This window comes from Duganella sp. HH101 (genome assembly GCF_001758795.1).
In the GTDB taxonomy this organism is placed as follows: domain Bacteria; phylum Pseudomonadota; class Gammaproteobacteria; order Burkholderiales; family Burkholderiaceae_D; genus Rugamonas; species Rugamonas rivuli.
The window spans coordinates 111,690-169,360 of sequence record NZ_LRON01000006.1 but is presented as its reverse complement, the minus strand read 5'-3'; the positions used below and the strand labels follow the sequence as shown (position 1 = coordinate 169,360).

Sequence of the window (57,671 nt, the reverse complement as noted above, 5' to 3'; positions counted from 1 at the left end):
GAGTGCGTACAATTCTGTTTTTGAGCAGTCACCAAGGAATTGAATTATGAGTAGCCCCGCCATCGATCACGACGCCGTCATCGCCGAGACCGTCAACTGGGTGGAGAAGGCCGTCATCGGCCTGAACCTGTGTCCGTTTGCCAAGGCCGTGCATGTGAAGAAGCAGATCCGCTACGTGGTCTGCGAGGCCGACACGCCGGAAGCGCTGCTGGAAAAGCTGATGGAAGAGCTGGAGTACCTGGCCGAAGCCGATCCGGAAAAAGTCGACACGACGATGATCATGCATCCGAACGTGCTGGCCGATTTCGAGGATTACAACGAATTCCTCGACGTGGCCGACGCCGCGCTGGAAGAGATGGAGCTGGACGGCATCCTGCAGGTGGCCAGCTTCCACCCGGACTACCAGTTCGCCGACACCCACAAGAACGACATCGAGAACTACACCAACCGCTCGCCGTATCCGACGCTGCACCTGCTGCGCGAGGATAGCGTGGAGCGCGCGGTGGAGGCCTTCCCGGAAGCGGGCGACATCTTCGAAAAGAACATCGAGACGCTGCGCGCGCTGGGCCACGACGCCTGGGACAAGCTGTTGCAGGTGAAATGATGGGGGATTTGCCGGTACGGCCGGACACGCCCTGCGTGGCGGTCTGCTCCACCACCTTCGACGAAATCTGTCGCGGCTGCGGCCGCTCGGTGGTGGAGGTGGCGCACTGGGTCTCCATGAGCGCTGAACAGAAGGAACTGGTGTGGCAGCGCATCCTGGCGCAGGGCTACCCGCGCCGGAATACCTGATTCAGCAGCCGATCAATAGGTGCCGATGAAGTTCTTCTTGCCGATGTCCAGGCCGTTGTGGCGCAGGATGTCGTAGGCCGTGGTGGCGTGGAAGAAGAAGTGCGGCAGCGCGTAGTGGAACAGATAGGTCTGGCCGGTGAAGTGCTTGGTCTTCTCGCCGCTGCCGGTGGTGATCTCGCGCGTTTCGCTGCCTTCGATGGCGCTGGCCGGCACGCTGTCGATGTAGGCCAGGGTCTTGACGATGCGGGCCTTCAGCTCGGCGAAGCTGGTTTCGGTGTCCTCGTACGACGGCACTTCCAGGCCGCCCAGGCGGGCTGCGGCGCCTTTCGAGAAGTCGCAGGCGATCTGGATCTGGCGGGTGAACGGCAGCATGTCCGGGAACAGGCGGAACTGAAGCAGCGCGTTAGGTTCGATTTTCTTCTCGGCCGCGTGCGTCTCGGCCTTGTCGAGGATGACCAGCAGGCTGTTCAGGATCTGCTTGAACACTGGAATGGAAGCGGAATACATGGAAAAAGTGGTCATGGCAAGGTCCTCAGTTGAAATGAGTCGCGATGATAGCGCGCCTGTGGGTTTTTTGCTGGCGCGGTGACTTTTACCGCATTTTCCGTGCATAATTCCAGTTAGAAAGCTTAAAGTTTGCGCTATTACCCAATTACAGACAGATGATGCAAACTTATCACTCGCGACCGGTGCATGATTAGCGCCGTTTACCAAAAGATGCGTGCCCGGCTCAGCGCCTTGTACGGTCTATCCATCTATGGCGCGCTGTTACTGGTGGTGTTTGGCGGCCTGGTGATCCCGGCCATCATCGGCAGCTATCTGCTGATCGGCGTGCACGAGCAGAAATCGGCGCGCGTGGCGCTGGACGAATCGCTGCAGCGCAACGCCGACATCCTGGCGCTGGGCATGCAGGAATCCCTGTGGAATATGAACGCCGAGTCGGCCCATTCGCTGGTCGAGTCGGTGATGCGCGACCGTTCGGTGCTGCAGGTGGAGGTGGTCGGCCAGGCCGACACCCAGTTCATGAGCGTGCATTCGCCGCGCCAGGCGGCCGGCAATGTCTACCGCGCCGAGCGCGAGATCCTGGTGCGCGGCGAGCGCATCGGCCGCATCACGGTCGAGATGGACGACGCCCGCAGCCAGCAGGAGCTGCGCGAGAAGCAGCTGTCCTATGTGTTCGTGCTGGCGGCGCAGCTGATGGTGTCGCTGCTGCTGATCGTGCTGTTCCTCAATTCCCGCCTGATCAAGCCGCTGCGCAAGCTGATGCGCTTTTCCGACCGCCTGTCGCACGGCGATTTCGAGACGCGGCTGGACCTGGTCGGCAGCGACGAGCTGGGCCGCCTGGCCACGCAGCTGGAGCAGATGCGGGTGGCGATCAAGCGCCTGTTCGAGGACATCGGCCAGCGCGAGGAACGCTTCCGCACCATCGTCACGCAGGTGCCGGGCGCGGTGTTCCGCTTCCGCCCCGACGGCCCGATCGACTTCGTGTCGGACGCCATCGAAGAGATTTCCGGCTATTCCGCCGCGCAGTTCATGCGCAGCACCACCCATTCCTGGACCAACCTGATCGCGCCGGAAGACCGCAAGAAGCAGCGCCGCAGCGTGTCCGAGGCGATCCGCAACGGCCAGTCCTACGAGGTCGAGTACCGCATCCTCGACGCCGCCGGCACCGAGCGCTGGGTGGCCGAGAACGGCCAGCCGCAGCCGCACGACGGCGAGGGCAACGCGCCCTGGGTCGACGGCATCATCTCCGATATCAGCCAGCGCAAGCACAACGAGATGCGCATCGAGGCCCTGCTGGCCGAGCAGAGCGCCATCCTGGACAACGTGATGTTCGGCGTGATGTTCGTGCGTAACCGCCAGATCGTCTCGGTCAACCGCCGCTGCGAAGAGCTGTTCGGCTACGAGCCGGGCGCGATGACGGGCGCCTCGACCGCGATCGTGTTCCCGAGCTCCTTCGATTTCGAATCGGCCGGCGCGCGCCAGTATCCATCGCTGTCGAAAGGCGACTACTTCAACGAGGAGCGCCACTACCGCCGCAAGGACGGCAGCCTGTTCTGGTGCATGGTCAGCGGCTACGCGCTGGACGACAAGCGCGCCAACGAGGGCAGCATCTGGGTGTATGCCGACATCACCGCGCGCAAGGAAGCGGAAGAAAAGCTGCGCCTGTCGGCCACCGTGATCGAGCACATCGCCGACGGCGTGGTGGTGCTGGACGCGTCCGGCATCATCGTCGCCGTCAACCCGGCGTTCACGCAGATCACCGGCTACACCGAGGCCGAGGCGCTGGGCAAGGACCGCACGCTGACGCGCTCCGGCCGCCACGACGCTGAGTTCTATGCGGCGATGTGGCAGGAGCAGGTGGACAAGGGCTTCTGGCGCGGCGAGATCTGGAACCAGCGCAAGAACGGCGAGCTGTATCTGGAATGGCTGACGGTGAGCGCGGTGCGCGACAGCCGCGGCGAAACCACCCATTACGTCGGCGTGTTCAGCGACATCACCAAGGTCAAGGAATCGCAGGAAAAGCTGGACCACCTGGCCCACCACGATCCGCTGACCGCGCTGCCCAACCGCCTGCTGTTCCACGACCGCCTGCAGCACGCGCTGCAACGCGCCGCGCGCGACGGCGAGCAGCTGGCGCTGCTGTTCATCGACCTGGACCGCTTCAAGAACGTCAACGACACGCTGGGCCACCACATCGGCGACGAGCTGCTCAAGCAGGTCGCCAAGGCCTTGCACGAGCGCCTGCGCGAAGGCGATACGCTGGCCCGCCTGGGCGGCGACGAATTCATCGTCCTGCTGGAGAATATCGAGAACCAGTTCGGCGCCAGCCAGGTGGCCGAGAAGCTGGTGCAGATGTTCGAGCAGCCCTTCATGGTGGCCGGCCACGAGCTGTTCGTCACCTGCAGCGTCGGCATCAGCCTGTTCCCGGATGATGCGGTCGACCTGAATATGCTGATCCGTAACGCCGACGTGGCCATGTACCAGGCCAAGGCGCGCGGCCGCAACGGCTACAGCTTCTACACGCCGTCGATGACGGGCGAGGGCGTCGAACGCCTGCGGCTGGAGACCTTCCTGCGCCGCTCGATCGAGAAGGACGAGATCTTCCTCAACTACCAGCCGCAGGTGGAAATCGATACCGGCCGCCTGATTGGGGTCGAGGCGCTGGTGCGCTGGAACCATCCGGAACTGGGCCTGGTCCCGCCGATCCGCTTCATTCCGCTGGCCGAGGACACGGGCTTCATCAACCAGCTGGGCAAGTGGGTGCTGGAAGAAGCCTGCCGCCAGATGATACGCTGGCAGGCGGCCGGACTGAATGTGCCGAAGATGGCGGTCAACCTGTCGGCCAAGCAGTTCGAGCGCGGCAGCATCGTCAACATGGTGGCCGACATCCTGCGCGAGACCGGGCTGGAGCCGCAGCGCCTGCAACTGGAAGTGACCGAGTCGGTGATCATGAACACCGGCGACGCCATGGTCTTCATCAACGACCTGCATTCGATCGGCGTCGGCCTGGCGATCGACGATTTCGGCACCGGCTACTCGTCGCTGGCTTACCTGAAGCAGCTGCCGGTGCAGACGCTGAAGATCGACCGCTCCTTCATCAAGGATATCTCGACCGACGTCAACGACGAGGCCATCGCCATCGCCATCATCCAGCTGGGCAAGAGCATGAACCTGTCCGTGATCGCGGAAGGGGTGGAGACCGAGGAGCAGGCGGCCTTCCTGCTGCGCCATGGCTGCCATCTGGCGCAGGGCTACTTCTACAGCAAGCCGGTGGCAGCGGACGATATGCTGACCCGCTGGCGCACCTCATAAAAACCGGGAGACCGCAATGCAGGGACTGAAGCTCGGCGCGCGCCGCCGGTTTATTTTCGGTGGCGTGGCCGTCGCCGCCGGCGCGCTGGTGGTGGGCTGGGGCCTGATGCCGGCGCGCCAGCGCCTGAACGCCACGCATGCGCTGCCGCTGGACGGCGACGCGGTCGCGCTCAACGGCTGGGTGGCGATCGAGCCGGACGGCACGGTCAGCGTGGCCATGCCTCGCAGCGAAATGGGGCAGGGCGTGCATACCGCGCTGCCGATGCTGGTGGCCGAGGAGATGGACGTGCCGCTGTCGGCGGTGCGGCTGGTGCAGGCGACCACCGATAAAATCTACGGCAATATCGCCATGCTCAAGGATGGCCTGCCTTTCCATCCGGACGACGACGGCGGCTTGAAGGCGGCCGTCGGCTGGACCGTCGGCAAGGTGGCGCGCGAGCTGGGGCTGATCATCACCGGCGGCTCGTCCAGCGTGAAGGATGCGTGGCAGCCGATGCGCGAAGCCGGCGCCGCCGCGCGCGCCATGCTGGTGGCCGCAGCCGCCAGGCAGTGGAATGCACGTCCGCAGGATTGCCGCACCGAAGACGGGCAGGTGATCCATGCCGATGGACGCCGGCTGGCCTACGGCGCGCTGGCGGTGGCCGCCGCCACGGCCGCGCCGGGCGAGATTCGCCTGAAGGATCCGAAGGATTTCAAACTGATAGGCCGCGCCCAGCCGCGCCGCGATACGCCGTCCAAGGTGAACGGCGAGGCGGTGTTCGGCATCGACGTGCGCCCCGAGGGCATGGTGTACGCGGCGGTGCGCATGTCGCCGGTGATCGGCGGCGTGGTCGCCAGCGTCAAGCCGGAGGCGGTGCTGAAGATGCCGGGCGTGATGCAGGTGGTCGACTTTTCCAGCGCGCTGCCGCAGCAGACCGGCGCCGGCGCCGGCGTGGCGGTGGTGGCGAAGACGTATTGGCAGGCCAGGCAGGCCGCGCTGGCGCTGCCCGTGGAGTGGACCAGCGACGAGCGGGCCAAGCTGTCGAGCGCTGCCATCTTTGCGGAGTTCGCGGCCAGGCTGGATGCGGAATCGGGCCATGCCTATCACAAGGCCGGCGACATGGATGCGGTGGAAGGCAAGGCCGCCGGCGTCGTCAAGACCGTGACGGCAGAGTATCGCGCACCCTATCTGGCGCATGCGGCGATGGAGCCGGTCAACTGCACGGCCCAGTTCAAGGACGACAAGGTGTTCCTGTGGGCGCCCACACAGTCGCCTGGATTCGCGATGGAGGCGGCGGCCAAGGCCGGCGGCGTCGCGGCGGACAAGGTGGTGCTGGTGGTGACGATGCTGGGCGGCGGCTTCGGGCGCCGGCTGGATGTGGACATGGTGGCGCAGGTGGTGGCGGTGGCCAGGCGGGCCGGCGGCCTGCCGGTGCAGATGATCTGGTCGCGCGAGGACGATACCACGCACGACGTGTATCGCCCGGCGGCGCTGGCGCGCTTCAGCGCCAGCCTGGACGCGGCGGGCAAGGTGCTGGGCTACGACAACAAGTCGGCCAGCGGTTCGGTGTCGCACCAGTTCTTCAAGCGCAACCTGGGCTTGCCGCCCGGTGGGCCGGACAAGACCACGGCCGAAGGCGAATTCGATATGCAGTACGAGTTCCCGAACCAGCGCATCCGCCATGTGATCGTCGACAGCCCGGTGCCGCTGGGTTACTGGCGCTCGGTCGGGCATTCGCACAATGCGTTTTTCAAAGAGAGTTTCATCGACGAGCTGGCGCATGCGGCGGGCCAGGACGAGGTGGCGTTCCGCCGCGGCCTGTTGAAGCGGCACCCGCGCCATCTGGCGGTGTTGAATGCGGCGGTGGCCAGGGCCGGCGCCGCGCCGGCCGGCCGCGCGCACGGCGTGGCGCTGCACCAGTCGTTCGGCACCATCGTCGCGCAGGTGGCCGAGGTGTCGGTGGAGGGCACGGAGATCCGCGTGCACCGCGTGGTGTGCGCGGTCGATTGCGGCATCGCCGTCAATCCCAACATCATCGCGCAGCAGGTCGAGTCGGCGGTGGTGTTCGGGCTGTCGGCGGCCTTGTTTGGCGCGGTGACGATCAAGGATGGCAAGGTCGAGCAGAGCAACTTCCACGACTATCCGGTGGTACGCATCAACCAGGCGCCGGAGGTGGAGACCATCATCATGCCGAGCGCCGAACATCCCGAAGGCATGGGCGAACCGGCCACACCGCCGATCGCGCCGGCCGTGGCCAACGCGGTCTTCAAGCTGACCGGCAAGCGTTTGCGCAGTTTGCCGCTGACGCTGTGATGGAGTATCAGTGTCAAACTGTATTCACCCATTCATCTTTCGCAGTATAAACGGGTAAGCGTAAATCGGCTGTTTGCTATTTCTGTTACGCTGGTCGCCCGGTCTCTATCCATATCATAGCTGTCCAATAGCGCGATGAGGGAGGGGGCAGGATGGGCTTTGTCGGTCGAGCTGACCGGGAAAATAAAGTATTTATTTGTGGTTATCTGATGAATCGCGCTGTCGTCGAATGCCCTGACGCTACCGTGGTGAGGCACATTAAACACGGCGCACTGTTCAATCGCCAGATTGTAATGATCATAGAATTCTGCCCATATGCTTCCTGTTAGTTCAAGATCGCCTGTAAGCATCCAACCGTCAGTTTCGTACCCAAAATTGCCCGGAGAGCTCATCTCTACAGCGGGTTTGCTGAACAATTGATCGTGATGGTAGTACCGGTCAGACGAATCGCTTGTTACGGAAAACATCGTGAGTGAACTTAAGTTAGACGGGGAAACTCCGGATTCTCCATGCCCGTTTAAGACTTCTTCGTAAACAGCCTTTAATCTTCCAGCATTTTTATGAATTATCTCGGCCGGATTTGCCTTTACGCTGGCCAGAAATTCCTCGATGGTGGTATAGGGTGTGCCCGATTCATTCGAGAGTGCGGGGGCCGGTGTGGGAGCCTTGGCAGGCTTGCTACCCTTTGTCGTAGTTTTCTTGGGAGGCGTGGGGACTGCCGCACTGTTCGTCAATGCGTCGTTCAGTGCGACATCGATAGCGGTTCGAAGTTTCTCGCTCCGATGGTTATAAAACTTGAGCGTCACCACGTTGTGATCCTTGCTTCCTACGTAGATATTCGCGCTGTCGCTAATCGAGTAAACGCCACCCTGCCTGATCGCCTTGATGCCCATCATGCCAAGATTGTCCCCGGTCGGGCCTGGTCCGAGCATATCTTCCCGATAGTTATCGTTCGGCGGCACGTGCTGTACCATCACGAGGTCCAGCTTGCCGGAAAGTTTGACCAATTCAGCTGAAAAATCAAACACCTCTTTACTTTGAACGTAATGCGCCAAAGTAAGGAAGAACATATCGAGTTCTTCGAGGTAGGGTATGAAAACCCGCTTGACCTTCGCGGTGTCTAGCTGTGAAAAATGATCCTTGTCAAAATGCGAAATGACGCCGAAGTCAAAGTTGGTTTGCTCAAATTCCGCATCGATGAGTTTCTTGCCAACGGCCCCACCGCCGCAATCAAAGAAATATCTGAAGAATTTCTCTTTCATATTCAGGGTTCCCAAGTGGAATCCCCCGTGCCCCACAGGTAGCTGGCTGCGTTCAAATTTTCCAATAATTTTAGGTTTATATGGCATTGATCATTTTTCTTTAATTGATGTTGAAAAAACCATGAAGAGTGGCCGGGCAAATATTTACTGCGGGCTATACTCAGCCTTATGAGCAAGAATACCATTTTGCTTAAATGGAAAATCTCGCAGATTCCCACATTGCCGTTGGCATGACAATCGGATCTCCATGCGATCCGGCCGGGGCCACTTGCGCCGCACCGGTCAAGCAGACTAAGCTTAGGCCTGATTGATATTTCAGAATGACACCAACATGATTTTCCGCCAGCTTTTCGATCCCACTTCCTCCACCTACACCTACCTGCTGGGCGACAGCGGCGAGGCGCTGCTGATCGATCCGGTCTACGAGCAGGCGCCGCGCGATCTGGCGTTGCTGAAGGAGCTGGGACTGCGTCTGCTTGCCACGCTGGATACGCACGTCCACGCGGACCACGTGACGGCCGCCTGGCGCCTGCATCAAAGCTGCGGCAGCAGCATCGCGCTGGCGGAAGCGGCGGGCGCCGAGCTGGCGGATCGTCCGCTGCGCCACGGCGACCGCATCGCCTTCGGCAGCCGCCACCTGAACGTGCGCGCCACGCCCGGCCACACCAACGGCTGCCTGACCTACGTGCTGGACGACGAGAGCATGGCCTTCACCGGCGACAGCCTGCTGATACGCGGCTGCGGCCGCACCGACTTCCAGCAGGGCAGTGCGCAGCAGCTGTTCGTGTCGGTGCGCGAGCAGATCCTGACGCTGCCCGATGGCTGCCTGCTGTATCCGGCGCATGACTATCGCGGCATCACCGTCACCAGCGTGGCCGAGGAGCGCCGCTTCAATCCGCGCCTGGGCGGCGATGTGGACGTGGGCGACTTCACCGGGCATATGAATAATCTGCACCTGCCGCATCCCAAGCTGATCGCAGTGGCGGTGCCGGCAAATATGCGTTGCGGCCAGCCCGAGGGCAACGCGCCGGTGCCGGACGCGCCGTCCTGGGCGCCGCTGACGCTGCGTTTCAGCGGGGTGTGGGAAATCGAACCGATGGCGCTGCTGGAGCACCTGGGCCAGGTGCAGATCGTCGATGTGCGCGAGGCGCCGGAGTTCATCGACCAGCTGGGGCATCTGCAAGGCGCGCGGCTGGTGCCGCTGTCGCAGCTGATGGCGCGCGTGGATGAGCTGGACCGTGAGCGGCCGGTGGTCGCGGTGTGCCGCTCGGGCGTGCGCTCGGCGCAGGCCAGCGTGCTGCTGGCCAAGGCCGGCTTCAGCCAGGTCGCCAACCTGGCCGGCGGCATGCTGCGCTGGAAGCTGGAGGCGCTGCCGGTGGCGTCCGACAGCGTTTGATCAGTTAGCCTGCGCGTTGCGCATCAGCGTGCGCAGGTTGCAGTCGGCTTGCCAGCGGCGGCGCTCTTCGCTGTTGCGGGCCAGTTCGGCCAGTTCGGCGTCGCTCTGTTGGGACTGGGCCAGCACCAGGCGGTGCGCCAGGCCGGCGTCCGGCAGCATGGTGCCGAAGAAGGCCACCAGCTCGTGATGCTGGATCAGCAGCGTGGGGAAGTTCTCCACGTCGAGGTCGCCCACGATGTCGGCGTGGTCTTCGATGTCGATCCAGACGAAGAACTTGTCCGGGTGGCGCGACGCCACCTCGTCGAAGGTGGCGCGGTAGGCTTCGCAGGTGCCGCACCAGGCGGCGCACAGGCAGGCTACGATCCAGCGGTCGCCGGCCAGGGCGGCGGCGATTTCTGCGCGATTGTCGGAATTCAGGGTCAAACTGTGCATGGTGTTCATCGGTTGGTGGCGGCCTCTGCGCCTGTCGGCCGTATTCTACATCCCCGCGCGGGGTCGCGCCTGCCAGCCCGGCAGGTTAAAATACGGCATGCCTACTATTCTTGCCATTGAAACTTCCTCCGAACTCGCCTCCTGCGCCTTGCTGCGGGGCGAGGCGGTCATCAGTCGCGTGTCCTCGGGCGTGCGCACCCATTCGCAATCGGTGCTGCCGATGATACAGGAGCTGCTGGCCGAAGCCGGCATCGCGCTGAAGGACTGCGATGCGATTGCTTTCGGCTCGGGCCCCGGCTCGTTCACGGGCGTGCGCACCGCTTGCGGCATCGCACAGGGCCTGGCGTTCGGCGGCAATCTGCCGGTGGTGCCGGTGGTGACACTCGATGCGATGGCCCTGGCCTGCCATCAGCAGCACGGCGCCGGTGAGGTGCTGGCGGTGCTCGATGCGCGCATGGGCGAGGTCTATTGGGCCCAGTATCGCTTCGCGGACGGCGCGGCGCCGGAGACGGTGCTGCCGGCGGCGCTGTCGGCGCCCGAGGCCGTGCAGCCGCAGGGCGCGCCTGTCGCCTGCGGCAATGGCTTGTCGGCCTATGCGGCGGCGTTTGCCGTCGGCGGCCATGCCGAGGTGATGCCGCACGCCGAGCAGGTGGCGCAACTGGCGGCGCTGGCTTTCGCCGCCGGCCGGACGGTGACGGCGGCCGAGGCGCAGCCGCTGTATTTGCGTAACAAGATCGCCTACACCCAGGCCGAGCGTCGCGACATGGCGGCCGCCAAAGCCGCTGAAGGTGGCGCATGAAGCAAGTGTGGGATCTGGCGCGGCTGAACTATGAGCCGATGCGGCAAACCGATCTGCCCGAGGTGGTGGCGCTGGAGCAGAGCGTGTATCCGCATCCCTGGAGCATGGCCAATTTCGTCGATTCGTTGAGCAGCAATTACGAGGCTTGGGTGTTGCGCGATCAGGATGGCGGTCTGCTCGGTTATTTCCTGTTGATGGCGATCGTCGATGAGGCGCATTTGCTGAATGTGGCGGTGTCGGCCGAGCGGCAGGGGCAGGGGCTGGGACGGTTTTTGCTGAACCAGGCCGTCGCTTGCGCGCGCGGGCTGGGCATGGAGTCGGTGCTGCTGGAAGTGCGGCCATCGAATACGCGGGCGCTGGAGATTTATGAGCGCTACGGTTTTAAACATATCGGTCGACGCAAGGGCTACTATCCCGCCGCCGATCAGCAACGCGAGGACGCTATCGTTATGCGGTTCGGTATATGAGTCAGCGTAGTACGGTGTTCCTCGACGAGATGGGCGTGGGCGTGCAATGGAAGCTGCGCAATCCGGTATCAGGCGAACAGGTGGCCAGCCAGCCGCAGGCGGTTGATGCCCCGGTTGAGGCGGTTGCCGAGGCGGCGCCTGTGTTGGCGCCGCCCCCAACTCCCGCGCCGGCCCCCGTGGCCGCACCTGCGCCTACACCTGCGCCTGCACCTGCACCTGCACCTGCACCGATGGCCGCGATGCCGGAACCTGTCCCAGCGCCATCGCCCGCGCCGGAGCAGCCGTTCGCCGACGAGCCGGTCGTCGCGATGGACGACGACTCCACCGCCTGGTTCGACGAGGCCCCCGTGCCCGCACGCGCCGCGCCGGTCAGCGATGAGGCCATCGCCGCCATGGACTGGGCCGCGTTGAAGACCGCCGTTTCCACCTGCACCCGCTGCAGCCTGTGCGACACGCGCCGCAACGCCGTCAACGGCCGTGGCGCCGCCGACGCTGCGTGGATCGCCATCGCCGCCGCGCCGTCGCGCCTGGACGAAAAGGAAAACCAGGCCATCGCCGGCGAGGCCGGCCAACTGCTGGACAATATGCTGAAGGCCATCGCCCTCAAGCCGGAGACGGATGTCTACGTCACCAACCTGGTCAAATGCCGCCCGTCCAGCGACGACGGCGCCGACCGCGCGCCGACCGGCGAAGAGCTGCTGGCCTGTCGTCCGTTCCTGGACCGCGAGCTGTCGCTGACCGGCGCGGGCATGGCCATGACCTTCGGCCAGTACGCCGCCAAGGGCCTGATGATGGGCCCTGCCGCGCGCGGCAAGGTGATGCGCTACGGCGCTGCCGAACTGCCGGTGGTGGCGACCTATCATCCGGACGACCTGCTGCGCCGGCCGGAAGACAAGGCCAAGGCCTGGGGCGACCTGTGCCTCGCCAAGGCTGCCCGTGACTAGCCAGCCGCCGCCCGCGCCGCAGGACAGCTATCAAATCCGCTTCGAGCGGCGCTGGGGGCACCTGACCCGTCCGCACGTACGCGCGCTGGCCTGGCTGCTGGACGCGCCCGATCTGCTGGACCCGGCCTCGCCGCACTGGCACGGCCGCATCGCCACCCTTGGCGCGATGTCCCAGCAAACCGCCGACTGGCTGGCCGCGCTTGAACAAGACCCGGTCCCGCTCGACGCCGCACTGGGCGCGCGCCACTACTCGCGCCTGGGCCTGTACGCCGAAAAGCTGATGGCCTTTTATTTCTCCGAACACGGCAAGCTGGTGGCCCACGGCCTGCAAGTGCGCGCCAACCGCAACGACACGGTCGGCGAGTTCGACTTCCTGCTGCGCGACGGCGACGACCTGGTCCACCTGGAGTTCGCCACCAAGTTCTACCTGCTCGACGCGGCCGAAGCGGGCGCCGACTTCAACGGCCTGATCGGCCCCAACCTGGCCGACACGCTGGGCGCCAAGATGCGCAAGATCTTCGACAAGCAGCTATCCCTGGCCGCCCATCCGGCGGCGCAGCCCTTGCTGCCGCAGCCGGTGGCGCGGGCGCAGGCGCTGGTCAAGGGCTGGCTGTTCTATCCGGGCGGCGAGGAGGAGGCGATGCCGGGCATCTCGCAGCCGCATTGCAGCGGCTTCTGGATGCCCTTGCAGCAAGCCGCCACGCTGCAGGGCGAGTACTACGCCATCATGCCGCGCCTGCACTGGCTGGCGCCGCTGAAGACGCCGCTGGACGCAGTCGCGATGAACCACGCGGAACTGCTGGCCGCGCTGCACGATCACATGGCGCAGGCAGCCGCGCCGGTGATGGTGGCGGTGCTGCGTCGGGACGGGGAATGGCTGGTGGAGCAGCGCCGCGGCTTCGTGGTGCCCGACGACTGGCGCGCGCAAGCCGCGCAGCGCCGTCAGGACGGCGCGCTGCCGGCTTGACGATTAGTGCTTGGCTTCGCCGATCAGCGCGACCGAATCGAACTCGCGCTGGTTGGCGGCATGCTTGCGCATGATGAAGAACATGGTGCCGGCCAGGAACAGGCCGAACAGCACGATGATGACGTCCAGGTTCAGGTGGCCGCGCAGCATCAGCGAGTACATCGCCAGCATGGTCAGGATGGACAGGTTCTCGTTGAAGTTCTGCACCGCGATCGAGTGGCCGGCGCTCATCAGCACGTGGCCGCGGTGTTGCAGCAGCGCGTTCATCGGCACCAGGAAGAAGCCGCCCAGCAGGCCGACCAGGATCAGCAGCGGATAGGCCAGCGTTACCGATTTCACGAAGATCATGCCCATGACGATGACGCCCATGGCGATGCCCATCGGGATCACATTCAGCGATTTGCGCAGCGAAATGAAGCGCGCCGACAGCACCGCGCCCAAGGCGACGCCGATGGCGACCACGCCCACCAGGCTGGTCGACTGTTCGTAGGTCAGCTTGAGGGTGCGGTTGGCCCACTCCAGCACGATGAATTGCAGCGTCTGCGCGGCGCCCCAGAACAGCGTGGTGACGGCCAGCGAGATCTGGCCCAGCTTGTCTTTCCACAGCAGGCCGTAGCAGTTGGCGAAGTCGGTGATCAGCTTGATCGGATTGCGTTCCTGGTGGCCGTAGACGCAGCCGGTGTCCGGGATGCGGGTGTTGAACAGCGCCGCCAGCATATAGATGAAGACCACCACGCACAGTGCCGCCTCGGGCGCGGTGTCGATGCCGGTGTCGATCATCGGCACGTCAAAGCCCAGCAGGAAGGAGGAGACTTGGTTGCCCACCAGCTTGCCACCCAGGACGGTGCCAAAAATGATCGACATCACGGTCAAGCCTTCGACCCAGCCATTGGCTGCAACAAGTTTCTCTGCGGGAAGTAATTCGGTGAGGATGCCGTATTTGGCAGGGGAGTAGACGGCGGCGCCGAAGCCGACCAGGGCGTAGGCCAGCAGTGGGTGGACGTGGGCGAAGATCAGCAGGCAACCCGCAACCTTGATCAGGTTGGAGATGAACATGACCTTGCCTTTGGGCATGGAATCGGCAAAAGCGCCGACAAATGCCGCCAACAGCACGTAAAACAGCGTAAACGAGAGCTTCAGCAGCGGGGTAATCCACGCTGGGGACTTCATCGTCACCAGCAGGTCGATCGCAACAAAGAGCAGCGCATTATCCGCCAACGACGAAAAGAATTGCGCTGCCATAATGGTATAGAAACCACGATTCATACTGGGGTGCCTGAAAACTTATCTGGCTTGCTTTATACCATGCTTTGTTCGTATCCCCAAGAATTGAGCCGTGCGGATATGCCGCTACACGGTAAAATACGGCCTTCTATTTATTCCGCAAAGAATGCTTATGCCCCGGCCGATCGTCGCAACCATCCACGTTGATTCCATGAAGCATAACCTGGCCCGCGCCAAGGCCAATGCGCCGGGCGCCAAGGCCTGGGGCGTCCTCAAGGCGAACGGCTACGGCCACGGCCTGGAGAGGGCGATGCGCGGCTTCGCCGACGCCGACGGCCTGGCGCTGGTGGAGGTCGACAACGCCGTGCGCCTGCGCGAGATGGGCTGGAACAAGCCCATCCTGTTATTAGAGGGATACTTCGATCCGGCCGATCTGGAGACCATGGCCGACTACGGCTTGCAGGCTGCCGTGCATTGCAACGAGCAACTGGAATGGCTGGAGGCGGCGCAGGCGGACCTGAGCGCGCGCGGCGTCCGATTTGATCTGCATCTTAAAATGAACAGCGGCATGAACCGTCTTGGCTTCATGCCGGACGCCTACGCCGCCGCGCATGCGCGCCTGAGCGCCATCTCCTGCGTCGGCAGCATCACCATGATCACCCACTTCGCCAACGCCGACGATGCCGAGCATCCGCTGCTGCCGATCGCCGAACAGGTGCGCCGCTTCGAGCTGGGCACGGCCGGTCTGGCCGGCAGCCGCAGCCTGTCGAATTCGGCGGGCGTGCTGATGCACCAGAAAACCTTGCGCAACGACTGGATACGTCCGGGCATCATGCTGTACGGCGGCTCGCCGGGCGGCGCTACGGCGGAATCGTTCGGCCTGGAGCCCTGCATGACCTTGAGCAGCGAGATCATCGGCATCCAGAACATCGTGGCCGGCGACGTGGTCGGCTACGGCAGCCGCTTCCAGGCCGAGGGGCCGATGCGCATCGGCGTGGTGGCCTGCGGCTATGCGGACGGCTACCCGCGCAGCGCGCCGATGGGTACGCCGGCGCTGGTCGACGGCGTCCGCACCCAGCTGGTGGGCCGGGTGTCGATGGATATGCTGACCGTGGACCTGACCGACCTGCCGTCGGCGCGGGTGGGCAGCAAGGTGACGCTGTGGGGGCAGGGCATGCCTGTCGACGAGGTGGCGACGGCCGCCGGCACCATCGGCTATGAGCTGATGTGCGCGCTGGCCCAGCGCGTGCCTGTGGTTGAAGGCTGATCGGATGGCCAAGGCAAAAACCAATTACACCTGCAGCGAGTGCGGCGGCACGGCCACCAAGTGGACCGGCCAGTGTTCGTCCTGCCAGCAGTGGAACACGATGGTGGAGACCGTCATCGAGGCGGGCGGCAACAACCGCTATTCGCAGCCGCAGCACTTGTCGCTGGCGCAGACGGCGCCGGTGCTGTCGCTGGCCGATATCGACGCCATCGACGTGCCGCGCTTCGGCACCGGCATCGAGGAGTTCGACCGCGTGCTGGGCGGCGGCCTGGTGGCGGGCGGCGTGGTGCTGATCGGCGGCGATCCCGGCATCGGCAAGTCGACCTTGCTGTTGCAGGCGCTGGCCAATGTGTCGCATCTGAAGCGGGTGCTGTATGTCAGCGGCGAGGAGTCCGGCGCGCAGATCGCGCTGCGCGCCAAGCGCCTGAACATCGATGCCCGCGACCTGAAGTTGCAGGCCGAGATACAGCTGGAGAAAATCCTCGGCACGCTGGCGGACCTGAAGCCGGAAGTGGCGGTCATCGATTCGATCCAAACTGTTTATTCAGATGCCTTGAGCTCGGCGCCGGGTTCGGTGGCGCAGGTGCGCGAGTGCGCGGCGCAGCTGACGCGGGTGGCCAAGCAGACCGGCATCACCATCATCCTGGTCGGCCACGTGACGAAGGAGGGCGCGCTGGCCGGTCCCCGTGTGCTGGAGCACATCGTCGATACGGTGCTGTACTTCGAGGGCGACAACCATTCCAGCTTCCGTTTGGTGCGCGCTATCAAGAACCGTTTCGGCGCGGTCAACGAGCTGGGCGTGTTCGCGATGACGGAGAAGGGCTTGAAGGGCGTGTCGAATCCGTCGGCGCTGTTCCTGTCGCAGCACGACAACCAGGTGCCCGGTTCCTGCGTGATGGTGACGCAGGAGGGCACGCGTCCCTTGCTGGTCGAAATCCAGGCGCTGGTCGACGCCAGCCACCTGCCTAACGCGCGCCGCTTGTCGGTGGGTTTGGAGCAGAATCGCCTGGCGATGTTGTTGGCGGTGTTGCACCGCCATGCCGGCATCGCGGCCTTCGACCAGGACGTGTTCATCAACGCGGTGGGCGGGGTGAAGATCACCGAGCCGGCGGCCGATCTGGCGGTGCTGCTGGCGATTAATTCGTCGATGCGCAGCAAGCCGCTGCCGCGCGGCTTCGTGGTGTTCGGCGAGGTGGGGCTGGCGGGCGAGATCCGGCCGGCGCCGCGCGGGCAGGAGCGTCTGCGCGAGGCGGCCAAGCTGGGCTTCTCGATGGCGATGATCCCGAGCGCCAATGCGCCCAAGCAGCCGATCGAGGGAATGACGATCATCGCTGTCGATCGTATCGACGATGCCTTTAATAAGCTGCGCGAAATCCAATAACGTTGTATTGTTATGTGCTGTAATCGTCAATGCTGCTAATTGGTAAAGCTTGCTTGCTAAAGAATACGTACAAAGGACAGGATAGTGTTAGTTGATCAAAGGTCGGTAGCGCGCAAGATCGTGCGCGCCAAGGCGGTGGTGATTATGGACGGCATGCCGCCGCTGCAGGGACGCACGATCGATATCAGTGCGCAGGGCTTGTCGCTCAATTTCGAGCACAAGCTGGGCACGGGGCATATGGGGCAGCTGTCGTTCGAGCTGTTCATCGATGGCAAGGCGCAGCTGCTGACTTGCCGTTCCAAGGTGACGTATTGCATCTTCAGTGGCGATCATTTCAAGATCGGCTACCAGTTCCTCAATCTGGACTCCATCACTTCCAGCGCGATCACTAAGTTCCTGCGCTAGGCCCCACGTAGCGGGCCCTGGGGCGGATCAGGCGGTTGGCCTGCACTTGTTCGAGTGCGTGCGCCAGCCAGCCTACACAGCGGCCCAGTGCGAACAGGATGAACGGTGCGTCGTCCGGCAGTTCGTGGGCGGCGGCCAGCAGGGTCAGCGCAAAATCAATGTTCGGCAATTCCCCCGCCTGCGCTTCGGCTTCGGCGGCGAGGTTGGTGTGCGGTTGTAATTTCGGCAGTAAATCCAGCAGGGCGCGGGCGCGCGGGTCGCCTTCGGCATACAGTTTGTGGCCGAAGCCGGGCAGCGGCCGGCCGCTGCTCAGCCATGCCTGGACCGCGGGGCCGGCGCCGTGCTGCCTGGCCGAGGCGACCAGTTGGGCGAATTCGGCGGAGGCGCCGCCGTGCAACGGGCCGGTCAGCGTGGTGAAGCCGGCCAGCACCCCGGCCGCCAGCGAGGCCCCGGTCGAGACGGCCACGCGGGTGGCGAAGGTCGATGCGTTCAGTTCGTGGTCGGCCATCAGCACCAGGGCGCGGCGCAGCAGGTCTTCGGCGGCGGGGCGTTGCCAGGCGAGTGCGAGGCGGCGGCTGATGGTGGCGGTCGACGGGGCTGACGTGATGGCCTGGCGCGCGCCCGTGTTGGCGCGTTTGCCGTCGGTCGGCGCGGCCCCGCCGCTGTTGTCGGCCGGCGTCGGGACTGCCGTCATGGCTGCCGTGAGCGTTGCAAGAACGCCGGCGGCCTCGGCACGCAGCTCGGCGGCCGGGCGGCCCAGCGAAGGGGCGTCGGTGGCGCTGCGCAGCGCGAGGGCCAGCAGACCGGCGCCCAACGCGCTGGCGGGGCGCGTGATGGCGGCCGACGCGGAGGCGGTGGCGATGCTTGCCGCTGCTGCCGTTGCCGCCAGCACCTGGCCGCGATCGGCTTGCCACAGCAGGTCGGCGATGTCTTCCAGTGTGGCGGTCGCGGACAGCGTGACGGCGTCGAGGCCGCGATAGAGCAGACGGCCGTCGGCGGCGGTGGAGAGGGCGGACGGCAGCACCGGGTCGCCCCATTGCATCGCTTGTGCGGAGACCGTTTCTATCTTGCGTCGGCCGTTGCTGCGCCTGGCCATGCGCAGGATGTCGTCGCGGTGGTAGAGGCTGCGGCGCGGATCGTCGGCGTCGGACTTGGCGCGGATCTTCCCCCGGCTGACGTTGGCATACAGCGTCTGCGGGCGGACATTCAATACATGCAGCGCTTCCGCCGCTGTCATCCAGACCATCTCGGATTCCTATGTTGACGCTTCAAGTCAAGATTGACGCCCCCGGTGGGCGGTCCTAAGCTGGGACAGCATATCAATTCCTGGAGCGCTCATGTCTAAAATGTTGGAAGCTATTTCGTCCGCGCTGTCCCTGCCTGCGCCGGAGTGCGTGACCCTGGCCGGCGAGGGCGCGCTGCCGTCGTGCTACGCGGTGACGGACCTGGCGGCGGCCTCGGTCGGCGCGGCGGCGCTGGCCGTGCGGCAGCTGATCGCGGCGCAGGGCGGGCCGGCGGCGGAGGTCGTGGTCGACCGCAGGCTGGCGTCGCTGTGGTTCGGCTGGTCGCTGCATCCGGTGGGTTGGGAGCGGCCGCCGTTGTGGGATCCGGTGGCCGGCGATTATCCGACGGCGGACGGCTGGATACGCTTGCACACCAACGCCCGCCATCATCGCGATGCGGCGCTGGCGGTGCTGGAGGCACCGGTGGAGCGCGCTGTAGTGGCGCGGGCGGTTGCGGCCTGGCGCGGCGCCGAGCTGGAGGCGGCGGTGGTGGCGCAAGGCGGTTGCGCGGCGGTGATGCGGTCCGGCGCGGAATGGGCGGCGCACGAGCAGGGGCGGGCGGTGGCGGCCGAGCCGCTGGTGGCGCTGGCCGGGCAGGCCGGCAGCTTCAACGGGGGCTGGGCGGCGACGCCGTCGCGGCCGCTGGCGGGGCTGAAGGTGCTGGACCTGACACGGGTGCTGGCCGGGCCGGTGGCGACGCGGTTTCTGGCGGGGTATGGCGCGGACGTATTGCGCATCGATGCGCCGGACTGGAGCGAGCCGGGCGTGATACCGGAAGTGACCTTGGGCAAGCGCTGCGCGCGGCTGGACTTGCGGCTGCCGCAGGATCGCGCCGTGTTCGAGGCCTTGCTGGGGCAGGCGGATGTGCTGGTCCATGGATATCGTCCGGAGGCGCTGGAGCGACTGGGTTTTGGCGAGCAGGTGCGGCGGCGCTTGAATCCGGGGCTGGTCGATGTGGCGCTGGACGCCTACGGCTGGACCGGGCCGCTGAGCGGGCGTCGCGGCTTCGACAGTCTGGTGCAGATGAGTGCGGGGATAGCGCAGCGCGGCATGCAGTGGCAGGGCGCGGCGCAGCCGGTGCCCTTGCCGGTGCAGGCGCTGGACCATGCGACCGGGTATCTGGTGGCGGCGGCGGCGGTGCGCGGATTGCTGTATCGGTTGGAGGAAGGGCGGGCGACGCAGGCGCGCTTGTCGCTGGCGCGCACGGCGCTGCTGTTGGAGCAGATGTCGCCGCCGCTGGGCGCTGCACCCGAGCCCGCCCTGGCTGCCTTCGGCGATGCGGATCTGGCGCCGGGGCTGGAGCAGACGGCCTGGGGGCCGGCGCGGCGCCTTGCGCCGCCGGTACGCATTGAGGGGGCGGCCATGGCCTGGGACAGGCCGGCCAGCGAGCTGGGTTCAGCGCCGCCGCGCTGGTAGCGGATTGGAGGGCAAACAGCCCTCTGTTCCCGGCTTTGAGGTTTCCGCCAGTATTGCATAATGGCTAACCAACCCAAGGCGGATCGGATCATGGCGACTTCCAGCATTAATTCCAGCGGCAATACCGGCAGTTCGACGGTGTCGAACGATATCTACAACCGCGTCCAGCAGACCATGGCGTCGCAGAACAAGGCGGCGACCAAGCTCAATACGACGCTGAAGAACGACCAGACCAAGCTGTCGGCGCTGGGCCAGCTGCAAAGCGCGCTGGCGAACTTCCAGTCGGTCGCGGCCGGCCTGACGGGTAGCGGCTTGAGCACCAGCGCCGCGACCTCGGTCAAGAACGTGCTGACCGTCGCCCCCACCGGCACCGCCAAGGCCGGCACCTATGCGGTCAACGTCAAGCAGCTGGCCCAGGGGCAGTTCCTGACCAGCGACGCCTTCGCGGCCGCCGACTCCAAGATCGGTTCGGGCGCCACCACCACCGTCAAGATCGACTTCGGCACCGTCGGCGAGGACAAGGGCTTCAAGGCCAACCCGGGCGCGGCCAGCAAATCCATCACCATCGACAGCAGCAACAACACGCTGGACGGCATCGCCGCCGCGTTCAAGGCGGCCGGCGTCGACGTCAAGGTGGTCAAGGGTGAGGACGGCAAGTTTTCGCTGGCGATCGCCGGCCCCAGCGGCGCGGCCAACAGCCTGCGCATCAGCGCCAGCGGCGATGCGGTGCTGAAAAGCCTGCTCGGCTACGACCCGGCCGGCAGCCAGAAAATGAAGCAGACCAGCGCCGCCATGGACGCCATCCTGACCGTCGACGGCAAGGATGTCACCAGCGCCAGCAACACGCTGGACAAGGACAAGGGCATCGCCGGCATGACGCTGACGCTGACCGGCACCGGCAAGACCGACGTCACCGTCAAGCAAGACCCCAGCCAGGTCGGCACCAACCTGAAGGCCTTCGTCGGCGCCTACAATGATTTGAACAAGAAGCTGCAAGCCTTGCAGAAGGGCGACCTGAAGTCGGACACGGCGATGGGCCAAGTGACCAGCCAGCTGAACCTGCTGCTGAAGACGGGCGGCGGCACAGTGTCGATCGCGGCGCTGAACGCGGCCGGCATCAGCCAGGACCGCGACGGCCAGCTGGTGCTGGACGATAAGAAGCTGCAGGCGGCGCTGGCCGCCGATTCGGCGTCGGTGGGCAAGCTGTTCACCAACGACGGCAAGGGGATTGCCGATCTGCTATCGTCGAAGGCGGCGGCGCTGACCTCGGACAGCGGGACCATCAGCAAGGAGGCCAGCCTGCTGGGCCGCGAGATCACCAGCATCAACGGCCGGCGCGCGGTGATGACCAAGGCGCTGACGGCCCAGGCCACGGCGCTGGTGGCGCTGTACACGGCCCAGGCCCAGACCGGCGCCGGCAGCGCGATCAACGGCGCGGGCGGCAAGTCGGGCACGCTGTTCGATATGCTGGGTTGACGTTTCAGACGGATATTTCTAACGAATTCCTTGCGTCGGAACTGGCTATGCCCGATCATCACGGCTTGTGATTGATTCCACTCGGAGGGGCTATGGCAGGGAAGTTCGTTGGTACGATGCTGGTGGCGGCTGGCCTGATGGCCGGCGCAGGGCAGGTCGCGGCGCAGGCGCAGGAGGAGAAAGTCCTCAATATCTACAACTGGTCGGATTACATCGCCGACGATACGGTGAAGAACTTTGAAAAAGAAACCGGTATCAAGGTCCGCTACGATCTGTTCGACAACAACGAAATCCTCAATTCCAAGCTGGCCGCCGGCAAGTCGGGCTACGACATCGTGGTGCCGACTGCGCAATGGGCGCGCCTGCAAATCGACGGCAAGCTGCTGCGCAAGCTCGATAAATCCAAGCTCAGCAACCTGAAAAACATGGATCCGGCGATCCAGGCCAAGCTGGCCAGCATCGATCCGAACAATGAATACCTCGTAGACTGGCTGTGGGGTTACACCACCGTCGGCATCAACGTCAACAAGGTCAAGGCCGCGCTGGGCGGCATGCCGATGCCGGACAATGCCTGGGACCTGATCTTCAATCCGAAGTACGCCTCCAAGCTGAAGTCCTGCGGCGTGTCCTTCCTCGATTCGCCGTCCGAGGTGCTGCCGGCCGCGCTGCTGTACCTGGGCAAGCCAGCCTACTCGAAGAACGCCGCCGACTACGCCGAGGCGGGCAAGCTGCTGCAAGCCATCCGCCCCAACGTGACGCTGTTCAGCTCGTCGGGCTATATCAACGACATGGCCAACGGCGCGGTGTGCGTGGCGCTGGGCTGGTCGGGCGACATCAGCATCGCCCGCCAGCGCGCCATCGATGCCAAGAACGGCAATGTGATCGAGGTGCTGGTGCCGAAGACCGCGGCCGCGCTGGTGTTCGATACGATGGCGATCCCGGCCGATGCGCCGCATCCGAACAACGCCCATCTGTGGATCAACTACATCATGCGCCCGGAAGTGCACGCCAGCCTGACCAACAAGGTGTTCTACGCCAACCCGAACACGGCCAGCCTGAAGTTCGTGCGCAAGGATATCGCCGCCAACCATACGGTGTTTTTGTCCGACGCCGACAAGCAACGCATGGCCGCGCCGGAAGCGGTGCCGGCCGATATCCGCCGCAATATCACGCGCATCTACACCAAGTTCAAGACCGGCCTGTAAACGATGATCGGCGCGAGAGGCGGGTCCGGTCCGGACACGCCGCTGGCGCCGATGCTGCTTCAGTGAAGCGATGGCTATTCGTGATAGCGGTCGATCAATTTGTGTTTGCTGCCGCGTGTTTCCTCGATGATTTCGTACACGACCAAGGCGATCATCCCTCCGAAGATCCCCATTGCGAGCAAGGTGAACATGATTACCCCTCCCTCAAGTTGTTACGATTAAACTTTAGCAGACGGTTGCCGCTTTGCAAGCTCTACGGCGACTTATTTAACGACGAGGTCGGCTGCCATCACCGCTTTGAGGTAGACGCTGGCCGGATTGCCGGGGTCGCGCTGGGCGAACCACCAGGCGCTGGCCTTGCGGATGTCCCATTCGAAGTCGTCGCCGGTTAGCAACAGCGCCGCCACCTGGCCCAGCGTCGGCTGGTGGCCGACCACCAGCACCGAATCCTTGTTGCCCGGCCAGTTGGCGGCCTTGAGGATGTCGGACGGGTCGGCGCCGGGCGCCAGGTCGGTGTGCATCTTGTACTTGCGGCCCAGCGCTTCCACCGTCTGCAGCGTGCGCACGGCCGGGCTGGCCAGGATGCGGCAGCTGTCGGGCAGCTGGGAGTCCAGCCATTGGCCCATGCGGCGGGCCTGCTTCTGGCCCTTGACCGTCAGCGCCCGCTCCAGATCGGACATGCCGGGCCCGGCGTCTTCGGCCTCGGCATGCCGCCATAAAATGAGATCCATGTTTTTCTCCTGAGCGACATGTGAAAAAAGATCCCCGCGCCACCTCCCGGCGGCGCCTGCTTTGCCTACTCCCCGAGCTGGGCGCCCGCCATGCCCAGCGTGTCCATCAGGTGCTGCTGCGCGCTGTAGTGGGGCTGCTTGCCGCGCGCCTTGCGGCGCTGGTAGTGGCCGTCCGCCTCCAGCTCCCATGCGTTCATATTATCCTTTAAATACGGATTCAGGCCTTCGGCCAGCACGCGCCGCTTGAGCGCCTTGTCCAGGATGGGGAAGGCGACTTCGATGCGGCGGAACAGGTTGCGGCTCATCCAGTCGGCGCTGGCCAGCATGATGTCGTGCGCCAGGTCGTTACGGAAATAGTAGATGCGGCTGTGTTCCAGGAAGCGGCCGATGATGGAGCGCACCTTGATGTTTTCCGACAGGCCGGGCACGCCGGGCTTGAGCGTGCAGGCGCCGCGCACGATCAGGTCGATCTTGACGCCATCCTTGGAGGCGGCGTACAGCGCGCGTATCACCGATTCGTCTACCAGTGCATTTATTTTAACAATAATCCGGCCCGGCCGTCCGGCGCGGGCGATGCGCGCCTCATTGCGGATGGCCTTGATGATCTCGTTCTGCAGCGCGAACGGCGCCAGCCACAAATGGGTCAGGCGGTGCGGCTTGGTCAGGCTGGTCAGGTGGATGAACACTTCGTTCACTTCCTGGCTGATGCCGGGGTGGCTGGTCAGCAGGCCGAAGTCGGTATAGAACTTGGTGGTGGTCGGGTGGTAGTTGCCGGTGCCGAGGTGGGCGTAGAAGCGCAGCTTGCTGTCTTCGCGGCGTATCACCAGCGCCACCTTGGCGTGCGTCTTCAGGCCGACCACGCCGTACACCACCTGGGCGCCGGCCTGTTCCAGCTTGTCGGCCCAGTTGATGTTGGCTTCCTCGTCGAAGCGCGCCTTCAGTTCGACGATGACGGTCACTTCCTTGCCGGACTGGGCGGCAAGGATCAGCGATTCCATCAGGTCCGAGTTCATGCCGGTGCGGTAGATGGTTTGCTTGATCGCCACCACGGCCGGGTCGAGCGCGGCGCTGCGGATGAAGTCGATCACCGTCTGGAACGATTGGAACGGGTGGTGCAGCAGGATGTCGCCGTCGCGCAGGGCGGCGAAGATGTCCGGGCTGCCGGGCTTTTGCGCGATGCCGGGGAAGAAGGGCGGGAAGCGCAGCGCCGGGTTGCTGACGTGGTCCATGATCTCGGTCAGGCGCACCAGGTTGACCGGGCCGTTGACGGCGTACAGCCGGCTCTGGTGCAGGCCGAACTGGTCGAGCAGGAATTGCGACAGCTCCGGCGGGCAGTTCTTGGCCACCTCCAGCCGCACCGAGGTGCCGAACTGGCGGCCTTGCAGCTCGCCCTTGAGCGCCTGGCGCAGGTTCTTGACCTCATCCTCGTCCACCCACAGGTCGGAGTCGCGGGTGACGCGGAACTGCGAATAGGCGATCACTTCGCGGCCGGCGAACAGGTCGGAGATGTGGGCGTGGATGATGGAGGACAGCAGGCAGAACGAGACGCCGCCGCTCTTCGACAGATGGTCCGGCAGGCGGATCACGCGCGGCAGCACGCGCGGCGCTTTCACAATCGCGATGGCGGTGCCGCGGCCGAAGGCGTCCTTGCCGGACAGCGAGACGATGAAATTGAGGCTCTTGTTAACCACTTGCGGGAAAGGGTGGGCCGGGTCCAGGCCGATCGGCGTCAGCAGCGGCCGTACTTCGGTGTCGAAGTATTCCTTGACCCAGGCGCGCTGCGCTTCGTTGCGCTCGTTGTGGCGCACCAGGTGCACGCCGTTGGCGGCCAGCTGGGGCAGCACTTCCTGGTTGAGGATTTCATACTGGTGGGCGACCAGCGCGTGGCACTCATTGCTGATGCGCGACAGCGTGGCGACCAGGGCAGGGTGGTTGGACAGCGAACCTTCGACGCTGCCGGCCGCCAGCAGGCTGGCCACGCGCACTTCGAAGAACTCATCCAGGTTGCTGCTGGCGATGCACAGGTAGCGCAGCCGCTCTAATAAAGGGATGCTCTTGTCTTCGGCCTGCGCGAGCACGCGCCGGTTGAACATCAGTTGCGACAGTTCCCGGTCCAGAAACGCGGAGTTCTTGTTTACTTCAGCATGCAAGTCAGGCTTCATGTCTTTTTGTTCACTTTGCAGGTAAGCTCATTCTATCCTGTATCGCGGAAGAATGATGCAACAGTGTAAATAAGAAATATGACAGCTGCGTGACACGTTCTGTCATAAATGACTTGCGTGACGTTCCAATTATGACAGGAGGGCGTAATATATCCGGGCGCTTTGACCTGTTCTCAGAGGGGAGGACGCAGTGGAAGCGGGGTTGGAAAACTATTTTTGACATATTTCGGTCATGTCATAAAGCTGTCATATAGCCCCGGTAGACTGCGCAGCATCCTAACCTGTCATAACAAAAGGACTTGATATGCGACTGAAACAACTGTTTTCCTCCCTGGTAGTTGGCGTAGCGGCTGTAATGGCCTTCTCGTCCGCTGCCCACGCCGCCGATATGACCGGCGCCGGCGCAACCTTCCCTTACCCGATTTACGCCAAGTGGGCTGAGTCGTACAAAGCCGCCACCGGCAACGGCCTGAATTACCAGTCCGTCGGTTCGGGCGCCGGTATCAAGCAGATCAAGGCCAAGACCGTCGATTTCGGCGCGTCGGACAAGCCGCTGAGCGCCGCTGAACTGGACGCCGAAGGCCTGATGCAGTTCCCGGCGATCATGGGTGGCGTGGTCACCGTGGTCAACCTGGACGGCATCACCCCTGGCCAGCTGAAGCTGACCGGTCCGGTTGTTGGCGACATCTACCTGGGCAAGATCACCAAGTGGAACGACGCCGCCATCGCCGCGCTGAACCCGGGCGTGAAGCTGCCAGCCGATGAAATCACCGTGGTGCACCGCGCCGACGGTTCGGGCACCACCTTCCTGTTCACCGACTTCCTGTCGAAAACCAGCGCTGAATTCAAAACCAAGATCGGTGCCGATTCGGCTGTGAAATGGGCCGTGGGCGTAGGCGGCAAGGGTAACGAAGGCGTGGCCGCAAACGTGCAGCGCATCAAGGGTTCGATCGGCTACGTCGAGTGGGCCTTCGCCAAGAAAAACAAGATGTCGCACACCCAGCTGAAAAACAAGGACGGCAACTTCCTGCAGCCTGACGACGACTTCTTCAAGGCCGCCGCCGCCAACGCCGAGTGGACCAAGACCCCAGGCTTCGGCGTAGTGCTGACCGACCAGGCCGGCAAGAACTCGTGGCCTATCACCGGCGTGTCCTTCATCCTGATGCACAAAGCTCAGGCTGACGCCAACAAAGGCAAGGAAGTCATCAAGTTCTTCGACTGGGCCTTCAAGAACGGCGGCACCGCTGCCACCGAACTGGACTACGTTCCACTGCCAGCATCGGTTGTCAAGCTGGTTCAGGATGCCTGGAAAGCCAACCTGAAAGACGCTTCCGGTAAAGCCATCTACTAATCCGGACCGTCCCTTCGCCGCGCCGCAGCACAGCGCGGACGGCGAGGGGGTTAGCCTGCGCCTCCCGACCGGGAGCCGCAGGCTAGCTACCATCCACGAGACAACCATATGAGCGCTGATATCACTTCCACGCCACTGAACAAACCGGAGCCGGCCATGAATACTGCCACCGCCGCCTTGGCGGCCGCCGAGCAGGCAGCCACCCAGGCCATGCACCGCACCATGCGCAACCAGCGCATCCAGGACTTCTTCTTCCACAAGACCACGATGTTGTTCGCACTGTCCGTGCTGGCAGTGCTGCTGGGTATCATCATCTCGCTGATGGTGGGCGCCTGGCCGGCCTTCAAGGAGTTCGGTCCGGCCTTCATCACCACCGTCGAGTGGGATCCGGTCAACGACAAGTACGGCGCGCTGATCGCCATCGTCGGCACCCTGGCCACGTCCGGCATCGCGCTGCTGATCGCCTTCCCGGTCAGCTTCGGCATCGCCCTGTTCCTGACCGAGATCTGCCCGGCCGGCCTGCGCCGTCCGCTGGGCACGGCCGTCGAGCTGCTGGCCGGCGTGCCGTCCATCATCTACGGCATGTGGGGCTTGTTCGTGTTCGCGCCGCTGTTCGGCGACTACGTGCAGCCCTTCCTGAAAAACACCATCGGCCACCTGCCCATCATCGGCCAGTTCTTCAGCGGCCCGACCATGGGCATCGGCATCCTGACGGCCGCGCTGATCCTGGCGGTGATGATCATCCCCTTCATTTCCTCGGTGATGCGCGACGTGTTCGAGATCGTGCCGGCCGTGCTGAAGGAATCGGCATACGGCCTGGGCTGCACCCGCTGGGAAGTGGTGCGCAAGATCGTGCTGCCTTACACCAAGACCGGCGTGGTCGGCGGCGTCATGCTGGGCCTGGGGCGCGCGCTGGGCGAGACCATGGCCGTGACCTTCGTCATCGGCAACGCCAACAAGCTGTCGTGGTCGCTGTTCGCGGCGGGTAACTCGATCGCCTCGACCCTGGCCAATGAATTCGCCGAAGCCGACACGCCGCTGCACACCTCGTCGCTGTTCGCGCTGGCGCTGATCCTGTTCGTGATTACCTTTATCGTTCTGTCCGCCGCCAAGCTGATGCTGGCTGGCATGTCCCGCAAGGAAGGCGTCAAATAATGAATCAAGCCATGAACCCTGTCTACCGCAAACGGCTGCTGACGCACCGCATCGGCATCGCGCTGTCCGTGGCCGCGATGTCGGTCGGCCTGCTGGTGCTGGCGTGGATCCTGATCACGCTGGCCGTCAAGGGCTTCGGCGCGCTCAGCGTCCACATGTTCACCCAGACCACGCCGGCCCCTGGCAGCGAAGGCGGCGGCCTGGCCAACGCCATCGTCGGCTCGCTGATGATCGTCGGCCTGGCCACCGTGATCAGCACGCCGATCGGCATCCTGGCCGGCATCTACCTGGCCGAGTACGGCGAAGAGAACAAGATCGCCGCCGTCACCCGCTTCGTCACCGACATCATGCTGTCGGCGCCGTCCATCGTGATCGGCATGTTCGTCTGGGCCATGTACGTGGCGACCGCCAAGCACTACTCCGGCTACGCCGGTTCGGTGGCGCTGGCGCTGATCGCGGTGCCGGTGGTGGTGCGCACCACCGACAATATGCTGCGCCTGGTGCCCAACAGCCTGCTGGAAGCGGCGTTCGCGCTGGGCGCGCCGCGCTGGAAAGTGGCGATGATGGTGCGCCTGCGCGCCGTCAAGGCCGGCGTGATCACCGGCGTGCTGCTGGCCGTGGCCCGCATCTCGGGCGAGACCGCGCCGCTGCTGTTCACCGCGCTCAACAACCAGTTCTTCAGCGCTGATATGAACGCGCCGATGGCCAACTTGCCGGTGGTGATCTACGGCTTCGCCATGAGCCCTTACGACAACTGGCGCGAGCTGGCCTGGGGCGGCGCGCTGCTGGTGACGTTCAGCGTGCTGGCGCTCAACATCCTGTCGCGCACCGTGTTCAGCCAAAAAGCACCGAATTAAACTCATCCTGATAAAGCGATCAATAATGAATACGCAACTGAGCCAAGAGAACGTGGTAGCCATGAACGGCAAACGCAAGACCATCGAGATTTCGGGTCTGAATTTTTTCTACGGTAAGACCCAGAGCCTGACCAACGTCAACCTGGACATCCACGAGAAGCAGGTGACGGCCTTCATCGGCCCGTCCGGCTGCGGCAAATCGACGCTGCTGCGCACGCTGAACCGCATGTACGACCTGTACCCGGGCCAGCGCGCCGAAGGTTCGATCATGTACCGCGGCCGTAACATCCTGGAAGAAGGCCAGGACGTCAACATGCTGCGCGCCAAGGTCGGCATGGTGTTCCAGAAGCCGACCCCGTTCCCGATGTCGATCTACGACAACATCGCCTTCGGCGTGCGCCTGTATGAAGACCTGTCGAAGGGCGAGATGGACGAGCGCGTCGAATGGGCGCTGAAGAAGGCCGCGCTGTGGGGCGAAGTCAAGGACAAGCTGACCAAGAGCGGCCTGTCGCTGTCGGGCGGCCAGCAGCAGCGCCTGTGCATCGCGCGCGGCGTGGCGGTGAAGCCGGACGTGCTGCTGCTCGACGAGCCGACGTCGGCGCTGGACCCGATCTCGACCTCGAAGGTGGAAGAGCTGATCAGCGAGCTGAAGCAGGATTACACGATCGCCATCGTCACCCACAATATGCAGCAGGCGGCGCGCTGCTCCGACTACACCGCCTATATGTACCTGGGCGAGCTGGTGGAGTTCGGCGAGACCGACCAGATCTTCATGAACCCGGCGCGCAAAGAGACGCAGGACTACATCACCGGTCGCTTCGGCTGATCGCACCTATAATAGCAAATCGACTACGGAGCCCTAGCATGATCGGTGAACATTCATCCAAGCAGTACGACAACGAACTGGAAGCCATACGCAGCAAGGTGCTGCTGATGGGCGGCATCGTCGAGACCCAGTTCCTCGACGCCATGACCTGCTTCCGCATCGGCAATCCCGAGCGCGCCGACCGCGTGATGCGCGAGGACGACGCCGTCAACCAGCTGGAAGTGTCGCTGGACGACGCCTGCAGCCACCTGATCGTGCGCCGCCAGCCGGCCGCCAACGATCTGCGCACCATCATGGCGACCATCAAGGTCATCACCGACCTGGAGCGCATCGGCGACGAAGCGACCAAGATCGCCCGCACCGCCAAGGCGCTGCATGCGCGCGGCGCCGTGACCGTCAACCACTACGAGATGGTGCGCGGCATCGCCAACAACACCAGCGACATGCTGCACGATGCGCTGGACGCGTTTGCCCGCAACGACGGCAAGCAAGCCTTGCAGCTGATCGCCCAGGACGCGGTGATCGACCATGAATTCCGTTCGATCATGCGCAATCTGATCACCTTCATGATGGAAGATCCGCGTACAATTTCGGCCGCGCTGGACACGCTGTGGGTCGCCAAGGCGATCGAGCGCATCGGCGACCACGCCAAGAACATCGCCGAATACGTCATCTACGTCGTCGAAGGCAAGGATATCCGCCACACCAAGACCGCACCGATACCGGACGACGTGCCCGCGCAAGCTGAGTAAAAGAAATAATAAGAGAAATAATGGCATCCGATAAAACTACCGTACTGATCGTCGAAGACGAGCCCGCCATCGTCGAGCTGGTGACGTTCTCGCTGCGCGAGGCGGGCTGGAACTGCTGCGCTGTGCAGAGCTGCGCCGAGGCCTGGGACTTCATCCAGACCAAGACGCCGCAACTGATATTGCTGGACTGGATGCTGCCCGACCAGACCGGCCTGCGCCTGCTGGCGCGCATCCGTTCCGACCGCCAGTTCAATGAAATCCCGGTCATCATGCTGACCGCCAAGAGCATGGAAGAAGACAAGCTGGCGGGCCTGAACAGCGGCGCCGACGACTATGTCACCAAGCCGTTCTCGCCGCGCGAGCTGCTGGCGCGCGCCAAGGCGCTGTTGCGCCGCAAGAGCCCGGAGCATGCGCAAGCGACCATGCGCGCGGCCAATGTGATGCTGGATCCGGTCAGCTGCACGGTGCTGATGGACGAGCAGAAGATCGATATCGGCCATGCCGAGTACAAGCTGCTGAAGTTCCTGCTGGCCCATCCGGAGCGGGTGTTCTCGCGCAGCCAGCTGCTCGACAAGGTGTGGGGCGATCACGTGGTGATCGAGGAGCGCACCGTCGATGTGCACGTGCTGCGTCTGCGCAAGGCGTTGAAAGAGGCCGAGCATCTGATCAAGACGGTGCGTAGCGTGGGCTACATGCTGTCGGAGAAATAATGAATCCCAAACTGGTGTTCTGGGTGCCGGCCGCGCTGCGCACCGCCGTGATCCTGGCGGGCTGCGCGGCCCTGGGCTGGATGTTCGGCTGGTTGAACGGCCTGGTGCTGGCGCTGCTCGCCATGATGGTGCTGGTGTTTGTGCAGCTGTCCTATCTTTACCAACTGAGCAACTGGATGGACGATCCGCAGAGCGCCAAGCTGCCCGATGGCTGGGGCGCGTGGACCAATATCTTCTCGCGCCTGTACCGCATGCGGCGCGACGACGAGAAGAACCAGACCGAGCTGACCGAGTGGCTGGCGCGCTTCCGCCAGGCCATGCATCTGCTGCCGGACGGCGTGGTCATCATGGACGACGTGCTGTTCCTGGAGTGGTGCAATCCGGCCGCCGAGAAGCACCTGGGCCTGACGCATGAGCGCGACAAGGGCATGCGCGTGACCAATCTGGTGCGCAGTCCGGATTTCATGGACTACATCATCCTCGGCCGCTACGAGCAGCCGCTGACGATCAGCTTCCGCGAGCGCAAGCTGATCGTGCACATCATTCCGTTTGAAAACCGCCGGCAGATCCTGGTGACGCACGATGCCACCGAGACCGAGCGCATCGAGGAAATGCGGCGCGACTTTATCGCCAATGCGTCGCACGAGTTGCGCACGCCGTTGACGGTGATCGTGGGCTTCCTGGAGATCGCGGCGTCGGAGGGGCTGGATGCGGCGACGCGTTCGGCGCACCTGAAGCTGATGACGGAGCAGGGCCATCGGATGCAGCATCTGATCGAGGATATGCTGACCTTGTCGCGGCTGGAGTCGGTCGATTATCCGATGCGGCCGGAGCAGGTCGATATACCCAAGCTGATGGAGCAGGTGCTGCGCGATGCGCGGGCGCTGTCGGCTGGCAAGCATGAGATCACGATGGCGGTCAACGGGCCGGACATCATGGGCAGTTATGAAGAGCTGCACAGCGCGTTCGGCAATCTGGCGTCCAACGCGGTGCGCTACACGCCGGCCGGCGGCAAGATCCATCTGGTGTGGAAGGAGTATGAGGGCGGCGTGAAGTTCCTGGTGGAGGATACCGGTATCGGCATCAGCCCCGAGCACATCTCGCGCCTGACCGAGCGCTTCTACCGGGTCGACAAGAGCCGCTCGCGCGAGACGCAGGGTACGGGGCTGGGCTTGGCGATCGTCAAACACGTGCTGCTGCGCCATGGCTCCACGCTGCAGATCAAGTCGGAGGCGGGCAAGGGCAGCAGCTTCATCGTCTGCCTGCCGAAGAGCGCCATCGTTCAGCAACAGCCGGAGTTGTTGCTGAATTAGTACCCTGCCCAGCGCTATGGGTAGGTGAAGAAGATGAAGTGCACGGCGTTGAGCGCGATGTGGACCAGGATGGGCGCTTCGATCCGTTCGGTGCGCTGGTAGGCGTAGGCGTAGCCCAGGCCTGCGATAGCGGCGAGCCCGGCGTACAGCGGGCCGCCGGCCAGATGCGCGGCGCCGAACAGCAGCGCGGAGCAGGCCGCCGCCACCCACGATCCATGGCGCCATCCGCTCATCGCCGATGCCAGCCGCGCCTGCACGAAGCCGCGGAAGAACGCCTCCTCGGCGATCACGGTGAAAAACAAATTCACGGCAAGGAATTGCAGCGTGACATCCGGCAGCTTGAAAGCCGGGTGCACGAAGCCGGCGCCGGTAGCCAAGGCCATCACCACTCCCACTGTCACCAGCAGCACCGGCCAGGTCTTGCGCAGCACGCCGCCCAGTTCGGCAAACGACGCCGTACGCCGGCAGATCAAGGCCAACAGGATCAGGCCGACAGCGCCCTTGTCGAAATTCGCATACTGGGTAAACGGTTTGGCGCCTTCCGAAAACACGGCGCCGGCAATCGCCACAGGATTGCTAAACCCCGGCAGTTTATGGATGGCCAGCGCAAACGCCAGCACCAGCGTGAGCACGCCGGCTACTATCCGTAGATATTTTTGAGATGAAGCTGTGGTCAGCCAGGCGGCGCCGCCGAACACGGCCAGCGCCACGTAGGCCGGCGCGTGCAGCACGCCGGCCAGGCCGCCGCACAGCAGCGCCACGGCAAACCATATTTGCCAGGGGGCGAGCGGTAGCAGCGGCGAAGGTTTAATCCAGACAGCGCCCACGGACAGGGCAAGTGCAATGAAGGTCAGCAGTGTGAGGGTCGGCATTATTGAAGGAAATCGGTGAGTTGAATTTCCTTCAATAGTATCACTCCAGCCAGCCGGGCAAAACAGCCGGTCAGAACTTGTAGGCCACGCCCGTCATCAGCACCGGCGAGGTCTTGCGCTTGGTCAGCGGGCTGTCGGCGGCGTCGCCGGTCAGGTGCGAGACGCCCAGCGCGGTGTGCACCGACCAGTTCTTGTCCAGCACGTGATTCCAGTTGACGCCGGCCGTGACGTTGGAGAAGCCGCCCTTGGCGGTGTAAGCCTTGTAGCCGGAGGTGGCGCTTTGCGCGGCGGTCACGCCGAAGTAGGTTTGCATATGCTTCTTGTCGGCGTATTCGGTCGACAGGCTCAGGCCGACCTGGTCGCTGGCGGTGGTGTACAGCTGCGTCGATGCGCCCAGCGTGTAGGTGGCGCCGTGCTCGCGGTGCGCCAGGTTTTGCGTGGTGCCCAGGCTCAGGCCGACGGTGCCCAGCTGGTAGCTCGCGCCCAGCACGGCCTGCGCCGCGCCCTGGATGTCGCCCATGCCCTTGAGCGCGTCGGAACCGTCGAAGACGTTGCGCTTGTGGTCGGCGCGGGCGCCGCCGTAGCTCAGCGCCGCGCTCAGGTTGACGCCGCTGACGTCGGTCTGGAAGCCGATGCCGCGCATCGTGCTGAGGAAGATGCCGTTGTCGTAGGTGCGTTCGAGGTAGGGCAGCGGCACCACCCGGCTCTTCTTGGCGCCGGTGTATTCCGGCACGTAGGCCAGGCCTGCGCCCAGCGTCAGGCTGTCGCCGGCGGCGGGCGCGGTTTTCGGATTCGACGACGGCAGGTCGAGGGCGTCGGCGTAGCTGTTGGCGCTGATGGCGCAGAGCGAGGCGATGGCAAGGGTGATGGCGAGGCGCATGAAATATCCTGTGAGGTGGTGGTTCGGTGGTCCGCCGGCGCGTGATTGGAGGTGGCCCGGCGTATGACGGAGCGAAGTGTCTCAACAATTGCGCCGCGCCGCTATCGGCTTGTCTGAAGTATCATCTGCTGAATTCTTTGGTACCGCGCGGCGGTGCCTGATCTTCGGAGCCGACCATGTCCCTGACCCTGTATTACCACCCGCTGGCCTCGTTCTGCCATAAAGTGCTGATTGCGCTGTACGAGAACGGCACGGCCTTCGACAAGCGCCTGATCAACCTGGGCGAGGAGGGCGACCGCGCCGAGCTGGAGGCGATCTGGCCGCTGTGCAAGTTCCCGGTGCTGCGCGACCACGAGCGCGGCCGCGACGTGCCGGAGACGTCCATCATCATCGAATACCTGGACCGCCATTTCCCCGGCCCGCAGCCGATGATCCCGGCCGACTGGGATGCGGCGCTGGACGTGCGCCTGTGGGACCGTTTCTTCGACCACTATGTGCAGGAGCCGGTGCAGATCATCGTCGGCGCGCACCTGAGCGGCCTGCAGTGCGACCGGACCAAGGAACGCACCAAGCTCAAGACGGCGTACAAGATGATCGAGAAGCGCATGGCGGCGCGCAGCTGGATGTGCGGCGAGGCGTTCAGCCTGGCCGATTGCGCGGCGGCGCCGGCGTTGTTCTACGCCGCCACGCTGTTGCCGTTCCCGGAGGAATACCATCACCTCGGCAGTTACTTCGAGCGGCTGGTGGGCCGTCCGTCCGTCAAGCGGGTGCTGGACGAAGCGAAACCGTATTTCTCGATGTATCCGTTCTTTGACGATATCCCGGAACGCTTCCTGGCAGAGGCCTAGTTCTTGTTGCCTTCGCCGTCGGCGCTCTGCATCGAGGCCGGCTGCTGCATCGAACCGTTTTGCGCCGCCACGGCGGCGAAGTGGTGGGCCTGGTCGAGCACTTCCTTGCCGGCGGCCTTGCCCGCCCGCAGTTGCTGCTCGGCGTGAGCGGTGGCCTTCTGCGTGACCGCTTCGGCCAGTTCAGAAGCGGTGCGCGCCGCCTGCGGCGCATGCTGCTGCACGACCTGGTTGATGCTGGCCTGGTAGTCGGTGGCGACCTGGTTCAGCTGCTGTTGCCACGCCTGCAGCTTGTGCGCCGTCTGCTGCGTCGCCGACGACGCGTCGTCCGCCGTGCGTTCAGCCTGCGGGGTCAGCAATGCGGAGCGCAGCGCCTCGGTGGAATCCTGAAGCCAGTCGCGGCTGAATTGCAGATTCACCTCGGACAGTTTGCGCACCGATTGCAGGGTTGCTAGGGTCAGGTCGCTGAAATAGTCGATGCGCGCTTGCACGTGATTTTTTGCTGCTGGCGAAATGGTTTCCACAAACGAATTCATGTACTTCTCCTGGTTGGTGTGGGGCCAAAGTGAGAGTGCGGGGGAGTGCTGGTACGGGCGCTTTGGCCGGACGCCTGCATGACTATCTTCGCAGGTGCGGCGCATTTTTGCCACACCAGAGCCTGCCGGAACTATTCGTTCTGTCAGGCCAATACATTCTCCGCTTCGCCACGCGCTTGTCCGTCTCGCCACATAGCGATGGACCGGCGGCGGGCCGCTGCACTAAGGTGTCGATGTGACTTCACATCTGAGAGCGAGCCCATGAAAAGAAGAAGTTTGTTGAAGGCCGCCGCCGCCTTGCCGGCGCTGGCCTTGGTCCCATCGTTGGCCTGGAGCAGCGCCGGCGCGGTGGTCCGCCGCGTGCGTCCGGGCGATGCCGGCTGGCCGTCGGCCGCCGCCTGGCAGCAATTGCAGCAGCGCGTCGAGGGACGCCTGCTCAAGCTGGACGCGCCGTTCGCCGCCTGCGCCGCCAGCGTGGACGCTCCGGCCTGCGATACCGCGCTGGCCACCCTGAAAAACACCTTCGCCATCGGCGACCAGCCGGCGCTGACGCAGACCAGCGGCTGGCTGGACGCGTGGTCGTCGCAGCCGAGCGCCTACGCGGTGGTGGCGCGCAACACGGCCGACGTGGTGGCGGCGGTCAACTTCGCCCGCGAGCACCATCTGCGGCTGGTGGTCAAAGGCGGCGGCCACAGCTACCAGGGCACGTCGGACGCGGCCGATTCGCTGCTGGTGTGGACGCGCCACATGAACGACGCCACCTTGCAGGACGCCTTCGTCGCGCAGGGCAGCGGCGCCGCGCCGCAGCCGGCCGTGACGCTGGGCGCGGGCGCGATGTGGATCGACGCCTACGACGCCGTCACCACGCGCGGCGGCCGCTACGTGCAGGGCGGCGGCTGCACCACGGTCGGCGTCGCGGGGCTGGTGCAGAGCGGCGGCTTCAGCAACTTCTCCAAGGCTTACGGCACGGCCGCCGCCGGCCTGCTGGAAGCCGAAGTCGTCACCGCCGACGGCCAGGTACGGATCGCCAACGCCGGCAGCAACCCGGAGCTGTTCTGGGCGCTCAAGGGCGGTGGCGGCGGCAGCGTCGGCGTGGTCACGCGGCTGACGCTGCGCACGCGCGAACTGCCGGAGCATTTCGGCGCGGTGTTCTTCAGCGTCAAGGCGGCGTCGGACCAGGCCTATCGCGCATTGATCGCGCAGATGATGGCCTTCTACGCCGGCGCGCTGTTCAAGCCGCAGTGGGGCGAGCAGGTCGGCTTCAACACCGACAACACCATGGACGTGTCCATGGTGTTCCAGGGCCTGAACCAGCAGCAGGCCGAGGCAGCGTGGGCGCCGTTCCTGGCGTGGCTGCGCGAGCGGCCCGAGTACAGCTTCGACAAGCCGTTCCGCGCGCTGGCGCTGCCGGCGCGGCAGTTCTGGAACGTGGCCTTCTTCAAGCAGCACGCGCCGGGTTTCATGGTGGCCGACGAGCGCCCCGGCGCTCCCGCGCACCACGGCGTATGGAAGGGCGACGCGGCGGAGGCGGGATGGTTCATCCACGGCTACCAGTCGGCGTGGCTGCCGGCGTCGCTGCTGGCCGCCGACGGGCAGGCGCAACTGGTCGATGCGCTGTTCCGCAGCACGCGGCACTGGCGCGTCGGGCTGCACTTCAACAAGGGACTGGCCGGCGCCTCGGCAGCGGACATCGCCGCCGCGCGCGACACGGCGATGAATCCCGATGTGCTGGACGCCTTCGCGCTGGCCATCATCGCCGGCGGCGACGGTGCGCGCTATCCGGGCATGCCGGGGGCGAAGCAGGATGCGGCGGCGCAGGCGCAGCGCGGCCGCGAACGCGCGGCATCCATCGGCCGGGCGATGGGGGAGTTGCGCAAGGCCGCGCCGAAGGCTGGCTCCTACGTGTCGGAGAGCGATTACTTCATCAAGGACTGGCAGCGGGCGTTCTGGGGGACCAACTACGAGCGGCTGGCGCGCGCCAAGCGCCAGTACGATCCGCACGGCCTGTTCTTCGTGCGCCACGGCGTCGGCAGCGAGGCCTGGAGCGACGACGGCTTCACGCGCAAGGGCTGACGCCCATGCCGCCCGCGCCGCTCACGGCTCGATGTTGGGTGCGCGGCGCGGCACCAGATGCAGCTCCTTCTGGCGGCCGCCGATGTAACGCACGCCGGCCTGGTCGAAGTAGGCGTCCTCCTCCAGCATGATGCGCAGCGGCGCCGCGTAGCCGGGCACCGTGGTCGCCGCATTGAGCTCGATCGAATACGCGGTGCGGTGGCGCAGCGCCTCGTCGCCGCTGCCCGGCACGCCGTCCTGCATGTCCCACATGCCGATGGCCGGTCCGGCCGCGTGGCCGTGGTAGCCGATGGGGTGGGTGTAGATGGTCGGATTGAGGCCCTCGGCGCGGGCCTGCGCCAGCGCCGCCGCCAGCACCTGGTTGCCGGTGCGGCCCTGGCGGAACTGCGCCGTCAAAATATCCTGCACGCGGTTGGCGCGCGCGAAGGCCTGCGCCAGCGCGGGCGGCGCAGCGCTCTCGCCGGGCTTGAGCACGTAGGCGTGCTGCTGCACGTCGGTGTTCAGGCGCAGATAGGTGATGCCGATGTCCACATGCAGCAGGTCGCCGGGGACGATCACGTCGGCGTCGGTCAGCGCCGCGCCCTGGCTGGGGCGCTGGATCTCCACCGATGGATGGAACCAGGTGTCGTAGCCCAGGTCGCGGATCTTCTGGCGGAACCACCACACCACATCGGCGCTGGTGGTGATGCCCGGCGTGATGACGCGCTCGGAAAAGCCCTCGGCGATGATCTTGTGCGTGGCGTCGATCAGCTGCGGATAGATCTGCATTTCGCGCGCGGTGCGGGTCTCCAGCCAGCGCACCGCCAGCGGCTCGGCCGACACCACGCGCGCCCGGTACTCGGCCGGCAGCGCGGCAAGCAGCTCGGTGTAGTCGGTGTGGTCGATGCCGTCGGCGTGGCCGAAATGGCGCGAGGTGTCGAGCGCGATCTTGTTCGGCTTGCGCTGCGCGATCAGCGCCACCAGCGCCTGCCACTGGTCGGGGAATTTCTGCATGTCCCAGGCCGCCGCGATGCTCTTGCCGACGTTGTAGCGCGCCACCGCCAGCCGGTCCAAGCGGCCGCTGGACGGGTCGCGGTAGAACATCAGCACGGTGCGGCGGCGGGCGTTGAGCCACTCGGCGGGCAGCATGGTCTTGAGCACAGGATCCTCGTTGTACTCGCGCGAGACCACGATCCACATGTCGATGCCGGTCTGCGCCATCATGTCCGGCAGCAGCGTGTCGAAGCGTTCGGCCAGCAGCTGGTTGACCACCGTCGCCTGCTCGCGCAGCGGCAGCACCTGGGCCGGCGCCGATGCGGCAGCCAGCGCTAAAGACATCGCAAGGAGATATTTTTTCATGCACCCATGGTGGCCCAGAGTCGACGTCGAAGTCAATCAACTAGCCGTAGTCTTGTTAAAAAGGCACTGTTGCGTTACGCTGGCGCCACGACCACCATCACACGAGGAGAGGACATGGCATCGATTTTCTATCTGCACGGCGGCCCGGGCCTGAGCGTCGCCATTGAAAGCACGCGCTTCCCGCAGGCGGAGCAGGTGCAGTGGTGGCAGCAGCCGCCGGCCGCGCCATGCGCCCAGCGGCCCTACCTGGATTTGCTGGAAGCGGCGCTGGCCGAGTTCCGCCGCAGCGCGCAGGCGCACGGTGCGCCGTTGACGGTGATGGCCAGCTCCTTCGGCGCGCACCTGGCGACCTACATCGCCAACCACGCGCCGGAAGCGGTGGCGCGCCTGGTGCTGCTGGCGCCGACCTACAATCCGGAGCAGGCCGCGCTGCGGCTGGCGCGCCGTGCGCTGGACGTCAATGCAGGCCACGCCGATGCGCCGAAAGTGCAGGCCGCGCTGGCCGCCTACGATGCGGCGCCGGGGCGGGCGAAGTTCTGGGAAGTGTTCGGCGTGCTGCAACTGCTGCCGGATGTGCCGTCGCTGTATTTCGGCCCGGACGCGGGCGATGCGCCGCGCCATTTCCTGGACGTGCTGCATCAGCCGGGCGCCTTCGACGGTCCGAGCTCGGTGGCGATCTCGGACGATTTCGCCGCCAGCTTCCAGGCGCCGGGGCGCAGCGCGTTCAACGGTCCGGTATCGATAGTCTTTGGCCGCCACGATCCGATGATCGACGCGGAGCATGACGGCGCTTTGTGGCGTGCGGTGTACCCGCAGGCCGTGTTCCGCACCGTCGACAGCGGCCACTTCCCGCTGCTCTAAAGCTCGGTCGAGGCCTGCCTGGCGTAGCGCCGCCGGACTGCCGTCAGCGCGAGAAGTGCGCGTCGATTTCTTCCAGCGTCTTGCCCTTGGTCTCGGGCAGCAGGAAGGTGGCGGTCAGGAAGTACAGCAGCGCACAGCCGGCGCCATAGAAGAACAGCGTGGCGTAGCCGTACTGGCCCACCGTCGGCAGGAACACGGCGGCGATCACCGTGGAGACGAACTGGTTGATCAGCAGCGCCACGCTCATGCCGTTGGAGCGGATACGGTTAGGCATCAGCTCCGACAGCGCCAGCCACACGCACACGCCCGGGCCGACGGCGAAACTGGCGACGAACAAACAGATCGCCAGCGCCACCTGCCAACCGTGCGTGGCCGGCGGCACCGCCGACAGGTGGGCCTGTTCTATGCGCAGCGGCGCGTTCGCGCCTTCGGCCGGATCGGCGAAGGGATTCAAGTGCAGGCGGCGGAAGAAGGCGCCGATCACACTGTCCGCCTGTACCGTGTCCTCGCGCGCCAGGCGCAGCTCCGGCAGCGCCGGATCGTCGCTGCGGCGGCTCTGCACATTGGTGAAGGGACCGTAGGAATAGGCCAGCGACAGCTGCATGGCCGCGCCGTCGCCGGCCGTGCCGCCCAGCGCCTGCAGCGTGGCCGGATCGAGGCGCAGCACCAGGCTGTCGCCCTGCGTGCGCGCCTGCAGCATGGCGCTGATGTCGGCCTGACCGCCCTCGACGCTGCGGAACAGCAGGCCCGCAGCCAGCAGCGCCACCACGATACCGCCGGTGCCGAGCATCATCAGGAACTTGCGGCCCTTGCGGTCCACCAGCACCACCGCCACCACCGTCATCACCGCGTTGAGCACCTTGAGCGCCACGTCGGCCATGTTGGCGGTGGCGCCGGGCAGGCCGGCCTGGTTCAGGATCGTCACCACATAGGCCAGGATGGAATTGATGCCGGTCGCCTGCGTCAGCGCCAGCACTAGGCAGGCCAGCAGGAAGGGCAGCACGTAGCGGCGGCTCAGCAGGCGGTCGCCGGCGCCGGCGTTGGCCGTTGCCGCCGGCGACAGCGCCAGTTCGATGTCGCGCAGCTCGGCCTCCGCCTCGGCGGCCGGGCGGGTGCGCAGCAGCGCGGCGCGGGCCTGCGCCGTGCGGCCCTTGCGCGCCAGCCAGCGCGGCGATTCCGACAGCAGCAGGCCGCCCAGCGTGAACACCAGGCCAGGCACCAGGCACACCCAGAAGATGCTGCGCCATGCATGGTCCTTGGCCGCGAACACGGCGGCCGCGCGCTGCGCTTCGGCCAGGCTTTGCGCCGCCGTTGTCGCGCTGTCGACCTCCTGCGCCTGGAACAGGCCGATCAGCGCCGCCGCCACCAGGCCGATGGTCAGCAGCAGCTGGAACAGCGCCGCGCCGCGCCCGCGATGGCGCGCATGCAGGCACTCGGCCAGGTACAGCGGCACCACCACGCCGATCAAGCCGCCGCTGATGCCTTGCAGCAGACGGCCCAGCATCAGCGGCAGGTAGCCGTCGGCCAGCGCGATCAGCGGTATGCTCAGCGTGAACAGCGCGCCGGCCAGCACCATCGCCGCGCGGCGGCCGACCAGGTCGGCCAGCGCACCGGCGAAGAGCGACGACAGCACGGATCCCAGCAGCACCGCCGCCACGATGAAGCCCAGCTGCTGCGCCGTCAGCTTCCACGCCACCGACGCCGTCGACTCCAGATAGGGCAGGGCGCCGGCGATGATGCCGACATCGATCCCGTACAGCAGGCCTCCCATGCCGGCAATGAACAGCAGGAAGCCCATGGCGCGATTGGGGGCGGTTGACAGGGTGGCTTGCATCGAAACTCCGGCTAGTGGGTGGAAAGATCGATGGCTTCGCCTTCAACGAAGACGGCCACCGGCTGCAGATCGGCGTTCAGGACTACGATGTCGGCCCAGGCGTCGGGCGCCAGGCGGCCGCGCTCGGACTCGCCGATGTAGTCGGCGGGGTAGAGCGACAAACGGTTGGAAGCGTCGGCCAGGTCCAGCCCGAGGCCGACGAAATTGCGCAGCGCCTGGTCCATGGTCAGCACCGAGCCGGCCAGCGAACCGGTGGCCAGCCGCACGCAGCCCAGGCATTTGTAGACGCGCTGGCTGCCCAGGCCATACTCGCCGTCCGGCATGCCGGTGGCCGAGGTGGCGTCGGTCACGCCGTACAGGCGCGGGATGGCGCGCAGCGCGGCGCGGATCGCGCCTTCATGCACGTGCTGCAGGTCGGGGATGATCTCGGCGTATTCGGCGTGCGCCAGCGCGGCGCCGGCGATGCCGGGATGGTAGTGGTTGAGCGCCGTCATGCCGTTGAACAGATGGGTGAAGCCGGCCGCGCCGGCGTTCAGCGCGGCCACGCCGTCCTCGTAGCTGCCGTTGCTGTGGCCCAGCTGCACGCGGATGCCCAGCTCCTTCAGCATCGGGATCAGCGCCAGGTGGCCATCCACTTCGGTGGCCAAGGTCAGCGCGCGGATCGGCGCCAGCTCGTGATAGCTGCGCACCAGCTCCAGGCTGGCCACCGCCACCGCGTCCGGCGGCTGCGCGCCGAGCCGGTGGATGCTGAGGAAGGGGCCTTCCAGGTGCACGCCCAGCATGCGCGCGCCGCCGGCTGGCCGTTCGGCGATCACGCCGGCCAGGCCCTTGAGCGCCCGGCGGATCGAATTGTCGGTGGCCGTCATGGTGGTGCCCAGCATGGCCGTGGTGCCGTGGCGCGCGTGGCTGCGCGCCACCGTGGCGCCGGCGTCGCCGCCCTGCATGATGTCGACGCCGGCGGCGCCGTGCACGTGCAGGTCGATGAAGCCGGGCAGGATGGTCAGGCCGCTGTCCGCTTGTGGGTCTGCCTGGATGGACTGGATGCGTCGGGTTTGCTCGCTGAAGGCGATACTGCCCGTGATCCAGCCTTGTGGGGTAAGGATTCTGCCGCTTAACACTGTTATTCCGCTATCAGGAGTTCGATGCCGGCTTCCAGCAGGCCGTCGCGGTATTCCGCGCTGATGCTGGCGTCGGTAATGACGGTGTGGACGCGGTCCAGCTGCACGATGCGGTGCAGGCTGACGCGCCCGAATTTGGAGGCGTCCGCGAGGACGATGATTTTCTTGGCCCGCTCCACCATCTTGTGATTCAGGCTGGCCTCGGCCTCGTGGTGGGTGGTGACGCCGAACTGCAGGTCGAAGCCGTCGACGCCGAGGAACAGCTTGTCGAAGCTGTAGGCCTGCAGACAGGCCTCGGCCTGCGTGCCCTGGATCGACAGCGACTGCTTGCGCAGCAGGCCGCCGGTCAGGATCAGGTCGACGCCGGGCGCGTCGGCCAGCTCCCAGGCGATGTTCAGGCCATTGGTCATCACCGTCACGTTCTGCGCCTCGCGCAGATGGCGGGCCAGCGAAATGGTGGTGGTGCCGGAATCGATGATGATGTTATCGCCCGGCTGCACCATGCGCGCGGCCCAGGCGCCGATACGCTCTTTCTGCTCGTGGTTCAGCGCATCCTTCTGCGGTATGGTCTGCTCCGGCGGCGGCATGCGCGTCAGCGTGGCGCCGCCGTGGCTGCGGGTGGCCAGCCCCTGCGACTCCAGCGCACTGAGGTCGCTGCGGATGGTGACGGCCGAAACGCCCAGCTGGTCCACCAGCGCGGCCACCTGGACCGCGCCATGTTGGGTAAGCGCCTGCAAGATGGAGGCGCGGCGTTGACTGGTATTTCGCATTGTTGTGGTGTCGATTCTACAAAAACGTCGAGCTTAACAGATCGCGGCCGCGCTGCCAGCAGGCGCCGTGTCATTTAGCGTGTTTAGCGCGGCGCGGGCGGCGTTGCGGTTGCAGGCGCGCGCATATTGCGCCAGCACGCGGCCGATTTTGTGCTCCAGCAGCGCGTCGGCGTTGGTGGCCAGGCGGCCTTGCAGCACCTCCAGATACTGCTCCGGCAGGTGTTGGCTCAGCAGCGACAGCGGAATCGTCAGCGCATCGAGGTTGGCGCACAGGCGTTCGACGGCGGCCGTGACACCTGGCTCGCCCCAGTAGTAGCGGCAACGGTCGCTCAGGCCATAGCGGCGCAGCAGGCGCTGTTCGGCGCTGCTGCCCGGGTAGTGCTTGGCCCAGTGCTTGGGTTGCGCCAGCATGGTCTCGTCCAGTAGCTGCATCAGGCGCGAGGCCTGGCCGGCCGGCACCAGCTCCTCTTCGATGCGGCACAGCGCCTGCAAGGCTTCGCGCAGCGCGAAGGTGGCGGCCGGGCCGACCTTGAGGATGGCGAAGTGGTCGCGCACCATCTCGTGCAGCGCCGATTCGCGCTGGTAGTCGGTGGAGTGGGCTTCGAACACCAGGCCGGGCTGGCCTGCCACGAAGGCCGACAGCTCGGTGGCCTGGGCCGCGTCGTAATGCTGGATCTGGCTGTGGTCGAAGTCGACGCCGGGCTGCACCACCATCGCGATCACGCGGCGCCATGCGCTGTGCAGCTCCATCGCGAAGAAGGCCAGGCGGTGCACGTCCAGCGTGCGCGCGGCGGCCTTGGGCGAGGTGACGGCGCCGGCCTGCGCCAGATTGGCTTCGCCGCCGGGAATCGGTACTTCGGTGCCGATCACGTACACCGGCGGCGGCAGGCCGGCCTGCTCGGCCGCCTGTTCCGCCACAGCGCACAAGCGCGCCGAGCGGGCCGCGATGGTTTCGTCGCTGAGGATCTGCGGATCGTCGGCGCAGCGCATGCTGCAATCGAGGTGGATCTTGTGGAAGCCCGCCGCCGCGTAGGCCGCGATCAGCGTCTCCGCGTGCTGCATGGCGGTGGCCGCGTCCAGACCCTGCCAGGCGTTGGGGCCGAGGTGGTCTCCGCCCAGCACCAGCCGCTCCAGCGGGAACTGCTCGCTCCTGGCCAGGTTGTGCACATAGTCGCGGAAGGCCGGCGGCGTCATGCCGGTATAGCCGCCGAACTGGTCGACCTGGTTGGAGGTGGCCTCCACCAGCAGCACCGTGTCGTAGTCGGCCGCCACGCGCATCGCCGCGCGCAGCACGCTCGGATGGCTGCAGCATACGCTGTACAGGCCCGCCGGTTCGCCGCGGCGGTGGGCGGCGATGATTTGCTGGACGGGGGACAGTGGTGGGGACAGGTCGGTAGTTTTCATGGGCTTAACGGGTGGTCAGTTGTTGACGGGCGAGCAGGGCGGCGCCGCGCGCGCCGCCGGCGTCGCCGAATTTCGGCGGCAGGATGGGCGGAACCAGCACGCCGGGGAACAGGTGGCGGCGCGTGGCCGCCGGCAGCTGCTCGTACAGGTGGGGCAGCTGCGACAGGCCGCCGCCCAGCACGATGGCGTGCGGGTCCAGCGTCAGCACCAGCGTGGCCAGCGCGTGGCCCAGCAGGTCGACGTGCAGCGCCATGGTCCTGGCGGCATCGGCCGAGCCGGCGCGCGCCTGCGCGACGATGGCGGCCGGCGTCAGGTCGCCGCCGCCGGAGTGGAGGTGCAGCTGCGTCATGCCGGGGCCGGACACATAGCGTTCCAGGCAGCCGCGCCGCCCGCAGGGGCAGCCGATCACCGGCAGATCGTATTGCGCCAGCAGCGCCGCCGGCAAAGGCCAGTGGCCCCATTCGCCGGCCACGCCGTTGGCGCCGCGCAGCAGTCGGCCGTCGACGCAATAGCCGCCGCCGGCGCCGGTGCCGATGATGGCGCCGAACATCGACGGCTGGCCGTCCGCCGCGCCGCCTTGCGCTTCCGACAGCGCGAAGCACTGGCAGTCGTTGCCGACGGCGACCGGGCGCTCCAGCGCCTCCTTCAGCGAGGCCACCACCGCGCGGCCGTTCAGCGCCGGCACGTTGGAGCTGAGCTGGCGGCCGGTGACGCTGTCGATCACGCCCGGCAGGCCGATGCCCACCGGCGCCTGCAAGCCCAGCGCCTTGTCGGCGCGGCCCACCAGGCCCTGGATCGCCAGCAGGAACTCGGCGAAATCGGTGCCCGGCGTGGCGATGCGTTCGCGGTGGGCTTCCTTCAGTTCATGGCCATCTTCGGCAAACGCCACCAGCTCGATCTTGCTGCCGCCGATGTCGATGCCGTGATAGCCGCGTGGTTCAGAATTCGTCATGGCGATAAATGGTGACGCCCTGGACGACCCGGTTGACGGTGCCGCCGGCGAATGGATTGTCGGGACGCAGTTGCAGCAGCGCCGACTGGTGCAGCGCGTACTGCTGCGCCATCAGCAGCCACAAGGGCGCCAGCCACGCGTCCGGCCAGGCCGGGGCGTCGATGGTGATGTCGGCGCCGGCGCCCACCGTCAGGCAGCGGCCCGCGACCTGGTCGCGTTGCAGCTCCAGCAGCAGGTCGTGCTCATAACGGCGCGACAGCGGATCGGCGCTGCGGAACAGCACCACCAGCGTCTCGGCGTTCAGCGCGGCCTTGGGGCCGTGGCGGAATCCGAGCGCACTGTTGGCCATCGCCAGCACGCTGCCGGCGGTCAGTTCGAGGATCTTCAGAGCCGCTTCTTTTGCCAGCGCCTCCAGCGGGCCGCTGCCCAGGTAGACCACGCGCGACACGCGCTGCGCGGCCAGCTCGGCCACCGGCGCCTGCCAGTCGGCCAGCGCGCGCTCGCCCAGCGCGGCCAGGGTGTCCAGGCGTTCCGGCTGGAAGTCGGGATCGAGCACGCACAACGCCGCCAGCAGCATGCAGGTGAAGCTGCTGGTCATGGCGAAGCCGCGGTCGCAACTGGCGGCCGGCATCATCAGGTTGAAGGTCTGCGCGTCCCCCGCGCCTTGCACGGCCAGTTCGCCGTCGGCGTTGCAGGTGATGTTGAGGAAGCGCGCGCTCGGCACCAGGTCGCGCACCAGCTGTACCGCCGCCGTGCTTTCCGGGCTGTTGCCGCTGCGGGCGAAGGACACCACCAGCGTCGGCGCCGTGCGTTCCAGGTAGAGCGCCGGGTGGGTCAGCAGGCTGGTGGTCGACAGGGCGCGCACCTGGCACGGCCAGGCGGCGTTGATTTCGTCGGCGATGATTTCGCCGACATAGGCCGAGCTGCCGGCGCCGGTGAGGATCACGCGTTGCTGCGGATTGCTCAGGGTGTCGCCGAGGAAGGCGGCGATGCGGCTTTTTTCGGCGGCGAGATGCGTCGCCAGTTCGCGCCACAGGGCGGGCTGGTGGACGATTTCTTCGGCGGTATCGAGGCCGCCGATATCGCGCCAGGCTTGGGGGGCACGCTGGAGTAGGTTGGTCATCGAAAGAATTTGTCTGGTTAAGTCAGGGAAAGAATAAGGTTTAATTTTCGAAATGTCAAATTCGAAAGTAAAAAGAAAGTTAGTTCGCCACGCTGCAGACCGCATCTGTACCACTTTCGCCACGTAAACGAAAGTTTATTATTCGATCAACTATCAATACGAAAGATTTTGCAAGCTATTTGAAATATTTTCCTTTGTTTTTGTTGACCGCGTTTGTTTTTATTCCTAGAGTAATTGCACCGCAACGCATTTTCTTTCGAAATAAGCAAACTATGAAACAGATTCCGGCACTTGCAGCCGCCTTGCTCTCCATCGCCAGCGCACCGCTGCTGGCCGCACCGATCGGCAACCTGCGCACCGTCACCGCCGGCCCTGGCCAGCAGTGGGATTTGGTCACGGATACCGGCGCCCATATACAGCTTAGTCTTCCGCGCGCCGATGTGCTGCATATTTGGGCCGGCCCCAAATCCGGCCTGACCGGCCCTGGCGACAAGGCCGCGCCCATCGTCGTCGCCACGCCGGCCGCCACGGTCGAACACACGGTCAGCGAGCAGGCCGACCATATCCTGATCCGCACGCCGGCACTGAGCCTGCGCATCGACCGCAAGCCGCTGCGTTTCAGCCTGTTCCGCACCGGCGACGCCCAGCCGCTGTGGCGCGAGATCCAGCCGCTGGAACTGGGCGACAAACAAACCGTGCAGACGCTGAGCAGCGACAAGGCCGAGCGCTTCTTCGGCGGCGGCCAGCAGAACGGCCGCTATGAGTTCAAGGGTCGGCAGCTGCAGGTATCGTACTCCGGCGGCTGGGAAGAGGGCGACCGCCCCAGCCCCGCACCGTTTTTGATGAGCTCACGCGGTTGGGGCGTGCTGCGCAACACCTGGTCCGACGGCAGCTACGATCTGCGCCAGAGCGACCAGATCTCGCTGGAGCATGACGAGGCCCGCTTCGACGCCTACTACTTCGTCGGCAAGGACGTGCGCGACGTGCTGGCCCGCTACACCGAGTGGACCGGCCGCGCGCGCATGCTGCCGCGCTGGGCGCTGGAATACGGCGACGCCGATTGCTACAACGACGGCGACAACGTCAAGAAGCCGGGCACCGTGCCCAAAGGCTGGACCGACGGCCCGACCGGCAAGACGCCGGACGTGATCGAGAGCGTGGCCCGCCAGTACCGCGAGCACGACATGCCGGGCGGCTGGATACTGCCCAACGACGGCTATGGCTGCGGCTATTCGGCGCTGCCGGAGACGGTGCAGGGCCTGGCCAAGTACGGCTTCCGCACCGGCCTGTGGACCGAGAACGGCGTCGAGAAAATGGCGTGGGAAGTCGGCACCGCCGGCACCCGCGTGCAAAAGCTGGACGTGGCGTGGACCGGCAAGGGCTATCAGTTCTCGCTGGACGCCAACAAGTCGGCCTACGACGGCATCTTGAACAACTCCGACGGCCGTCCTTTCATTTGGACCGTGATGGGCTGGGCCGGCACGCAGCGCTACGCCGTCACCTGGACCGGCGACCAGAGCGCGAGCTGGGACTACATCCGCTGGCACGTGCCGACGCTGATCGGCTCCGGCCTGTCGGGCCAGGCCTACGCCACCGGCGACGTCGACGCCATCTTCGGCGGCAGCCCGGAGACCTACACCCGCGATCTGCAGTGGAAGAGTTTTACGCCGGTGCTGATGGGGATGTCCGGCTGGGCCGCGGCCGAGCGCAAGCACCCGTGGTGGTTCGCCGACCCATACCGCAGCATCAACCGCCGCTACCTGAAACTGAAGATGCGCCTGACGCCATATATGTACACGCTGATGCGCGAGGCCGAGCAAAGCGGCGCGCCGCTGGTGCGCGGCCTGATGTGGGATAACCCGGACGATCCGGCCGCCTACACCGAAGCCTACAAGTATCAGTACCTGCTGGGCCGCGACCTGCTGGTGGCGCCGGTGTACCGCAGCCAGGCCGTCAGCCAGGGCTGGCGCCGCGCCATCCACCTGCCGCAAGGCCAGTGGTTCGATTACTGGGACGGCCGCCAGGCCACGGCCGGCAAGGGCGGGCGAGATATCGACCTGGCCGTCACGCTGGAGAAGCTGCCGGTGTTCGTGCGCGCCGGCGCCATCCTGCCGATGTATCCGGAGATGCTGTACGACGGCGAGAAGCCGAAGGACGTGCTGACGCTGGACCTGTATCCGCAAGGCGCTTCCGAGTTCACGCTGTATGAGGACGACGGCAACACCCGCAAATACCAGGACGGAGCCTTCAGCCAGCAGATGATCCGCATGAAGGCCGCCGCCAACGGCGTGCAGGTCGATGTGGAACCTGTAGTGGGCAGCTACGCCGGCCAGCCTGCGCGTCGCGCCTACCAGCTGCGCGTGTTGAGCCGCCAGCGTCCGGCCGCCGTCAGCACCGGCAACGCCGTGCTGCCGCCGCTGGCCGACCGCGCAGCCTTCGACGCCACCGCCGCAGGCTGGTACTTCGACGCCGCCGAACGACTGGGCACGCTGCACGTCAAGGCCGCCAGCCAGGACATCCGCCAGCCGCTGCGCTTCAACGTGCAGTCCGCAGCGACGCTGGTCGCCGACGACGCCTTCCCGACGGCGCCGGTGCTGGGCCGCGCCATCCCGGCCGACGCCATGATGGTGATGAACCGTCCGGCCGAGGAAAACGGCCACCCGCTGGAAAACGCCTTCGACAACAACCCGACTACCTGGTTCCGCACTGCGCGCAGCCCGGCGGTGCAGGGCGGCCCGCATGAATGGGTGATCGGCTTCACCGAGCGCCGCCTGGTCGACGGCATCGAACTCGCGCCGCGCAACGACCAGCACTGGCAGCACGGCCAGATCCGCGACTACGAGATCTACATGGGCGACAACAACGGCGACTGGGGCCAGCCGATCAAGCGCGGACAGCTGAAGCTTCAGCAGGGCGCGCAGACGATCAGCTTCCCGCCGGCGGCCGGCCGCCTGATGCGCTTCCGCGTCCTCAGCACGCAGAACCCCGAGGGCGACGGCGCCTCCGCCACCGATCCAATGGTGACGGCCGCCGCCACCCCGGCCGCGCGCGCCTTCAACGCCGCCGTGCCGAGCGAGGTGCAGCCGATCACGCTGTCCGAGTTCCACGTGATGGCCTACGAGCCGCCGGCCGGTGCGGAGCTCCAGCAATACCTGTCCGACCTGGCCTTGCCGAAGAACGTCAGCCGCGACAAGCCGGCCACGGGCAAGGAGATGCGCATGAACGGCCTGTGGTTCCGCAAGGGCCTGGGCGTGGGCGCAACCAGCCGCGTCGACCTGCAACTGACCGGCAACTGGAACCTGCTGCGCGCCGACCTGGGTGTGGACGACAGCTGCCGCAGCGCGGGCGGCCTGCAGTTCCAGGTCTGGAGCGGCGAGCGCCTGCTGTACGACAGCGGCCTGATTAACGCGCCGGCCGTCGTCAAGCCGGAAATCGATGTGCGTGGACTGAGTCAACTCAGCCTGCGCACCCTGGGCGCGCGCGGCAGCAAGCCGGCCCAGGTCTGCGGCAATTGGGCCAACGCGGTCCTGCTGGGCACAGAGGGCAGCACCGTCAAGCCGCGCTAACCCCCATCCAACGTTTCACAAAAAAGAGCCCCTCTCCGGACCGGGGAGGGACCCTTGCAGCCTCACGATAACAAACCACTGATAACAGGGAGACAATCATGCATATGAAAAAACTGGTGGCCGCGATGGTGGCGGTAGGTTTGGCCTCGACCGCGCTGGCCGCCGACGAGCAGGATGAGCAGGCGCAGAAAAGCGACAAGGACCAGAAGATCACGCGAGTCGAAGTCACCGGCTCCAGCCTGAAACGCATCAACGCCGAGACGGCGTCGCCGGTGCAGGTGATCGACGCCAAGCAGATCGAGAACATGGGAGCGCGCACGCTGCTGCAGGTGCTGGACAACCTGCCGGCGGCCCGTCCGTCGCAGCAGGACTTCCGCTCGATGTTCACCGGCTCCGACGGCGCCTCGCAGGCCAATCTGCGCGGCCTGGGCGCGCAGGGCACGCTGGTGCTGCTGAACGGCCGACGCCTGTCGTTCTACGGCGCGCCGGCCGGTTTCCAGACCATGTTCGTCAATATCGACGCCATCCCCGCAGCCGCCATCGAGCGCATGGAGGTGCTGACCGACGGCGCCTCGGCGGTCTACGGCTCCGACGCGGTGGCCGGCGTGATCAACGTCATCACGAAGAAAAGCTACCAGGGCCTGGAAGCGCGCGGCAGCGCCGACTTCTCGTCCAACGTCAAATCCTACGGCGAGCGCCAGGGCAACGTCATCTACGGCCTGGGCGACTTGAACAGCGACGGCTGGAACGTCTATGGCTCGATCAACCTCTATCAGCGCGACCGCATCGCGCTGGAAGACACCTACCTGAAGCGTCCCGACTACTTCTACGTCAACAACCCGACCTTTGTTTCGGGAATGCGCATCGGCGTCGGCAGCGAGCCGGGCGTGGTCAATCCGGGCACGCTGTTCGTCTTCGACAAAGCCAAGAACAACGCCCGCACCCAGCGCGCCGTCAACGGCTGCAACACCTCCATCACCGAGGCCTCTGGCACCCGCTGCGTGTGGAACACGCTGCCGTACCAGCTCGACACCGGCCCGACCTCCGATCGCGCCACTGGCTACCTGAGCGGCCGTGTGAAACTGGGCGGCGACCTGGAAGGCTTTGCCGAAGCAGCGTACACGCACATCAAGCTGCGCGGCGAGAACGGTCCGCGCAGCTTCAACAGCGGCAGCACCAGCAACTGGTTTGCCCGCAATACCGGCACCACGCTGAACACCTTCGTCAATCCCTACCTGGGCCCCAACAACGTCTACCTGAAGGGCAAGCTGGATGCGGACATGGCGGCCAAGATGGGCGGCGCCGCAGGCCTGAACTACATCATGCTCGACGCGCCGGGCCACTTCGGCCAGACCAACGAGGACAATAACTATCGCGCCCTGGTCGGCCTGCGCGGCACCATCGGCGGCGGCTGGGACTTCGAGACGGCGCTCAGCGTGGCGGGCAGCCATTCGACGCTGTACCAGACGATCAACATCAACACCGCAGGTTTCACCAAGGCGTTCGGCCCATTCACTACCGACCCGGCGACCGGACGTACCTACATCGCCGACAACCCGGCCTACAAGTTCGGCGAGATCAGCGATTCCAATTCCGCACTGCTGCGCGCCGCGTATCCGACCTTCGATATCCAGTCCTGGACCAAGCTGATTACCTGGGACGGCAAGGTCGAAGGCACCATCTTCAAACTGGGTGAACGCGAAGTGCGCGCCGCATTCGGCGTCAACCTGATGCGCGAGAGCTTCTACACCCCCGGCAATCCGGACGCGGCCAACGGCCTGATTACGCAGCAGGGCGGCTCCTGGTTCGACGGTCAGCGCAACGTCGCCGCAGTGTTCGGCGAGGTGGTGATCCCTGTCACCGACAAGCTGGAAGTCAACGCCGCCGCACGCCTGGACAAGTACCCGAACTTCGCCGCCAACCTGGCGCCGAAACTCGGCGTGCTGTGGCGCGCGCGTCCGGAGGTAATGGTGCGCGGCACCTACTCCGAAGGCTTCCGCGCGCCCAACCTGGCCGAATCGGGCAGCGGCGGCGTGTTCGCACAGGTGGGCGGCATCCGCGACACCGTGCGCTGCGACGAGACCAATGCGATCGCCAAGGTGCTGATGAAATCCATCTCGCCGGCGGAAGCGGAGCTGGGCAAGGGCCTGCTCAATTCGAACTGCTCGACCACGGTCGGCGGCCTGACGCCGCCGAATCCGTCGCTGCGTCCGGAGAAGGCCAAGATCTCGACCGCAGGCCTGGTGCTGCAGCCTGCCAAGGACGTCAGCGTCTCGGTGGACTACTGGTTCGCCTACCGCCGCAATGAAATCGTGCGCCAGGACTTCAACGAGCTGTTCACGCAACTGGTGGACAAGTACGGCCCTGGCTTGTCCGGCACCAGCGCCGCGATCCGCAACCCGATCACCGACGCCGATCGCGGCAACATGGCGGCGGTGGCCACCATGTGCGCCAATCCGGCCAATGCCGCAGCCTGCGCGGGCGGCGTACCGAAGTACTCAGTGGGCAATCTGGGCGGCTTGATCAACTCCTATTCGAACCGTGGCCGCACGCTGATCGACGGCGTCGACATCGATGCACGCACCCGCTTTTCGCTGGGCGATTGGGGCAAGTTGAACACCGGCGTAGCGGCCACCATCCGCCGCCGCGAGACCTACAACTCCGAAGACGGCACCGGCTTCACCGGCAACGTCGTCGGCTTCTACGACTCGCCTCGGGTGCGCGCCACCCTCAATGCCGACTGGGCTTACCGTAGCTTCATCACCAGTGTGTTCGTCAACTACACCGGCAAGACCAAATGGGCATACGGTCCTTGGGACAAGGACAACACGCCTGAAAAATGCACCGCGGCCTCGGTCGCGCTGCCGTCCGATCTGTGCGGCGGTGCGCCGTCGTACTACACGGTCAACCTGGGCCTGAACTGGAAACCGATGAAGAACCTGGATGTGGGCCTGAACATCAAGAACCTGCTGAACAAGCAGCCTACCTACGACCCGAACGGCTGGGAAGGCTACAACCACAGCCAGAACCTGTTCGGCCGCATGTACTCGTTCTCGGCCAGCTACAAGTTCTTCTGATCCGCGCTAAAACAACAACAGGAGGAGCAGCATGCAACACCAACGATTCAAGCCGCGCCACAGCGTCATCCGCCAGGCGACGGCAATACTCATCGCGCTGACGGTGGCCGGCAGCGGCGGCCAGGCCTGGGCGCAGTCCAACGCCACGGCCACCATCTTCGGCGAAGTGCAGTCGCCGGCCGGCGCCACCGTGGTGCTGGAAAACCTGGCCACCGGCGCGCAGCGTACGCTGACGCCGGATGCGTCGGGCCGCTACATCGCCAACTCGATGCCGCCGGGCCGCTATGCGGCGCGTGTGGTGCGCGGCGGTACCGTGCAGGCTACGCAGGAAATTGAAGCGTTGGTGGGTGGCGGCGCGGAGGTCAACTTCGCCGCCGCCGTCGATGCTGCCGCCACCGTTGTGGTGCGCGGCGCCCGCACGCTGATCGACGTCTCCAGCACCAACAACGGCGTCGTCTTCACCGCCAGGGAGCTGAAGGCGCTGCCGGTGGCCAACGACATCGCAGCGGTGGTGCAGCTGACGCCGGGCGTGGCGCGCGGTACCAACTCGCAGTATGGCAGCGCGCCGCAGATCGGCGGTTCCGGCCAGTCGGAGAACGCGTTCTATGTGAACGGCTTCCCGATCACGAACATCCTGACCCAGGTTGGCGCGTCCGAGCTGCCGTTCGGCGCCATCTCCAACATGCAGGTGCTGACCGGCGGCTATGGCTCGGAGTTCGGCCGTTCCACCGGCGGCGTGGTCAACATCACCACCAAGAGCGGCGGCAACAAGTTCGAATTCGGCGGCAAGCTGTCGACCCTTCCGCGTGGCTTGAAGGGCACCACCGCCAATACCTACTTCCCCAACACCGGCGCCAACCCCAAGACCGACGGCAAGCTGCTGTACGCGAACCAGGACAACGGCAGCACCAGCAAGACCATCGGCCTGTATGGCAGCGGCCCGCTGATCAGGAACAAGCTGTTCGCCTTCGTCGCGCTGGAGCGCACCAAGTCCGACAGCCAGTCGGTCGGCGCCTCCACCGAGACCAAGGCTTCCGACTTGCGCACCGGCTGGGCCACCAGCAACACGGAAGTGAACCGCTACCTGGCCAAGATCGATTACAACCTGGCCGAAGACCATCACCTCGAATACACCAAGCTGTACGACCGCACCACCACGCGCAGCCAGGCCTACGGCTACAGCTACGCGACGCAGTCGAGCACCGGCGTGCCGGGCGGCAGCGGCGAAACCACCATCAATTGCTGCGGCGCCGCTTCCGCGCCAGGCGCCGACATCGATGTGCTGAAGTACACCGGCTACCTGACCGACAACCTGACCGTGACCGCCTTGTACGGAAAGTCGCGCACCATCCACCGCCGCTCGCCGGAAGGCTACGATCCGTCGCTGCCGCAGATCTCCAGCACCACGGCGGTGCAGGTGCCGGGCCTGAACTATCCGAGCCCGCAGACCGTTACCGGCAACCTGGTCGATCCGAACTCCGGCGACGAGCAAAAAGGCAAGCGGCTGGACGTCGAATATCGCCTCGGCAGCCACTCGCTGCGCGCCGGTATCGACCGCATCGACGTCGATTCGCGCGTCGGCCTGGGCCTGGCCGGCGGCTACCGCTGGTCCTACCACAAGGATGCGCCGAACGCGCAGATCAACGGCGCCAACCAGACCTTGGCGCAGGGCGGCGGCTTCGGCACGCAGGGCTACTACGTCAGCCGCGATTACTACAGCAACCTTGCGCATCCGACCAGCGAACAGTCGGCGCAATACATCCAGGACCACTACCAGATCACCGACCGCGTGCTGCTGGACCTGGGCCTGCGCCGCGAGCAGTTCACCAACTACACCAGCAACGGCGACGCCTTCATCTCGCAACGCAATATGATCGCGCCGCGCGTCAGCGCCAGCTGGGACTACAACGGCGACGGCTCGCTCAAGCTGTCCTTCAACGCCGGCCGCTATCACCTGCCGGTGCCGTCCAACCTGTCGAGCAATATGGCGGCGCCGTTCACCTCCACCAGCGAGTTCTTCACCTACACCGGTGTCGATCCGGCCACCGGTGCGCCGACCGGCCTGCACGCGCTGGGCACCAAGCCGTATTCCGCCAACAACGCCTACGGCCAAAGCCGCGACGCGCGCGAAGTCACCGCCATCGGCCTGAAGCCGCTGTCGCAGGACGAGTTTGCGTTCGGGCTGGAGAAAGCCTTCAACAAGAAACTGGTGGCCGGCGCCAGCTTCCTGTACCGTCGTCTGAACGATACCAACGACGACAGCTGCGACCAGCGTCCGATCGACGCCTGGGCCACCGCCAACAAGGTCGATACCAGCAACTGGGGCGGCTTCCAGTGCGCGATCATCAATCCGGGCCGCGACAACGCGCTGTGGATCGACTTCGCCGACGGCAAAGGACTGCGCCGCGTCGACATCTCGGCGGCCCAGTGGGGCAACCCGAAACCGGAGCGCACCTACCGCGCGCTGAACCTGTTCGTCGAGCACCCGTTCAGCAATGGCTGGTACGGCAAGGTCACTTACACGCTGTCCGCGCTCAAGGGCAATATGGAAGGGCAGACCGATACCATCGGCGGCGGCGACGTCGGCCTGACCGTCAGCGACGACCACAAGGAACTGATGTACAACGCCTATGGCTATCTGCCGGGCGACCACCGGCATGCGATCAAGGCGTATGGCTTCATGCAGGTGCTGCCGGAGCTGACCGTCGGCGGCAACCTGGCGTTGACATCGGGCGCTCCGCGCAACTGCATCGGCAACCTGCCCGACAACCTGCGCTTCGCGAACGACTACAACTCGGCCTACTTCTACTGCAAGGGCGTGGCAACCCCGCGTGGCAGCCAGGGACGTTTGCCATGGCAGGCGCAGCTCGACCTGAACCTGGCCTACACGCCGCGCTACGCCAAGGGCCTGAGCCTGAAGGTCGATGTGTTCAACGTCTTCGACCGCCAGACCACGACCCGCTACAACGAGACCTACAACGATGGCAGCGGCATCTCGCGCAACTACCTGCAAGTGGCGGGCCGCACGTCGCCGCGCTCGGTGCGTCTGACCGCCGAATACGAGTTCTGATGTTCAACCTGAGGAGAGCATGATGAAACAGCAAAGTTTTTTCCTGGTTTGTGCGGCATGGATGTTGAGCGCTTGCGGCGGTACGTCCGCCGACGGGCAGGGTACGCAGACCGCCGCCAAGGTGGTGATGGGAGGGCCATCGGCCAGCGTGGCCGCCGCCAGCTCGAAGACGGTGGCGCTGGCTGGTAACGCCTTCATCACCAGCGCGCCCGCCGATGCGGAAGAAGAGATCAACGGCAACGGCCTTGCCAACTGGAGCAACCCAGCCACCGTCACCAGCGCTTACTTCCGCATGGCGACAGCCGGCCAGGTCACGCTGGGCCTGGACGCCAGGCTGGCCGGCAGCAGCAACAGCACCATACGCGTCACCGTCAACGGCACGCCGTTCCTGGTCAAGCTGTCGGTCAACGGCGCCAGGACTTATCCGGTCGGCACAGTCAACGTCGCCGCGCCGGGCTATGTGAAGGTCGATCTGCAGGGTGTAAGCAAGGACGGCGGCTACTTCGGCGACGTTTCGGCGCTGCGCGTGACCACCAGCGCCACCATCAACTACGCCAACGATCCGGATAACTACTACTGGTCGCGGCGCGGACCGTCGGTCCATATGGGCTACACCACGCCGGCCAACACCGAGTACTTCTACAACGAGGTGACGGTGCCTGCGGGGCAG

Annotated in this window: 46 protein-coding genes (1 of these 46 only partly in view); 29 read left to right on the top strand and 17 right to left on the bottom strand. The window is 65.5% G+C overall.

The features are described from left to right. Positions 1 to 46 precede the first annotated feature (46 nt). A complete protein-coding gene (locus DUGA2_RS12030; RefSeq protein WP_070269499.1) occupies positions 47 to 604 on the top strand; it encodes a DUF1415 domain-containing protein in 558 nt (185 codons plus the stop codon). Further along, entirely contained in the window at positions 601 to 792 is a 192-nt protein-coding gene (locus DUGA2_RS12025) for a DUF1289 domain-containing protein (RefSeq protein WP_141753242.1), read from the top strand. The genes DUGA2_RS12030 and DUGA2_RS12025 overlap by 4 nt, the downstream gene beginning before the upstream one ends. A gap of 12 nt (positions 793 to 804) precedes the next feature. Here DUGA2_RS12025 and DUGA2_RS12020 read toward each other — a convergent pair whose 3' ends face one another. Further along, positions 805 to 1,314 (bottom strand): DUF1993 family protein, encoded by a 510-nt coding sequence (locus tag DUGA2_RS12020; protein WP_070269497.1) that lies wholly within the window; start codon positions 1,312 to 1,314, stop codon positions 805 to 807. A gap of 171 nt (positions 1,315 to 1,485) precedes the next feature. On the opposite strand from DUGA2_RS12020, the gene DUGA2_RS12015 reads away from it, so the two are divergent. Beyond that, positions 1,486 to 4,608, top strand: a complete 3,123-nt coding sequence (locus DUGA2_RS12015; RefSeq protein ID WP_070269496.1) for an EAL domain-containing protein — start codon at positions 1,486 to 1,488, stop codon at positions 4,606 to 4,608. A 16-nt stretch (positions 4,609 to 4,624) separates the two neighbouring features. Next, positions 4,625 to 6,901 (top strand): molybdopterin cofactor-binding domain-containing protein, encoded by a 2,277-nt coding sequence (locus DUGA2_RS12010; protein ID WP_070269495.1) that lies wholly within the window; start codon positions 4,625 to 4,627, stop codon positions 6,899 to 6,901. Positions 6,902 to 6,933: 32 nt separating this feature from the next. On the opposite strand, the gene DUGA2_RS12005 is transcribed toward DUGA2_RS12010, so the two are convergent. After that, the gene (locus tag DUGA2_RS12005; RefSeq protein ID WP_070269494.1) at positions 6,934 to 8,163 is read right to left on the bottom strand and encodes a hypothetical protein; all 1,230 of its coding nucleotides are present in this window, start codon (positions 8,161 to 8,163) and stop codon (positions 6,934 to 6,936) included. Between the two features lie 331 nt (positions 8,164 to 8,494). Here DUGA2_RS12005 and DUGA2_RS12000 point away from each other — a divergent pair, with 331 nt between their 5' ends. Beyond that, positions 8,495 to 9,559: a rhodanese-like domain-containing protein gene (locus DUGA2_RS12000; RefSeq protein ID WP_070269672.1), complete on the top strand. Its 1,065-nt coding sequence runs from the start codon at positions 8,495 to 8,497 to the stop codon at positions 9,557 to 9,559. On the opposite strand, the gene DUGA2_RS11995 is transcribed toward DUGA2_RS12000, so the two are convergent. Continuing rightward, on the bottom strand, positions 9,560 to 9,991 hold the full coding sequence (locus tag DUGA2_RS11995) for a thioredoxin family protein (RefSeq protein WP_070269671.1): 432 nt from the start codon (positions 9,989 to 9,991) through the stop codon (positions 9,560 to 9,562). Between the two features lie 97 nt (positions 9,992 to 10,088). On the opposite strand from DUGA2_RS11995, the gene tsaB reads away from it, so the two are divergent. Genes tsaB through DUGA2_RS11975 form a run of 4 tightly spaced genes read left to right on the top strand, consistent with a single transcriptional unit; the run spans position 10,089 to position 13,168 of the window. Continuing rightward, positions 10,089 to 10,790 carry a tRNA (adenosine(37)-N6)-threonylcarbamoyltransferase complex dimerization subunit type 1 TsaB gene (gene tsaB, locus DUGA2_RS11990; protein ID WP_070269493.1) on the top strand — a complete coding sequence of 234 codons (702 nt, stop codon included), beginning with the start codon at positions 10,089 to 10,091 and terminating at the stop codon, positions 10,788 to 10,790. Continuing rightward, complete coding sequence (rimI, locus tag DUGA2_RS11985) at positions 10,787 to 11,257, top strand: ribosomal protein S18-alanine N-acetyltransferase (protein ID WP_008447270.1); 471 nt, start codon at positions 10,787 to 10,789, stop codon at positions 11,255 to 11,257. The genes tsaB and rimI overlap by 4 nt, the downstream gene beginning before the upstream one ends. Next, positions 11,254 to 12,201, top strand: coding sequence for a uracil-DNA glycosylase (locus tag DUGA2_RS11980; protein ID WP_070269492.1), 948 nt, complete (start codon positions 11,254 to 11,256; stop codon positions 12,199 to 12,201). The genes rimI and DUGA2_RS11980 overlap by 4 nt, the downstream gene beginning before the upstream one ends. Next, positions 12,194 to 13,168 (top strand): DUF1853 family protein, encoded by a 975-nt coding sequence (locus DUGA2_RS11975; protein ID WP_070269491.1) that lies wholly within the window; start codon positions 12,194 to 12,196, stop codon positions 13,166 to 13,168. Before DUGA2_RS11980 ends, DUGA2_RS11975 begins: the two co-directional genes overlap by 8 nt. A gap of 3 nt (positions 13,169 to 13,171) precedes the next feature. Here DUGA2_RS11975 and lplT read toward each other — a convergent pair whose 3' ends face one another. Next, a complete protein-coding gene (gene lplT, locus DUGA2_RS11970; protein ID WP_070269490.1) occupies positions 13,172 to 14,434 on the bottom strand; it encodes a lysophospholipid transporter LplT in 1,263 nt (420 codons plus the stop codon). A 130-nt stretch (positions 14,435 to 14,564) separates the two neighbouring features. On the opposite strand from lplT, the gene alr reads away from it, so the two are divergent. The 3 genes from alr (at position 14,565) to DUGA2_RS11955 (ending at position 17,445) form a co-directional block, all read left to right on the top strand. Next, positions 14,565 to 15,659, top strand: coding sequence for an alanine racemase (gene alr / locus DUGA2_RS11965; protein WP_070269489.1), 1,095 nt, complete (start codon positions 14,565 to 14,567; stop codon positions 15,657 to 15,659). A gap of 4 nt (positions 15,660 to 15,663) precedes the next feature. Next, on the top strand, positions 15,664 to 17,040 hold the full coding sequence (gene radA / locus DUGA2_RS11960) for a DNA repair protein RadA (RefSeq protein ID WP_008447280.1): 1,377 nt from the start codon (positions 15,664 to 15,666) through the stop codon (positions 17,038 to 17,040). An 84-nt stretch (positions 17,041 to 17,124) separates the two neighbouring features. Continuing rightward, positions 17,125 to 17,445 (top strand): PilZ domain-containing protein, encoded by a 321-nt coding sequence (locus tag DUGA2_RS11955; RefSeq protein WP_083296294.1) that lies wholly within the window; start codon positions 17,125 to 17,127, stop codon positions 17,443 to 17,445. Here the strand turns inward: DUGA2_RS11955 and DUGA2_RS11950 are convergent. Next, positions 17,429 to 18,691, bottom strand: a complete 1,263-nt coding sequence (locus tag DUGA2_RS11950) for a citrate synthase family protein (protein WP_070269488.1) — start codon at positions 18,689 to 18,691, stop codon at positions 17,429 to 17,431. The two genes, DUGA2_RS11955 and DUGA2_RS11950, sit on opposite strands and share 17 nt — an antisense overlap. A gap of 100 nt (positions 18,692 to 18,791) precedes the next feature. Between DUGA2_RS11950 and DUGA2_RS11945 the strand changes: the two genes are divergently transcribed. From DUGA2_RS11945 to DUGA2_RS11935, 3 genes are all read left to right on the top strand, one after another. Next, positions 18,792 to 20,144 carry a CoA transferase gene (locus tag DUGA2_RS11945; protein ID WP_373994833.1) on the top strand — a complete coding sequence of 451 codons (1,353 nt, stop codon included), beginning with the start codon at positions 18,792 to 18,794 and terminating at the stop codon, positions 20,142 to 20,144. A 90-nt stretch (positions 20,145 to 20,234) separates the two neighbouring features. Further along, entirely contained in the window at positions 20,235 to 21,620 is a 1,386-nt protein-coding gene (gene fliD / locus DUGA2_RS11940; RefSeq protein WP_070269486.1) for a flagellar filament capping protein FliD, read from the top strand. Positions 21,621 to 21,712: 92 nt separating this feature from the next. Then, positions 21,713 to 22,825 carry a polyamine ABC transporter substrate-binding protein gene (locus tag DUGA2_RS11935; protein WP_070269485.1) on the top strand — a complete coding sequence of 371 codons (1,113 nt, stop codon included), beginning with the start codon at positions 21,713 to 21,715 and terminating at the stop codon, positions 22,823 to 22,825. Between the two features lie 263 nt (positions 22,826 to 23,088). Here DUGA2_RS11935 and sixA read toward each other — a convergent pair whose 3' ends face one another. Together sixA and ppk1 are read right to left on the bottom strand one after the other, a co-directional pair. After that, entirely contained in the window at positions 23,089 to 23,556 is a 468-nt protein-coding gene (sixA, locus tag DUGA2_RS11930) for a phosphohistidine phosphatase SixA (RefSeq protein ID WP_070269484.1), read from the bottom strand. A 65-nt stretch (positions 23,557 to 23,621) separates the two neighbouring features. Continuing rightward, a complete protein-coding gene (gene ppk1, locus DUGA2_RS11925) occupies positions 23,622 to 25,718 on the bottom strand; it encodes a polyphosphate kinase 1 (RefSeq protein WP_070269483.1) in 2,097 nt (698 codons plus the stop codon). Positions 25,719 to 26,022: 304 nt separating this feature from the next. Here ppk1 and pstS point away from each other — a divergent pair, with 304 nt between their 5' ends. The 7 genes from pstS to phoR all read left to right on the top strand — a co-directional run bounded on the left by pstS (position 26,023) and on the right by phoR (position 32,682). Then, positions 26,023 to 27,069 (top strand): phosphate ABC transporter substrate-binding protein PstS, encoded by a 1,047-nt coding sequence (gene pstS / locus DUGA2_RS11920; RefSeq protein WP_008447300.1) that lies wholly within the window; start codon positions 26,023 to 26,025, stop codon positions 27,067 to 27,069. 156 nt (positions 27,070 to 27,225) lie between these two features. Continuing rightward, complete coding sequence (pstC, locus tag DUGA2_RS11915) at positions 27,226 to 28,224, top strand: phosphate ABC transporter permease subunit PstC (protein ID WP_008447302.1); 999 nt, start codon at positions 27,226 to 27,228, stop codon at positions 28,222 to 28,224. Then, a complete protein-coding gene (pstA, locus tag DUGA2_RS11910) occupies positions 28,224 to 29,081 on the top strand; it encodes a phosphate ABC transporter permease PstA (protein ID WP_070269482.1) in 858 nt (285 codons plus the stop codon). The genes pstC and pstA overlap by 1 nt, the downstream gene beginning before the upstream one ends. Positions 29,082 to 29,106: 25 nt before the next feature. Then, positions 29,107 to 29,907 carry a phosphate ABC transporter ATP-binding protein PstB gene (pstB, locus tag DUGA2_RS11905; RefSeq protein WP_008447305.1) on the top strand — a complete coding sequence of 267 codons (801 nt, stop codon included), beginning with the start codon at positions 29,107 to 29,109 and terminating at the stop codon, positions 29,905 to 29,907. A gap of 38 nt (positions 29,908 to 29,945) precedes the next feature. Next, entirely contained in the window at positions 29,946 to 30,659 is a 714-nt protein-coding gene (phoU, locus tag DUGA2_RS11900) for a phosphate signaling complex protein PhoU (RefSeq protein ID WP_008447308.1), read from the top strand. A gap of 20 nt (positions 30,660 to 30,679) precedes the next feature. Beyond that, the gene (locus DUGA2_RS11895; protein WP_008447310.1) at positions 30,680 to 31,369 is read left to right on the top strand and encodes a response regulator; all 690 of its coding nucleotides are present in this window, start codon (positions 30,680 to 30,682) and stop codon (positions 31,367 to 31,369) included. Further along, entirely contained in the window at positions 31,369 to 32,682 is a 1,314-nt protein-coding gene (gene phoR / locus DUGA2_RS11890; protein ID WP_070269481.1) for a phosphate regulon sensor histidine kinase PhoR, read from the top strand. The genes DUGA2_RS11895 and phoR overlap by 1 nt, the downstream gene beginning before the upstream one ends. 14 nt (positions 32,683 to 32,696) lie before the next feature. On the opposite strand, the gene DUGA2_RS11885 is transcribed toward phoR, so the two are convergent. Next, positions 32,697 to 33,554 carry a CPBP family intramembrane glutamic endopeptidase gene (locus tag DUGA2_RS11885; protein WP_070269480.1) on the bottom strand — a complete coding sequence of 286 codons (858 nt, stop codon included), beginning with the start codon at positions 33,552 to 33,554 and terminating at the stop codon, positions 32,697 to 32,699. Positions 33,555 to 33,624: 70 nt separating this feature from the next. Next, complete coding sequence (locus DUGA2_RS11880) at positions 33,625 to 34,434, bottom strand: MipA/OmpV family protein (protein ID WP_070269479.1); 810 nt, start codon at positions 34,432 to 34,434, stop codon at positions 33,625 to 33,627. A 176-nt stretch (positions 34,435 to 34,610) separates the two neighbouring features. Between DUGA2_RS11880 and DUGA2_RS11875 the strand changes: the two genes are divergently transcribed. Beyond that, positions 34,611 to 35,282, top strand: coding sequence for a glutathione S-transferase family protein (locus DUGA2_RS11875; protein ID WP_070269478.1), 672 nt, complete (start codon positions 34,611 to 34,613; stop codon positions 35,280 to 35,282). On the opposite strand, the gene DUGA2_RS11870 is transcribed toward DUGA2_RS11875, so the two are convergent. Further along, entirely contained in the window at positions 35,279 to 35,815 is a 537-nt protein-coding gene (locus DUGA2_RS11870; protein WP_070269477.1) for a phasin family protein, read from the bottom strand. The two genes, DUGA2_RS11875 and DUGA2_RS11870, sit on opposite strands and share 4 nt — an antisense overlap. Positions 35,816 to 36,076: 261 nt before the next feature. Here DUGA2_RS11870 and DUGA2_RS11865 point away from each other — a divergent pair, with 261 nt between their 5' ends. After that, on the top strand, positions 36,077 to 37,888 hold the full coding sequence (locus DUGA2_RS11865; RefSeq protein ID WP_070269476.1) for an FAD-dependent oxidoreductase: 1,812 nt from the start codon (positions 36,077 to 36,079) through the stop codon (positions 37,886 to 37,888). A 21-nt stretch (positions 37,889 to 37,909) separates the two neighbouring features. Here DUGA2_RS11865 and DUGA2_RS11860 read toward each other — a convergent pair whose 3' ends face one another. After that, on the bottom strand, positions 37,910 to 39,226 hold the full coding sequence (locus DUGA2_RS11860; protein WP_070269475.1) for a M24 family metallopeptidase: 1,317 nt from the start codon (positions 39,224 to 39,226) through the stop codon (positions 37,910 to 37,912). 114 nt (positions 39,227 to 39,340) lie between these two features. On the opposite strand from DUGA2_RS11860, the gene DUGA2_RS11855 reads away from it, so the two are divergent. Then, the gene (locus DUGA2_RS11855; protein ID WP_070269474.1) at positions 39,341 to 40,087 is read left to right on the top strand and encodes an alpha/beta fold hydrolase; all 747 of its coding nucleotides are present in this window, start codon (positions 39,341 to 39,343) and stop codon (positions 40,085 to 40,087) included. 43 nt (positions 40,088 to 40,130) lie between these two features. Here the strand turns inward: DUGA2_RS11855 and DUGA2_RS11850 are convergent, their stop codons facing one another. Genes DUGA2_RS11850 through DUGA2_RS11825 form a run of 6 tightly spaced genes read right to left on the bottom strand, consistent with a single transcriptional unit; the run spans position 40,131 to position 47,288 of the window. Further along, complete coding sequence (locus tag DUGA2_RS11850; RefSeq protein ID WP_070269473.1) at positions 40,131 to 41,921, bottom strand: MFS transporter; 1,791 nt, start codon at positions 41,919 to 41,921, stop codon at positions 40,131 to 40,133. An 11-nt stretch (positions 41,922 to 41,932) separates the two neighbouring features. Beyond that, a complete protein-coding gene (locus DUGA2_RS11845; protein WP_070269472.1) occupies positions 41,933 to 43,039 on the bottom strand; it encodes an N-acetylglucosamine-6-phosphate deacetylase in 1,107 nt (368 codons plus the stop codon). 2 nt (positions 43,040 to 43,041) lie between these two features. Beyond that, complete coding sequence (locus DUGA2_RS11840) at positions 43,042 to 43,809, bottom strand: DeoR family transcriptional regulator (RefSeq protein ID WP_070269471.1); 768 nt, start codon at positions 43,807 to 43,809, stop codon at positions 43,042 to 43,044. Positions 43,810 to 43,842: 33 nt separating this feature from the next. After that, entirely contained in the window at positions 43,843 to 45,213 is a 1,371-nt protein-coding gene (locus DUGA2_RS11835; RefSeq protein ID WP_210402554.1) for a D-tagatose-bisphosphate aldolase, class II, non-catalytic subunit, read from the bottom strand. A gap of 4 nt (positions 45,214 to 45,217) precedes the next feature. Beyond that, on the bottom strand, positions 45,218 to 46,165 hold the full coding sequence (locus DUGA2_RS11830) for an ROK family protein (RefSeq protein WP_070269470.1): 948 nt from the start codon (positions 46,163 to 46,165) through the stop codon (positions 45,218 to 45,220). Beyond that, positions 46,152 to 47,288, bottom strand: a complete 1,137-nt coding sequence (locus DUGA2_RS11825; protein ID WP_070269469.1) for an SIS domain-containing protein — start codon at positions 47,286 to 47,288, stop codon at positions 46,152 to 46,154. The genes DUGA2_RS11830 and DUGA2_RS11825 overlap by 14 nt, the downstream gene beginning before the upstream one ends. Before the next feature lie 272 nt (positions 47,289 to 47,560). On the opposite strand from DUGA2_RS11825, the gene DUGA2_RS11820 reads away from it, so the two are divergent. The 4 genes from DUGA2_RS11820 to DUGA2_RS11805 all read left to right on the top strand — a co-directional run. Further along, entirely contained in the window at positions 47,561 to 50,854 is a 3,294-nt protein-coding gene (locus DUGA2_RS11820) for a TIM-barrel domain-containing protein (RefSeq protein ID WP_070269468.1), read from the top strand. Positions 50,855 to 50,952: 98 nt separating this feature from the next. Beyond that, positions 50,953 to 53,931, top strand: coding sequence for a TonB-dependent siderophore receptor (locus DUGA2_RS11815; RefSeq protein WP_070269467.1), 2,979 nt, complete (start codon positions 50,953 to 50,955; stop codon positions 53,929 to 53,931). Between the two features lie 31 nt (positions 53,932 to 53,962). Then, entirely contained in the window at positions 53,963 to 57,001 is a 3,039-nt protein-coding gene (locus DUGA2_RS11810) for a TonB-dependent receptor plug domain-containing protein (RefSeq protein WP_070269466.1), read from the top strand. A 19-nt stretch (positions 57,002 to 57,020) separates the two neighbouring features. Then, a protein-coding gene (locus DUGA2_RS11805) for a DUF3472 domain-containing protein (RefSeq protein WP_229214668.1) crosses the window boundary here: on the top strand, positions 57,021 to 57,671 show its 5' portion. It continues 672 nt past the right edge of the window; only the first 651 of its 1,323 coding nucleotides appear in the window; its start codon is at positions 57,021 to 57,023; its stop codon lies off the right edge, out of view.

Bases quoted from the DNA above. Each gene is read 5' to 3' on its own strand.
- phoR (WP_070269481.1), top strand. From the start codon at position 31,369: ATGAATCCCAAACTGGTGTTCTGGGTGCCGGCCGCGCTGCGCACCGCC.
- tsaB (WP_070269493.1), top strand. From the start codon at position 10,089: ATGCCTACTATTCTTGCCATTGAAACTTCCTCCGAACTCGCCTCCTGC.
- DUGA2_RS11895 (WP_008447310.1), top strand. From the start codon at position 30,680: ATGGCATCCGATAAAACTACCGTACTGATCGTCGAAGACGAGCCCGCC.
- DUGA2_RS11885 (WP_070269480.1), bottom strand. From the start codon at position 33,554: ATGCCGACCCTCACACTGCTGACCTTCATTGCACTTGCCCTGTCCGTG.
- DUGA2_RS11855 (WP_070269474.1), top strand. From the start codon at position 39,341: ATGGCATCGATTTTCTATCTGCACGGCGGCCCGGGCCTGAGCGTCGCC.
- DUGA2_RS11995 (WP_070269671.1), bottom strand. From the start codon at position 9,991: ATGCACAGTTTGACCCTGAATTCCGACAATCGCGCAGAAATCGCCGCC.
- radA (WP_008447280.1), top strand. From the start codon at position 15,664: ATGGCCAAGGCAAAAACCAATTACACCTGCAGCGAGTGCGGCGGCACG.
- pstA (WP_070269482.1), top strand. From the start codon at position 28,224: ATGAATCAAGCCATGAACCCTGTCTACCGCAAACGGCTGCTGACGCAC.
- DUGA2_RS12020 (WP_070269497.1), bottom strand. From the start codon at position 1,314: ATGACCACTTTTTCCATGTATTCCGCTTCCATTCCAGTGTTCAAGCAG.
- DUGA2_RS12005 (WP_070269494.1), bottom strand. From the start codon at position 8,163: ATGAAAGAGAAATTCTTCAGATATTTCTTTGATTGCGGCGGTGGGGCC.
- DUGA2_RS11850 (WP_070269473.1), bottom strand. From the start codon at position 41,921: ATGCAAGCCACCCTGTCAACCGCCCCCAATCGCGCCATGGGCTTCCTG.
- DUGA2_RS11860 (WP_070269475.1), bottom strand. From the start codon at position 39,226: ATGAAAAAATATCTCCTTGCGATGTCTTTAGCGCTGGCTGCCGCATCG.
- DUGA2_RS11830 (WP_070269470.1), bottom strand. From the start codon at position 46,165: ATGACGAATTCTGAACCACGCGGCTATCACGGCATCGACATCGGCGGC.
- DUGA2_RS11870 (WP_070269477.1), bottom strand. From the start codon at position 35,815: ATGAATTCGTTTGTGGAAACCATTTCGCCAGCAGCAAAAAATCACGTG.
- lplT (WP_070269490.1), bottom strand. From the start codon at position 14,434: ATGAATCGTGGTTTCTATACCATTATGGCAGCGCAATTCTTTTCGTCG.
- ppk1 (WP_070269483.1), bottom strand. From the start codon at position 25,718: ATGAAGCCTGACTTGCATGCTGAAGTAAACAAGAACTCCGCGTTTCTG.
- DUGA2_RS11825 (WP_070269469.1), bottom strand. From the start codon at position 47,288: ATGACCAACCTACTCCAGCGTGCCCCCCAAGCCTGGCGCGATATCGGC.
- DUGA2_RS11810 (WP_070269466.1), top strand. From the start codon at position 53,963: ATGCAACACCAACGATTCAAGCCGCGCCACAGCGTCATCCGCCAGGCG.
- fliD (WP_070269486.1), top strand. From the start codon at position 20,235: ATGGCGACTTCCAGCATTAATTCCAGCGGCAATACCGGCAGTTCGACG.
- pstS (WP_008447300.1), top strand. From the start codon at position 26,023: ATGCGACTGAAACAACTGTTTTCCTCCCTGGTAGTTGGCGTAGCGGCT.
- DUGA2_RS11945 (WP_373994833.1), top strand. From the start codon at position 18,792: ATGTTGGAAGCTATTTCGTCCGCGCTGTCCCTGCCTGCGCCGGAGTGC.
- alr (WP_070269489.1), top strand. From the start codon at position 14,565: ATGCCCCGGCCGATCGTCGCAACCATCCACGTTGATTCCATGAAGCAT.
- DUGA2_RS11875 (WP_070269478.1), top strand. From the start codon at position 34,611: ATGTCCCTGACCCTGTATTACCACCCGCTGGCCTCGTTCTGCCATAAA.
- DUGA2_RS11835 (WP_210402554.1), bottom strand. From the start codon at position 45,213: ATGAAAACTACCGACCTGTCCCCACCACTGTCCCCCGTCCAGCAAATC.
- DUGA2_RS12000 (WP_070269672.1), top strand. From the start codon at position 8,495: ATGATTTTCCGCCAGCTTTTCGATCCCACTTCCTCCACCTACACCTAC.
- rimI (WP_008447270.1), top strand. From the start codon at position 10,787: ATGAAGCAAGTGTGGGATCTGGCGCGGCTGAACTATGAGCCGATGCGG.
- DUGA2_RS11880 (WP_070269479.1), bottom strand. From the start codon at position 34,434: ATGCGCCTCGCCATCACCCTTGCCATCGCCTCGCTCTGCGCCATCAGC.
- phoU (WP_008447308.1), top strand. From the start codon at position 29,946: ATGATCGGTGAACATTCATCCAAGCAGTACGACAACGAACTGGAAGCC.
- DUGA2_RS11865 (WP_070269476.1), top strand. From the start codon at position 36,077: ATGAAAAGAAGAAGTTTGTTGAAGGCCGCCGCCGCCTTGCCGGCGCTG.
- DUGA2_RS11935 (WP_070269485.1), top strand. From the start codon at position 21,713: ATGGCAGGGAAGTTCGTTGGTACGATGCTGGTGGCGGCTGGCCTGATG.
- pstC (WP_008447302.1), top strand. From the start codon at position 27,226: ATGAATACTGCCACCGCCGCCTTGGCGGCCGCCGAGCAGGCAGCCACC.
- DUGA2_RS12025 (WP_141753242.1), top strand. From the start codon at position 601: ATGATGGGGGATTTGCCGGTACGGCCGGACACGCCCTGCGTGGCGGTC.
- DUGA2_RS11980 (WP_070269492.1), top strand. From the start codon at position 11,254: ATGAGTCAGCGTAGTACGGTGTTCCTCGACGAGATGGGCGTGGGCGTG.
- DUGA2_RS11950 (WP_070269488.1), bottom strand. From the start codon at position 18,691: ATGGTCTGGATGACAGCGGCGGAAGCGCTGCATGTATTGAATGTCCGC.
- DUGA2_RS12010 (WP_070269495.1), top strand. From the start codon at position 4,625: ATGCAGGGACTGAAGCTCGGCGCGCGCCGCCGGTTTATTTTCGGTGGC.
- sixA (WP_070269484.1), bottom strand. From the start codon at position 23,556: ATGGATCTCATTTTATGGCGGCATGCCGAGGCCGAAGACGCCGGGCCC.
- DUGA2_RS12015 (WP_070269496.1), top strand. From the start codon at position 1,486: ATGATTAGCGCCGTTTACCAAAAGATGCGTGCCCGGCTCAGCGCCTTG.
- DUGA2_RS11820 (WP_070269468.1), top strand. From the start codon at position 47,561: ATGAAACAGATTCCGGCACTTGCAGCCGCCTTGCTCTCCATCGCCAGC.
- DUGA2_RS11815 (WP_070269467.1), top strand. From the start codon at position 50,953: ATGCATATGAAAAAACTGGTGGCCGCGATGGTGGCGGTAGGTTTGGCC.
- pstB (WP_008447305.1), top strand. From the start codon at position 29,107: ATGAATACGCAACTGAGCCAAGAGAACGTGGTAGCCATGAACGGCAAA.
- DUGA2_RS12030 (WP_070269499.1), top strand. From the start codon at position 47: ATGAGTAGCCCCGCCATCGATCACGACGCCGTCATCGCCGAGACCGTC.
- DUGA2_RS11840 (WP_070269471.1), bottom strand. From the start codon at position 43,809: ATGCGAAATACCAGTCAACGCCGCGCCTCCATCTTGCAGGCGCTTACC.